This is a genomic window from Streptomyces sp. NPDC058239, from assembly GCF_042882185.1.
GTDB lineage: Bacteria > Actinomycetota > Actinomycetes > Streptomycetales > Streptomycetaceae > Streptomyces.
In genome coordinates, this window is record NZ_JBHVWS010000009.1 from 57,672 (window position 1) to 115,342 (window position 57,671).

At 69.2% G+C, this 57,671-nt stretch carries 46 protein-coding genes, 3 pseudogenes and 1 riboswitch (2 of these 50 cut by a window edge); of the genes and pseudogenes, 15 read left to right on the plus strand and 34 right to left on the minus strand.

Features of this window, described 5'->3' with window-relative positions:
* Together ACFVYE_RS13410 and ACFVYE_RS13415 are read left to right on the plus strand one after the other, a co-directional pair.
* Positions 1–432, plus strand: the final stretch of a protein-coding gene (locus tag ACFVYE_RS13410; protein WP_389605541.1) for an MFS transporter. Its footprint begins 867 nt before the window's first position; the window shows 432 of its 1,299 coding nt (coding positions 868–1,299); its start codon lies off the left edge, out of view; it ends in the stop codon at positions 430–432.
* Complete coding sequence (locus ACFVYE_RS13415; RefSeq protein WP_383963996.1) at positions 429–1,451, plus strand: TolB family protein; 1,023 nt, start codon at positions 429–431, stop codon at positions 1,449–1,451. Before ACFVYE_RS13410 ends, ACFVYE_RS13415 begins: the two co-directional genes overlap by 4 nt.
* Positions 1,452–1,507: 56 nt before the next feature.
* Here the strand turns inward: ACFVYE_RS13415 and ACFVYE_RS13420 are convergent, their stop codons facing one another.
* A complete protein-coding gene (locus ACFVYE_RS13420) occupies positions 1,508–2,902 on the minus strand; it encodes an APC family permease (protein WP_383963999.1) in 1,395 nt (464 codons plus the stop codon).
* 349 nt (positions 2,903–3,251) lie between these two features.
* Between ACFVYE_RS13420 and ACFVYE_RS13425 the strand changes: the two genes are divergently transcribed.
* The gene (locus ACFVYE_RS13425; RefSeq protein WP_389605543.1) at positions 3,252–3,569 is read left to right on the plus strand and encodes a hypothetical protein; all 318 of its coding nucleotides are present in this window, start codon (positions 3,252–3,254) and stop codon (positions 3,567–3,569) included.
* 61 nt (positions 3,570–3,630) lie between these two features.
* On the opposite strand, the gene ACFVYE_RS13430 is transcribed toward ACFVYE_RS13425, so the two are convergent.
* Positions 3,631–5,145 carry a hypothetical protein gene (locus tag ACFVYE_RS13430; RefSeq protein ID WP_389605545.1) on the minus strand — a complete coding sequence of 505 codons (1,515 nt, stop codon included), beginning with the start codon at positions 5,143–5,145 and terminating at the stop codon, positions 3,631–3,633.
* 644 nt (positions 5,146–5,789) lie between these two features.
* Between ACFVYE_RS13430 and ACFVYE_RS13435 the strand changes: the two genes are divergently transcribed.
* Positions 5,790–6,440: a DUF2461 family protein gene (locus ACFVYE_RS13435; RefSeq protein WP_389605547.1), complete on the plus strand. Its 651-nt coding sequence runs from the start codon at positions 5,790–5,792 to the stop codon at positions 6,438–6,440.
* A 136-nt stretch (positions 6,441–6,576) separates the two neighbouring features.
* On the opposite strand, the gene ACFVYE_RS13440 is transcribed toward ACFVYE_RS13435, so the two are convergent.
* Positions 6,577–7,311, minus strand: a complete 735-nt coding sequence (locus ACFVYE_RS13440; RefSeq protein ID WP_389605549.1) for a transglycosylase SLT domain-containing protein — start codon at positions 7,309–7,311, stop codon at positions 6,577–6,579.
* A 4-nt stretch (positions 7,312–7,315) separates the two neighbouring features.
* Positions 7,316–7,501: riboswitch (cyclic di-AMP (ydaO/yuaA leader) on the minus strand.
* 710 nt (positions 7,502–8,211) lie between these two features.
* Between ACFVYE_RS13440 and ACFVYE_RS13445 the strand changes: the two are divergent.
* A pseudogene (locus tag ACFVYE_RS13445) lies at positions 8,212–8,826 on the plus strand (ATP-binding cassette domain-containing protein); the annotation flags it as partial.
* A gap of 120 nt (positions 8,827–8,946) precedes the next feature.
* Positions 8,947–9,688: pseudogene (locus ACFVYE_RS13450) on the plus strand (ATP-binding cassette domain-containing protein); the annotation flags it as partial.
* Between the two features lie 289 nt (positions 9,689–9,977).
* Here ACFVYE_RS13450 and ACFVYE_RS13455 read toward each other — a convergent pair.
* Both ACFVYE_RS13455 and ACFVYE_RS13460 read right to left on the minus strand, forming a co-directional pair.
* Entirely contained in the window at positions 9,978–10,652 is a 675-nt protein-coding gene (locus tag ACFVYE_RS13455; RefSeq protein ID WP_383964014.1) for a DUF305 domain-containing protein, read from the minus strand.
* A gap of 101 nt (positions 10,653–10,753) precedes the next feature.
* A complete protein-coding gene (locus ACFVYE_RS13460; RefSeq protein WP_389605665.1) occupies positions 10,754–11,431 on the minus strand; it encodes a hypothetical protein in 678 nt (225 codons plus the stop codon).
* 15 nt (positions 11,432–11,446) lie between these two features.
* Here ACFVYE_RS13460 and ACFVYE_RS13465 point away from each other — a divergent pair.
* The 3 genes and pseudogenes from ACFVYE_RS13465 to glpK all read left to right on the plus strand — a co-directional run.
* A pseudogene (locus ACFVYE_RS13465) lies at positions 11,447–11,884 on the plus strand (MarR family winged helix-turn-helix transcriptional regulator); the annotation flags it as partial.
* 154 nt (positions 11,885–12,038) lie between these two features.
* The gene (locus tag ACFVYE_RS13470) at positions 12,039–12,884 is read left to right on the plus strand and encodes an MIP/aquaporin family protein (protein ID WP_383964017.1); all 846 of its coding nucleotides are present in this window, start codon (positions 12,039–12,041) and stop codon (positions 12,882–12,884) included.
* Between the two features lie 45 nt (positions 12,885–12,929).
* Complete coding sequence (glpK, locus tag ACFVYE_RS13475) at positions 12,930–14,447, plus strand: glycerol kinase GlpK (protein WP_383964020.1); 1,518 nt, start codon at positions 12,930–12,932, stop codon at positions 14,445–14,447.
* A 61-nt stretch (positions 14,448–14,508) separates the two neighbouring features.
* Here glpK and ACFVYE_RS13480 read toward each other — a convergent pair whose 3' ends face one another.
* The 22 genes from ACFVYE_RS13480 to ACFVYE_RS13585 all read right to left on the minus strand — a co-directional run bounded on the left by ACFVYE_RS13480 (position 14,509) and on the right by ACFVYE_RS13585 (position 41,792).
* Positions 14,509–16,782: a M20/M25/M40 family metallo-hydrolase gene (locus ACFVYE_RS13480; RefSeq protein ID WP_383964023.1), complete on the minus strand. Its 2,274-nt coding sequence runs from the start codon at positions 16,780–16,782 to the stop codon at positions 14,509–14,511.
* On the minus strand, positions 16,779–18,533 hold the full coding sequence (locus ACFVYE_RS13485) for a non-ribosomal peptide synthetase (protein WP_383964026.1): 1,755 nt from the start codon (positions 18,531–18,533) through the stop codon (positions 16,779–16,781). Before ACFVYE_RS13485 ends, ACFVYE_RS13480 begins: the two co-directional genes overlap by 4 nt.
* Entirely contained in the window at positions 18,530–21,823 is a 3,294-nt protein-coding gene (locus ACFVYE_RS13490; RefSeq protein WP_383964029.1) for an amino acid adenylation domain-containing protein, read from the minus strand. The genes ACFVYE_RS13485 and ACFVYE_RS13490 overlap by 4 nt, the downstream gene beginning before the upstream one ends.
* Positions 21,820–22,635, minus strand: coding sequence for a class I SAM-dependent methyltransferase (locus ACFVYE_RS13495; RefSeq protein ID WP_383964032.1), 816 nt, complete (start codon positions 22,633–22,635; stop codon positions 21,820–21,822). Before ACFVYE_RS13495 ends, ACFVYE_RS13490 begins: the two co-directional genes overlap by 4 nt.
* A gap of 11 nt (positions 22,636–22,646) precedes the next feature.
* Positions 22,647–23,720, minus strand: a complete 1,074-nt coding sequence (locus ACFVYE_RS13500) for an ornithine cyclodeaminase family protein (RefSeq protein WP_383964036.1) — start codon at positions 23,718–23,720, stop codon at positions 22,647–22,649.
* A 58-nt stretch (positions 23,721–23,778) separates the two neighbouring features.
* Positions 23,779–25,005 carry an MFS transporter gene (locus ACFVYE_RS13505; RefSeq protein WP_383964038.1) on the minus strand — a complete coding sequence of 409 codons (1,227 nt, stop codon included), beginning with the start codon at positions 25,003–25,005 and terminating at the stop codon, positions 23,779–23,781.
* 2 nt (positions 25,006–25,007) lie between these two features.
* Positions 25,008–26,042: a pyridoxal-phosphate dependent enzyme gene (locus ACFVYE_RS13510; RefSeq protein WP_383964040.1), complete on the minus strand. Its 1,035-nt coding sequence runs from the start codon at positions 26,040–26,042 to the stop codon at positions 25,008–25,010.
* A 491-nt stretch (positions 26,043–26,533) separates the two neighbouring features.
* The gene (gene hypE / locus ACFVYE_RS13515; protein ID WP_383964100.1) at positions 26,534–27,637 is read right to left on the minus strand and encodes a hydrogenase expression/formation protein HypE; all 1,104 of its coding nucleotides are present in this window, start codon (positions 27,635–27,637) and stop codon (positions 26,534–26,536) included.
* 10 nt (positions 27,638–27,647) lie between these two features.
* Positions 27,648–28,775, minus strand: a complete 1,128-nt coding sequence (gene hypD, locus ACFVYE_RS13520) for a hydrogenase formation protein HypD (RefSeq protein WP_383964043.1) — start codon at positions 28,773–28,775, stop codon at positions 27,648–27,650.
* Complete coding sequence (locus ACFVYE_RS13525) at positions 28,772–29,092, minus strand: HypC/HybG/HupF family hydrogenase formation chaperone (protein ID WP_093897385.1); 321 nt, start codon at positions 29,090–29,092, stop codon at positions 28,772–28,774. The genes hypD and ACFVYE_RS13525 overlap by 4 nt, the downstream gene beginning before the upstream one ends.
* Before the next feature lie 53 nt (positions 29,093–29,145).
* The gene (gene hypF / locus ACFVYE_RS13530) at positions 29,146–31,557 is read right to left on the minus strand and encodes a carbamoyltransferase HypF (RefSeq protein WP_383964103.1); all 2,412 of its coding nucleotides are present in this window, start codon (positions 31,555–31,557) and stop codon (positions 29,146–29,148) included.
* Between the two features lie 23 nt (positions 31,558–31,580).
* Complete coding sequence (gene hypB, locus ACFVYE_RS13535) at positions 31,581–32,402, minus strand: hydrogenase nickel incorporation protein HypB (protein ID WP_383964047.1); 822 nt, start codon at positions 32,400–32,402, stop codon at positions 31,581–31,583.
* A gap of 3 nt (positions 32,403–32,405) precedes the next feature.
* The gene (gene hypA, locus ACFVYE_RS13540) at positions 32,406–32,798 is read right to left on the minus strand and encodes a hydrogenase maturation nickel metallochaperone HypA (RefSeq protein WP_383964050.1); all 393 of its coding nucleotides are present in this window, start codon (positions 32,796–32,798) and stop codon (positions 32,406–32,408) included.
* 122 nt (positions 32,799–32,920) lie between these two features.
* Complete coding sequence (locus ACFVYE_RS13545; protein ID WP_383964053.1) at positions 32,921–33,025, minus strand: DUF6893 family small protein; 105 nt, start codon at positions 33,023–33,025, stop codon at positions 32,921–32,923.
* A gap of 16 nt (positions 33,026–33,041) precedes the next feature.
* The gene (locus ACFVYE_RS13550) at positions 33,042–33,590 is read right to left on the minus strand and encodes a hydrogenase maturation protease (RefSeq protein WP_383964056.1); all 549 of its coding nucleotides are present in this window, start codon (positions 33,588–33,590) and stop codon (positions 33,042–33,044) included.
* Positions 33,587–35,035, minus strand: coding sequence for a hypothetical protein (locus ACFVYE_RS13555; RefSeq protein ID WP_383964059.1), 1,449 nt, complete (start codon positions 35,033–35,035; stop codon positions 33,587–33,589). Before ACFVYE_RS13555 ends, ACFVYE_RS13550 begins: the two co-directional genes overlap by 4 nt.
* Positions 35,032–35,733, minus strand: coding sequence for a DUF6084 family protein (locus ACFVYE_RS13560; RefSeq protein ID WP_383964062.1), 702 nt, complete (start codon positions 35,731–35,733; stop codon positions 35,032–35,034). Before ACFVYE_RS13560 ends, ACFVYE_RS13555 begins: the two co-directional genes overlap by 4 nt.
* Complete coding sequence (locus ACFVYE_RS13565) at positions 35,730–36,398, minus strand: DUF5947 family protein (RefSeq protein WP_383964065.1); 669 nt, start codon at positions 36,396–36,398, stop codon at positions 35,730–35,732. Before ACFVYE_RS13565 ends, ACFVYE_RS13560 begins: the two co-directional genes overlap by 4 nt.
* The gene (locus tag ACFVYE_RS13570) at positions 36,395–36,985 is read right to left on the minus strand and encodes a hypothetical protein (protein WP_383964067.1); all 591 of its coding nucleotides are present in this window, start codon (positions 36,983–36,985) and stop codon (positions 36,395–36,397) included. Before ACFVYE_RS13570 ends, ACFVYE_RS13565 begins: the two co-directional genes overlap by 4 nt.
* The gene (locus ACFVYE_RS13575) at positions 36,982–38,766 is read right to left on the minus strand and encodes a nickel-dependent hydrogenase large subunit (protein WP_383964069.1); all 1,785 of its coding nucleotides are present in this window, start codon (positions 38,764–38,766) and stop codon (positions 36,982–36,984) included. Before ACFVYE_RS13575 ends, ACFVYE_RS13570 begins: the two co-directional genes overlap by 4 nt.
* 83 nt (positions 38,767–38,849) lie before the next feature.
* Positions 38,850–39,929 (minus strand): hydrogenase expression protein HypE, encoded by a 1,080-nt coding sequence (locus ACFVYE_RS13580; RefSeq protein WP_383964072.1) that lies wholly within the window; start codon positions 39,927–39,929, stop codon positions 38,850–38,852.
* A 48-nt stretch (positions 39,930–39,977) separates the two neighbouring features.
* A complete protein-coding gene (locus ACFVYE_RS13585; RefSeq protein ID WP_383964075.1) occupies positions 39,978–41,792 on the minus strand; it encodes a hydrogenase maturation protein in 1,815 nt (604 codons plus the stop codon).
* A 592-nt stretch (positions 41,793–42,384) separates the two neighbouring features.
* Between ACFVYE_RS13585 and ACFVYE_RS13590 the strand changes: the two genes are divergently transcribed.
* Together ACFVYE_RS13590 and ACFVYE_RS13595 are read left to right on the plus strand one after the other, a co-directional pair.
* Positions 42,385–44,418, plus strand: a complete 2,034-nt coding sequence (locus tag ACFVYE_RS13590; RefSeq protein ID WP_383964078.1) for a transglycosylase domain-containing protein — start codon at positions 42,385–42,387, stop codon at positions 44,416–44,418.
* Between the two features lie 44 nt (positions 44,419–44,462).
* On the plus strand, positions 44,463–45,719 hold the full coding sequence (locus ACFVYE_RS13595; RefSeq protein WP_383964081.1) for a hypothetical protein: 1,257 nt from the start codon (positions 44,463–44,465) through the stop codon (positions 45,717–45,719).
* A 111-nt stretch (positions 45,720–45,830) separates the two neighbouring features.
* On the opposite strand, the gene ACFVYE_RS13600 is transcribed toward ACFVYE_RS13595, so the two are convergent.
* From ACFVYE_RS13600 to ACFVYE_RS13610, 3 genes are read right to left on the minus strand one after another with little or no spacing between them, the layout of a single operon-like run.
* Entirely contained in the window at positions 45,831–46,868 is a 1,038-nt protein-coding gene (locus ACFVYE_RS13600; RefSeq protein WP_383964083.1) for an ABC transporter substrate-binding protein, read from the minus strand.
* Positions 46,869–46,920: 52 nt separating this feature from the next.
* Positions 46,921–47,781 (minus strand): ABC transporter permease, encoded by an 861-nt coding sequence (locus ACFVYE_RS13605; protein ID WP_383964087.1) that lies wholly within the window; start codon positions 47,779–47,781, stop codon positions 46,921–46,923.
* Positions 47,771–48,586 carry an ABC transporter ATP-binding protein gene (locus tag ACFVYE_RS13610; protein ID WP_266355177.1) on the minus strand — a complete coding sequence of 272 codons (816 nt, stop codon included), beginning with the start codon at positions 48,584–48,586 and terminating at the stop codon, positions 47,771–47,773. The genes ACFVYE_RS13605 and ACFVYE_RS13610 overlap by 11 nt, the downstream gene beginning before the upstream one ends.
* Positions 48,587–48,805: 219 nt before the next feature.
* Between ACFVYE_RS13610 and ACFVYE_RS13615 the strand changes: the two genes are divergently transcribed.
* The 4 genes from ACFVYE_RS13615 to ACFVYE_RS13630 all read left to right on the plus strand — a co-directional run bounded on the left by ACFVYE_RS13615 (position 48,806) and on the right by ACFVYE_RS13630 (position 52,850).
* A complete protein-coding gene (locus ACFVYE_RS13615; RefSeq protein WP_383964091.1) occupies positions 48,806–50,404 on the plus strand; it encodes an ATP-binding protein in 1,599 nt (532 codons plus the stop codon).
* Positions 50,401–51,099, plus strand: coding sequence for a response regulator (locus tag ACFVYE_RS13620; protein WP_383964094.1), 699 nt, complete (start codon positions 50,401–50,403; stop codon positions 51,097–51,099). Before ACFVYE_RS13615 ends, ACFVYE_RS13620 begins: the two co-directional genes overlap by 4 nt.
* Before the next feature lie 228 nt (positions 51,100–51,327).
* Positions 51,328–51,666 carry a DUF779 domain-containing protein gene (locus ACFVYE_RS13625; protein WP_383964106.1) on the plus strand — a complete coding sequence of 113 codons (339 nt, stop codon included), beginning with the start codon at positions 51,328–51,330 and terminating at the stop codon, positions 51,664–51,666.
* 173 nt (positions 51,667–51,839) lie between these two features.
* Positions 51,840–52,850 (plus strand): alpha/beta fold hydrolase, encoded by a 1,011-nt coding sequence (locus tag ACFVYE_RS13630; protein WP_389605561.1) that lies wholly within the window; start codon positions 51,840–51,842, stop codon positions 52,848–52,850.
* Between the two features lie 21 nt (positions 52,851–52,871).
* Here the strand turns inward: ACFVYE_RS13630 and ACFVYE_RS13635 are convergent, their stop codons facing one another.
* From ACFVYE_RS13635 to ACFVYE_RS13650, 4 genes are all read right to left on the minus strand, one after another.
* Positions 52,872–54,461 carry a hypothetical protein gene (locus ACFVYE_RS13635; protein WP_389605563.1) on the minus strand — a complete coding sequence of 530 codons (1,590 nt, stop codon included), beginning with the start codon at positions 54,459–54,461 and terminating at the stop codon, positions 52,872–52,874.
* Between the two features lie 626 nt (positions 54,462–55,087).
* Positions 55,088–55,282: a hypothetical protein gene (locus tag ACFVYE_RS13640; RefSeq protein ID WP_093897859.1), complete on the minus strand. Its 195-nt coding sequence runs from the start codon at positions 55,280–55,282 to the stop codon at positions 55,088–55,090.
* A gap of 139 nt (positions 55,283–55,421) precedes the next feature.
* Entirely contained in the window at positions 55,422–56,264 is an 843-nt protein-coding gene (locus ACFVYE_RS13645; protein ID WP_389605565.1) for a phosphatidylinositol-specific phospholipase C/glycerophosphodiester phosphodiesterase family protein, read from the minus strand.
* 258 nt (positions 56,265–56,522) lie between these two features.
* Positions 56,523–57,671, minus strand: partial view of a DUF4157 domain-containing protein gene (locus ACFVYE_RS13650; protein ID WP_383978759.1) — the 3' portion only. Its footprint extends 306 nt past the window's final position; the window shows 1,149 of its 1,455 coding nt (coding positions 307–1,455); the start codon falls outside the window, past its right edge; its stop codon occupies positions 56,523–56,525.

The following is a 57,671-nucleotide window of genomic DNA, read 5'->3' on the forward strand; positions in this document are numbered from 1 at the left end:
CCCATGGGCGCGCTCGCCGACCGCACCGGCCGCCGTCGGCTGTTCCTGGCGGGCCACGGCAGCCTGCTGCTCGGTTACGGCCTGGTGCTGGCCCCGCTGCGGGGTGTCACGGTGCTGATCGCCGTGCTGGTGTTGCACGGCGCTTTCTACGCCGCCACCGACGGAGTGCTCGCCGCCGCCACCGCCGGGGCCGTCCCGGCGGAGCACCAGGGCGCCGGGCAGGCGCTGGTGGGTACCGGTCAGGCCCTGGGAAGGTTCGCCTGCTCACTTGCGTTCGGCTCCGCCTGGAGCCTGTGGGGCGGGCGGACGAGTCTCACCGTCACGGCCGCCGCGCTGGCCGTGAGTGCCTTGACGGCCTCGATCGTCCTGCGCGGCACCGATCGTGACGCGAAGTGTGCCGCAGACCGTGACACGGATGAGGTGTCCACATGAGCCGAACCAACCGTCTGGTGACCCTGCTCCTCGCCGTCCTGCTGCTCGGGACGGCCGGGACCGCGGCGGTGCTGCATGCCGCGGACCGGTCCGACAGACGCGACCAGGAGCAGGCGGGTGGCCCACCCGTCCGCAGCGGTACTGTCTCGCTCCGGACGGCCGGAGACCGTCAGTTGCTGGTACGCAACCTGGCCTGGGGCCCGCACCGCGACGAGATCGCCACCGTGCCCGCCGACCGGCCGGACGGTGCGCGGACCGTGTCCGGCGTCAAATGCCTGCGCTTCCACGCGGCCGCCGGTACCGGAATCTGTCTGCAGGCCCGGCACGGCGCGCTTCAGGACACCTATCGGGCCGTCGTACTCGACTCGCACCTCCACGAGCTGCACCGCTTCCCGGCAGCCGGTGTTCCCACCCGCGCCCGGGTCGCACCGTCCGGCCATCTGGTCGCCTGGACGGTCTTCGTCAGCGGGGACTCCTACGCGGGAACCGACTTCTCCACCCGCACCGCCATCGTCGACACCCGCACCTGGGCGATCGACGACAACCTCGAGACGTACACCGTCACCAAGGACGGCAGGCCCTACCGCGCCTCGGACGTCAACATCTGGGGTGTCACGTTCGCCGACGACTCCCGTTTCTACGCCACCCTGGCGACCCACGGCCGGACCTACCTCGTCCGGGGCGACGTCACCGCCCGCACCCTCACCACCCTGCACGAGAACGTCGAATGCCCCTCGCTCTCGCCGGACGGCACCCGCATCGCCTACAAGAAGCGCGTCCCGGGAGCCTCGCCCGACGCCCCGTGGCGGCTGTATGTGCTCGATCTGCGCCGCATGTCGCAGACCGCGACCGCCGAGCGGCGCAACATCGACGACCAGGCGGTGTGGGCGGACGACTCCACCCTCGTCTACGCCCTCCCCGGCGACTACGGCTCGGACCTGTGGACCGTCCCGGCCGACGGCACCGGTGCGGCCCGCCGGCTGATGACCTCCGCCGTCGCCCCGGCCTATCCGGGGTGACGGCTCAGCGGGCCGGGCAGTGTGCGGGATGCGGGTCGCGAGTCCCGGTCATCCGGTCAGGACTGTGCGTCCTCCGGAATGCTGACCAGCCAGCGGGTCTCCCGGCGGGGCCGCAGATACAGCGCCCAGTAGAGCGTGGCGACCGCTGTGATCCCGCCGGTCCACAGCAGGTACTCGGTCTCCTGCTGGGTCAGGATGTACGCGAGCACGGCGATGAGCAGTACGGGAATCGCAGGCCACAGGGGCATGCGCCAGGCCGGTGCATCGCGGTGCGTGCCGCGGCGGCAGAGCAGTGCGGCGACCGCGACCAGCAGGTACATGCCGGTGACGGAGACGCCGGTGACGCCGTACAGGGTGTCGAGGTTGACGAAGCAGAGCGCCGCGCCGGGGATGCCGACGACCAGGGTCGCCACCCACGGGGAGCCGAACCGGCCGAGTCGGGACAGGGCGTTGTTGATCGGCTCGGGCCACGCCTTGTCACGGGCGGAGGCGAACAGGACCCGTGAGTTCTGGATGACCATGACGATGCCCGCATTGATGATCGCGAGGGCCACGCAGAGGCTGACGAACGTACCGACGGCCGAGTTCGACCAGGCGGCGACCATGGTGTTGAGGTCGCCCGAGGTCAGGGCCGCGAGGTCCGGGGCGCCCAGCGTGATGGCGATGACCGGGACGAGGATGACCGCGGTGGAGATGGCGAGGGTGGCGAGCACGGTGCGGGCCACGTTGCGCCGCGGGTTCTCCAGTTCCTCCGAGAGGTAGACGGCCGTGGAGAAGCCCTGGGTGATGAAGAGCGCGATCGCGAGCCCGGAGACCACCATCATCGCGGTGACCGTGGAGGTCGTGCTGCCCGAGGCGACCGACCCGTGCACCAGGGCGGAGGCCCCGCGCTCGGAGTGCGCGAAGCCGAGAACGGCGACGACGCCCGCCGCGATCACTTCGAGGACGAGGAAGATCCCGGTGATCCACGCGTTGGCGCGCAGGTCCAGGAGACCGGCGAGGGTGGCCAGGACCATGACCCCGGCGCCCGCGGCGGGAGCCGGAATGTGCACGACGGGAGCGAGATAGTCGGCCGTCCCCATGGCGATGACCGGGGGCACGATCATCACGACCAGCAGGGAGAGCACGAAGACGAGCCACCCGGCCAGCCGTCCCGCCATGGTCGACACCATGGCGTACTCACCTCCCGCGCTCGGTATGAGGGTGCCCAGCTCCGAGTAGCAGAAGGCGACCGCGATACAGAGCAGCGAGCCGATGGCGATGGTGAGGGCGGTGTACGTGCCCAGGCTGGAGAACAGGTCGGGTACGACCACGAAGAGTGTCGAAGCGGGCGTCACGCAGGAGAGCGTGAGCAGCGTCCCGCCCACGACGCCGATGGAACGCCTGAGCTTCTGTGGAGTGGGGCCGGTCGCTGGGGCGAGCGCCTGGGGAGCGCTGAGCGTTTCGGTCATCGTGCGATTCCGATCAACAGGTGCGGTGTCTGAGCGCGGGAGCGGTATCGCCTCCAGACGAGGACGTGGTGAGTGGTTTCGTCGCTCCCAGCGCGACATGCAATCCTGACGAGTTCAGCAGGTCAAGAGCTGTTCACCTTCGGAATTCGTTGTTTCGATGAGCAGATCTGACGTTTTGGCGTTAAGAACGCGTCATTCTATGGGGATCGGTGGGTGCGGGAACCGCAGCAGGATCCGGTGCAAAGTTTCGCCCATTCCAGATTCCGGAAGGGTGCGGGCGTCCCGGAGCGCCGCGATGCGCGGATGGCCGCGGGTCGCGCATCCACGGTCTTGATGCCAGCCTGGAGACATGGCTTGGGCGTCATGGACGACTCGCGGCGTTTTCTCCGGGCACGGTGGCGTGCTCACGGACGAGGTCGGCGTCCTGTCCGGAGACCTGACCGTTCACACGACCTGGGCCGATGACACGGCCCAGGTCACTGTGCAGTACACGGGTGCGATCGACTGGTTCACCATGTCGGGCAGCCCGGTGCCGTGCTGCTCGGAGGCCGACAGTCGGCGCCTTCACGAGGCGGTGGTGGAGTCCGTCCGGGAGGGAGCGGCGGCCACGGTTCCGAGGCCTCCGCCGCAGAAGCCGGAGCGGCCGGCGGAGAGCGCCCAGGAGTGAGGCCTGCGTCGGCGGGCGCACGCCGGGCGTTGCGGTCCGGATCACCGGGTCGCAGCCCGGTTCAGGCGGTGCGGCGGTCCCTGGCGATGGCGAAGACGTGGAGTGCCGGTGTCTTGGAGCCCATGTACTGGGGCCCGGACGGCAGGGTGATCGACGCGAGTTGTCTGGCCGGGTCGACGTCCACTGCGATTGTGTAGAGCTTTGCGGTACGTGTGCTCTGTGCCCGGCCGCTGCCGTTGACCTTGCCTCCGTCGGCCGCGATCACCGTTCCCTTCGGGACGCTCGTGGCGCTCCAGTCGGGGACGGTGATCGGGAGTGCGCTGCTGGTTCCGCCGGTGTAGGTGACCGTGACGGTGCCGGTCAGGCCGGAGGCCGGGGCGTACGTGGCGGTCATCAGAAGGCCGACGCGGGACGCATGACCGGTCAGGGGGATGAGCCGGCCGTGGGCGAGGGCGTTGTCCTCGGTTCCGACGAAGCCGGTCGGCAGGGTGAAGGCGAGGCCGTCGGAGTCGACGCTGCCTCCGGCACCGACACCGGCGGCCGCGAGGCCCTCGGCGGAGAAGCTGGATTGCGCTCCGTCGACGTCCCCCGGCTGGGGGTTGCTGTCGTGGGTGACGGCGATGTTGTCGAAGGCCTGGGCGAGGTCGTGCAGAGCGACGACGGTGACAGTCGTCGCCCGTACCCGGCTCCGGGCCGCCGGATCGTCATCGGTGTGCCGGAAGTCGGCCGTGGCCACGAGCCGGTACGTGCCGGGGGTCACCTCTGCTCCTGGTCCGATGGAGAATTCCACTGTGCGGCTCTGCCGGGGCGGAATCGTGACGGACCGTTGGCCGGGCAGAGCGCCGGGCGTGGTGTTGTCGAGCAGATGGTGGGCTTCGAGGCGCACCTGCGCCTGCGGCACTGCGTGCCCGGTCGGGTTGGTGACCACCACCCGGACGGTGTTGGCGCGAGCCGGGTCGAGCGTGCGCGGGGCATCGACGGTGAGCCGGACTTCGGTGGGACTGGTCAGGATCTGCAGTTCCGCAAGTGCCGGCCTGGCCGATGGTGCACCGCTGAAGCGGACCCAGCGGTAACGGGTGGCATCGTCGACGGGCAGGGTCAGCCAGTCGCGGGTCGGCGTCCACTGGACGGTGGCCAGGGTGTGACAGCCGACGTCCGGTCCGTCGGTGCAGCCCTGGACGGTCCCGCCCACCAGCGAGGCCAGATCGGCGGAGGAGTTACTGCGTGGGAGCAGCCTGAGACCGGCGAGCCGTTCCGCGCCGTCGGCGCCGAGGTCGAGCCCGGCTGCGGCTCCCGCGGTGCTCGCGACGAACGCGGTGTCCGGGTCGTCGTCGAACGCGCTCGCAGCGCCGCTCGGTCCGAAGGCTGTACCGCCGGCCGGGCGCGCCGCGGGATCGACGACTTCGGGCAGCCCGGGCGGATTGCCGATCCTGTCGGCGAGGACCTCGTAATCGAGGTAGCCGGCCAGTCGGGGGCTGCCCCATGCGGTGGAGGCGAGTATCTGCAGCGGGCGGCGCAGATAGTTGAGCGGATACGCCTCGGGCATGGTGTAGGCGTTGTCGCCCCACTGGGCCATGTGAAGCTTCCGCTGCCACCGGACCAGTTCTTCAGCGGCGGGACGACGGACGGAGCATTGTCCGGCTGCGCCACGGGGGGTTCGACCGCACCCGCGCTCCCGGTAACCGGGGCTCCGGCAGCGATGCAGGCGCCAACGGCGGGCAGCCAGACGGCTCGTGGCAGGCGTGTGCGACGCATTCCCCAACCTCCGACGTAGTGGCATAGACCACTGAGCTGGGAGGGGACTCTACTGCGCACATCCGGGCCGCACCAGGGTTCGCACACGGAATAGATCCGATCAATAGTCCAGGCCTGTCGCTGCTCGCGACCAGGAACCGTATGCGTGTTTGCGCCTGTTCCAGAAGAGAGGCCACTGATCCCATTCGGGCGCCGGCTCGCCCTCCACCTCTTCCACCAACAGATCGGACGTATAACGGGGGTCCTGGGCGGCTCCCTCAGCCGTTCGGCCGCGCCGAGGCGCCTGGGCTTCATCGAGGCCAGGCGCGAACGGATGGCACCCGCAGCCCCCTCGGACACCGGTACAGACGTGATCCGGCGGTTGAACCGCCCCGCCGGCCGCGTACGAGACCCAGCAGGCCACTGCTACGGCCCAGGGCCCGGTGCGCGCCCACCCTCAAGTCCCGGATCACTAGGATCTCTTGCGTGAGTAGAGCATTCAGCGGCTGGACAGAGCAAGCGTTCGAGCTGCTTCTGCAGTTGGAGGGTATGCCCTCGCAAGAAGCTCGCGAGAAGCGCAGAAAGGACCGGGAGCGTCTCGTACGGCAGCCCATGATCGCGTTGCTGAACGATGTGGCCGACGCGGACCAGGCCTACGAAGACTTCTCCGTCTGGGGGTTCCGCAAGGACCCGTGGTGGTGGCAGCACCAAGTGGCGGTGATCCGGATCGCACGCAACGTCGAGATCGGTCTCCGCTTCGACCTCGACGGGCTCCGGATCAAGGGCGGCTGGACCTACCCGGACCCTGGGCAGGTCCCGTTGTTCCGCACGGCCGTTGCCGCGCAAGGCAGTGGCCCCGAGCTGGTGCGCGCCATCGAGGCACTGGGGGCTCAGGGGTACGGGATCACCGGGGACACCATGAAGCGCATGCCGCGCGGCCATGACGCCGGTCATCCCCGTGCCGACCTGCTCCGGTACCGCTCGGTCTCCGCTGCCCGTCCCCTCGGCGGGGACTGCGCACAGCACACGTCGGCGTTGGTCGACGCCGTGCTCGAAGCGGCGGAGGAGTTGGAGCCCCTGCTCTCCTGGCTCGCGGGCCATGTGACCGTTCCTGGCACCCGCCGACGCCCCACATGACGTTGCCTTCGTATGCCGTCCACGCGGGTGGGCAGCCGAAAGGCGGTCCCTGACCGGCGGGTGCGGTCCCTTCCGAGGAGCCTGTTCGGCCCCTCGCCACCCGTCGGTCCTGAACCGCCATCGGCGCTGCTGTGCGTCAGTAGGCCCCGAACACGTTGTCGATGGAGCCGTACTTGTCGGCGGCGTAGTTGCACGCTGCGGTGATGTTGGCGACCGGGTCGTAGCTGTCCAACGGCGTACCGGGCACGTGGTAGGCACGGAACGTCGGGTCGATGATCTGCAGGAGCCCCTTGGACGGCGTGCCCTTGGCGGCGTTCGAGTCCCAGTTGTTGATGGCCAGGGGGTTGCCCGAGGACTCGCGCAGGACGTTGCGGTGGATTCCGTCGTAGCTGCCGGGGATGCCGTGTTTGGCCATGACGGCCAGCGACTCCTTGATCCAGCCGTCCAGATTGTTCGTGTACGTCGCGGGCTTCGCGGCCGGTGCGGCAGTGGCGGAAGTTTTGGACTCGGCCTGGGCGCCGATCGTCAGCTTGATGCCCGGCCGAAGCACTGCAGGATTGTCGCCGATGATCTCTCGATTGTCCTCGTACAGCTTCTGCCAGCCACCGCTGAGCGAATGCACCCGCGCGATCTTGGAAAGGGTGTCGCCCGCGGCCACGGAATAGATGATGGGCGCGGCCTTCTGTGCGGCCTTTTCCTTGACGGTCGACACCGCAGCCTTTTCGGCGGCGACGGGCTGCGCCGGCGCTGCCGAGGCGAAGCCGGCACCGATCAGCGGAAGCACGAGAGCGGCTCCGCCCGTGGTCGCGGCGATGAGACCGCGGGTCAGCGAAGTGGACTTACGACGACGGTGGTTACCCGTTGCAGACATAGCGAATTCCTCTCCGTCGCCTACGAGGTGAGCTGTCGGGTTCAGACTGGAGATGTCTGGCCGCACGCGAATGCGGCTTCACCCCGAGCCGTTCCGGATACCGGATCGGCGGCTTACCTGGGTCCCCCGTTCCTGCCATACATGAGTGGTCGGATTGTCGGACGGCGGCAGGATTCGGCGTTCCGTCCGGATTGACGGTGACCGTAGGCGAGAAACATCGAAAGGAACAAGCTCCTATTTTTGGATCACAATTCATTTACAAGATCGAATCGTGGAATTGGCAGTAATCCACCTCACACCGCGAAGCAAAATTTCCCGCCACAGAAGGGAACCGGGCAGCACGCAACGGCGTCCCGAACTCTTGACGTGACTCACGCCACAGGTTTTCCAAAAGGGACAATTCAGGCAGTACTCAAGGGTCGCAACTCTCCCCAAATGCCCCTTTGCGAACCAAGAGATCACTTCTAAGCAAATCGCCCATACTGGAACATTTGCATGCGATCCGGATACTTCTCGGGCCGATCGCACCCGCCAGGGCTCCATGCCCTCCGGCCTCCCGGCGAAGCGGCCCGCAGGCCGCTCGTCACACTCCCCCGCACGAGATCAAGGCTTTGCCTTTCGTCCAACGGGTCGTTATCGTGTCCAACGGCTCTGTTGTCTCCGATAGAGGTGGACGTTGCGCATCTGAGGTTCGCGATCATCGCGCCGTACGGCTTCAGCCGTACGCCCGTCACGCAGTGGCAGTGTTCAGTCCTGCCCGTGACCCCGCGTGGATGCGACCTCGGTGCATGAGCCGTCCCTCGATCTTTCGGGCCGCCGCACCTCCCTCTCGGTTCGGTCGCTGCGTGGTGCTCGCATACGAAGCCCCCATTCACCGCGCTTGCGACTGCGAGGATCACCATGGCAACACCCACCGCCCCCAGCGCCTCTCTCACCTGCTCCGCCCTGTCCTTCCAGTGGCCGGACGGCACGACCGTCTTCGACGAGCTCTCCCTCAGCATCGGCCGCGGCCGCACCGGTCTCGTCGGGACCAACGGCGCGGGCAAGTCGACACTGCTGCGACTGCTGGCCGGCCAACTGCGCCCGTCCCAGGGCTCGGTGACCGTCGGTGGCAGCCTCGCCCACCTCCCTCAGAACATCACCCTCGACACGACGCTGCGTGTGGACGAGGCCCTGGGCATCGCCGGACGACGCAATGCGCTGCGCGCCATCGAAGCCGGGGATGTGGACGAGAAACACTTCGAGACGATCGGCGACGACTGGGACGTCGAGGAACGAGCCCTCGCGACACTGGGGTCACTCGGACTCGGCGATGTCGAACTGGACCGCACCGTGGGCCGGATGTCCGGCGGGGAGACCGTTCTGCTGCGGCTGGCCGCACTGCTGCTGGAGCGTCCCGACGTTCTCCTCCTGGACGAACCGACCAACAACCTCGATGTGTTCGCCCGCCGCAGGCTCTACGAGGCCGTCGACTCCTGGCGCTCCGGTGTCCTCGTCGTGGTGAGCCACGACCTCGAACTGCTGGAGCGCGTGGACCGCATCGCCGAACTGCGCTCCGGATCCGTGAACTGGTACGGAGGCGGCTGGTCCGCCTACGAAGAAGCCCTGGCCACCGAACAGGAAGCCGCCGGGCGGATGTTGCGGGCCGCCGAGGCCGACGTACGCCGGCAGAAGCGCGAGCTGGAGGAGACCCATGTGAAGCTGGCGCGCCGCCAGCGGCACGGCAGGAAGATCGAGGCCGAGCGGCGGCTCCCGAAGATCCTCGCCGGCGCGCGGAAGCGGTCCGCCCAGGAGTCGGCGGGCAAGCTTCGCGGCCTCCAGGAGGACCGGCTGAGTGAGGCGCGCGAGCGCCGCGAAGAGGCCGCGGACGCGATTCGCAGCGACGCCGAGATCCGGGTGAGCCTTCCCCACACCGCCGTTCCCACCGGACGCACCGTGCTGAGCCTGCACGAACTGCGTCCCCGGTTCGGCCGGCTGCACGAGGGCAACCTCCATGTGCACGGACCCGAACGGATCGCGCTCGTCGGACGCAACGGCGCCGGCAAGACGACACTGCTGCGCACCCTCACCGGCGAGCTGGCTCCGCTGTCCGGCGAGGCCAGGACGTTCGTACCGCTGCGGTTCCTTCCCCAGCGGCTGGATGTGCTGGACGAGGAGCTGAGCGTCGCGGCGAACGTCGCCCGCATGGCTCCCGGGGTCACCGACAACCACATCCGCTCCCAGCTCGCGCGCTTCCTGTTCCAGGGGAAACGCGCGGAACAGCCGGCGGGCACCCTCTCGGGCGGGGAACGCTTCCGTGCCGCGCTCGCGGCGACGATGCTCGCCGCACCGGCCCCACAGCTGCTGATGCTGGACGAGCCGACCAACAATCTCGACATCGCCAGCGTGCGGCAGCTGACCAGTGCACTTGAGTCCTACGAGGGTGCGCTGCTGATCGCCAGCCACGACCTGCCGTTCCTCGAATCGGTCGGCATCACCCGCTGGCTGCTCCTCGCGGACGAGCTCCGGGACACCACCGCGGAGGAGGTGGGCGACCTGCTCGCGACCCCGGATACGGACTGAGCGACCGCGTGACTCCGGGAGGCCGGGCTCGTCCGGCCCCTCGGAGTTACGGGAAGGTGGTGCGGACCTTCAGCACGACGAAGGCCCGCATCCCCTGCCGGGCGTCAGAGCCTGGCGATGATCTTGTTCATCTTCTCGATCTCGGCAGTCTGGGCCGTGATCACGGCGCCGGCGAGCTTCTTCGCGCCGGCGTTGCTGCCGTTCTTCTGCTCGTCCTCGGCCATGGTGACCGCGCCCTCGTGGTGGCCGATCATGAGCTGGGCGAACTTCTTGTCGAAGTCCTTGCCCCTGGCGGCCTCGAGGTCGCTCATGTCCTTGCCGGACATCATCCCGGGCATTCCCGAACCGTCCGGGCCGTGGTCCATGCCGGGCATGTCCCCCATCGAGGACGAGGCCGAGGGCAGCGGCTTGCCCCAGGACGTCAGCCAGCCCTTCATGGTGTTGATCTCGGGGTCCTGGGCCTTCTCGATCGCGCCGGCCAGTTCCTTGATCTCGGGGTCGGCGGCGCGGCCGTCGGCCAGCTCCGCCATCTCGATGGCCTGCTGGTGGTGCGGGATCATCTGCTGCGCGAACTTCACGTCCGCGTCGTTGAAAGCACTGCCGGGGGTGGCAGGCGCGGAGGCGCCGGCGGAGCCATGGTCCATGCCGGGCATGGACGAGCCGTCGGTCCTGGATTCTTCGAAGGAGCCGCAGGCCGCCAGCGTCAGAGCGAGTGAGGCGACGATGCCGGCGGTCGCGAGCGCACGGCGGCGGGCAGGGGAAGACAGAGAAGTGGACATCACACGTTCTTTCCGGGTGGATGCGCCACGTCGGTGGCGCGCGAAAGGGGCAGGATCATCCGGCTGGTCCGGCCTGATGGCCGGCAGCCGGCGGACACCTGTCACGTCCGCGCGATGCACACCTGGAGCAGTAGATCCCTGCCGGCGAACGGCGGACCCCGCCGTGCCGGTCCGCGCACCGCCGTACGTCGCCTCCCGAGCACCCATACGGCCAGAACCACGAGGCCCAGCGCCATGAGGAGCGGCAGCAGGCGGTCGCGGGCGTGGGTCGATACGCACGACTCGCCGGTCATCCCGGGCATGGTGGCGGCCGCGTGGGCGGTGCCGTGCTCATCCGTCAGGGCTGTGTGGCCGGCACCCGTCGTCATGGACATGGCCGCGTCCGAGGGCACGGCCATTGCGCCGTGGCAGCCCTCGGCGGCGCTCGCCGGGGCCCCATGCATCAGGAACAGCCCGCACAGGACGGCACACAGCACGAGCAGCCGGGACACTCCCGGTGTGCGCGCCCGCCTGCGATCCACGGCTGCCTCGAATTCTCGGTCGTACGGCTCCTGCGGTACGAGCCCGAGGATACCCCCGCAGGGTTTCCCCGTCCTGTCGCACCCCGTCCCGTCGCACCGCACCGTCCGGACACCTTGCTCGGCTACCGTGCCCGCGAAACTCTGCATACGTACGGACAGAGTTTCGGCGAGCGGGGGCACCTGGTGCGCAAAGGTGTCGCCTTGTTCGACCGTGAGGTGGGGGCGTTCGGCGACCGCGTCCCGATCCTGCTGCACCACTACGCTGACATGCCGATCCGGGAGGTGTGTGCTGACCGGGCGCAAGGACGGAGCCGTCGGGGCCGACCTCCACGCGGCCCGGGAGGAACTCGGGCTCACGGGATCGAGGGACTGCCCGTCGGCGTGCGCGCCGTCCTGGATCTGCTGTGCGAGCACGGGCCCATGACGGTCCCCCAGACGGGCCGCGCACAGGCGCTGAGCCGGCAGTTCGTGCAGCGCATGGTCACCGACGCCGCGGCGGGGCAGTTGGTCGAGATCATCCCGAACCCGGCTCACCAGCGGTCTTCGTTGATCCGGTCGACCGACGGCGGCAGGGCGGCGATCACCGCCGCACTCGCCCGCGAGCAGGCCCTGCTGCGCCAGGTGGACGGGAAACTGACCGACGCCGATGTGACGGCCTGCGTACGGGTGCTCAGCAGCATGCCTGAACTCTTCGACAACGTCGACGTGGACAGACGGCGGGCCCGGGTTCGACCCCCTTCACCAAGCGAGACGTGCACCGACTGCAAGGCTTCGGCCACCAAATGCGGAACCAATTCTCTGCGTCTACGCTCATGTGTGGATCTATGCCGCCAACCGTCGTGACTCGACAGGAAGCGAGAGCCCCATGGAGCGGCTCAAGATGTCGGGAATCGTCGGGGAGCTCTCGGCGGAGTTCCTCGGCACGATGATTCTCATCCTCTTCGGCTGTGGTGTGGTGGCCCAGGTCGTGGCCGGCGGAGCGCTCACGGACCCGGCGGGGGGCCTCGGGAATCATGACAGCATCGCCTGGGCATGGGGTCTCGGAGTCACTCTGGGTGTCTATGTGGCGGGCAGGCTGAGTGGAGCGCACCTCAATCCCGCCGTGACTCTTTCGCTTGCCGCTTTCAAGGATTTTCCCTGGAGGAAAGTGGCTCCCTACGCACTCGCGCAACTCGCAGGAGCGTTCGTCGGGGCACTGGTGGTGCGATGGAACTACACCGAGGCCCTGGCGAGGGCGGACCCGGGGCACACGCTCAAGACGCAAATCGTTTTCTCGACGCTGCCCGCCAACGGGAACCCCGCGCTTCCGGTTCACGAATGGGGGGCGCTGCGGGACCAGGTCATCGGAACCGCCATTCTTGTGCTGCTGATCTTCGCGGTCACTGATCTCCTCAATACGCCACCGGGCGCCAATCTCGGACCGTTCATCGTGGGCCTCATCGTGGTGGGCATCGGTATGGCGTGGGGCACCAATGCCGGGTACGCGATCAATCCGGCCCGTGACTTCGGGCCCCGGCTCGCGAGTTTCCTCACCGGCTACGGAGGGGCGTGGCGGGACCAGTACGGGAACTTCTACTACTGGGTGCCCATTGTGGGCCCACTCGTGGGTGGCCTGGTCGGTGCGTTCCTCTACAAGACCCTCGTCGGCCGTTTCCTGCCCACCGCGGAGGCGGAGCCTGAAGGCAGCATCCCCATACCACCGGAGGAGTGACGCCCGGTTCTTCATCGAGCGGGGACTCAGGAGAGGCAGCACGCCATGGCGGACTTCATCGGCGCGGTGGATCAAGGCACCACCAGCAGCCGCTTCATGATCTTCGATCACGACGGCAACGAAGTGGCCAAGCACCAGTTGGAGCACGAACAGATCCTGCCCCGCCCCGGCTGGGTGGAGCACGACCCGGTGGAGATCTGGGAGCGTACCAACTCGGTGATGCAGAACGCTCTGCGCACCGGAGGTCTGAGCGCCACCGATCTCGATGCCATCGGGATCACGAACCAGCGCGAGACCACCGTCGTCTGGGACCCCCGCACCGGCCGTCCGTACTGCAACGCCATCGTGTGGCAGGACACCCGGACCGACTCGATCGCCAAGGCCCTGGAGAACGAGGGCCATGGCGAGGTCATTCGCCGCAAGTCGGGTCTGCCTCCGGCCACTTACTTCTCCGGCGGGAAGATCAAGTGGATCCTCGACCATGTCGAGGGGGTCCGTGAGGCTGCGGAACAGGGCCATGCGGTGTTCGGGAACACGGACTGCTGGGTGTTGTGGAACCTCACCGGCGGCCCCGACGGCGGCATCCACGCCACCGATGTGACCAATGCCGGCCGGACGATGCTGATGAACCTGGAGACGCTCGACTGGGACGACGAATTGCTGAGCATCTTCGGCATCCCCAGGGTGATGCTGCCGGCCATCCACCCGTCCTCCGACGCCCAGTCGTACGGCCGCACCCGCACGTCCCGGCCCCTGCGGGCCGCGATCCCGATCACCGGCGTGCTCGGCGACCAGCATGCGGCCACCGTGGGGCAGGTGTGCTTCGAGCCGGGCCAGGCGAAGAACACGTACGGCACCGGAAACTTCCTCGTACTCAACACCGGCACGAAGCTGATCCGGTCACAGCACGGCCTGCTCACCACCGTTGCCTACCAGTTCGGCAAGAGCCCTGCGGTCTACGCTCTGGAGGGCTCCATCGCGGTCACGGGATCCGCCGTGCAGTGGCTGCGGGACCAGATGAAGATCATCAGCGAAGCCGCCGAGAGCGAGCGGCTCGCCAGAACCGTCCAGGACAACGGCGGGATGTATTTCGTGCCGGCGTTCTCGGGCCTCTTCGCTCCCTACTGGCGCTCGGACGCCCGCGGCGCCATCGTCGGTCTCGCCCGCTACAACACCAACGCCCATCTGGCCCGGGCCACTCTGGAAGCCATCTGCTATCAGAGCCGGGATGTGGTGGAGGCGATGGAACAGGACTCAGGTGTCCATCTCGATGTGCTCAAGGTCGACGGCGGGGTCACGGCCAACGACCTGTGCATGCAGATCCAGGCGGATGTTCTGGGGGTACAGGTGAGCCGCCCGGTCGTCGCCGAGACCACCGCGCTGGGCGCCGCGTATGCGGCGGGTCTCGCCACCGGTTTCTGGCGCGACCAGGGCGAGTTGCGGGAGCAGTGGCAGGAGTCGAAACGCTGGGAGCCGCAGTGGAGCGACGAGCAGCGCGCCGAAGGCTACGCCGATTGGAAGAGAGCGGTCGAGCGCACTCTCGACTGGGTGAGGGTGGGATGACGGCAGGGGTCCGACGACCGTACGGGCGTGCCCGGCCGGGAACGCCCGTACGGCGGTCGGGTCAGGCCTCGGTGCGCAGTCCGGCCAGCAGCTGGTAGACGGTTTCGGTGCCTTGCCGCAGGGCTTCGACGCCAATGTGTTCGTCGGTGCCGTGCATGCGCTTGAGCATGTCCCGGTTCACGGTGAACGGGTACATGCCGTAGACGGGTACGTTCTGTTCCCGGAACGGCACCGCGCTGGTGACCGCCTCGAACTGACAGGCGGTGGCCCGTACTCCGGGGTGTGTCCTGCGTACGGCTGTCTGCCAGGCGCGGAAGACGTCCGTGTCGTAGCCGGAGTCGGGCACGGCCAGATAGCCGCGCAGCCGGTCCAGGGCCTGTTGCTCGCTCTCCCCGGTGTTGCCGACCACCGTCAGCGCCGCCCGGTTGCCGATCAGCGAGCGCAGTTCGGCGACGATGCGGCCGGGGTCGTCGGCCCCGGGGAGGAAGGCGGCCCGGAACTCCGCGGTCGCCGTGCCCGGCACGATGCTCGGGTAGTAGCCGGACTGCGCGGAGGTGAACGCGAGCGTGGTGCGCAGCATCGCGTTGTGCAGCTCAGGGGTCTCGCTGAGCCGCACCACCGCCTCGCCGGCCCTGTCCCGCTGCTGTTCCGAACGCGCATCGAGCATCTCGCGCAGGGCCTCGGCGAGCGACCGGTCGGTGGTGGCCTCGGCGAGTTCGGCGAAGTACTGCCGGGACAGCGCGTTGGGACGGATGTGTGCGCGCCACTCCCCCAGTTGCTCAAGCACCTCCCCCAGCCGGATCACGGCCTGTCCTGTGAATGGCTTGGACGTGTGGGTGGCGTACGAGGAGGTCTCCAGGCGCAGCAGCAGGGAGCGCTTGTCGTTGCAGGTGAGCGAGGCGATCATGGGCGTCCTGCCGTCGCGCTGATTGAGCACCCAGCCGCCCTCGGTGATGACCGCGCCCGCCTCGACCTTGCCGGGGTGTTCCGTGAGGAACCAGCGCACCCCGTAGGGCCCCTGTTCCTCGTCGCAGTCGGACCAGAAGACGATGTCGCGGTCGAAGGCCGCGCCCTCGCGGACATGGCGCAGCAGAGCGGCGACGAATGCGGCGTTGACGCCCTTCATGTCGAGCGAGCCGCGGCCGTACAGCTTGCCGTCCTTGATGTCTCCGGCGAAGGGGTCCGTCGTCCACTTGTCACCGATGGCGGGGACTACGTCGGAGTGGCCGAGCAGGACCAGTGGTTTCTTCCGAGCGGGCCCGCTGCCGGGGACGCGGGCGAAGAAGTGGACGTTGCCTTCCTTGGGGGTGGGCACGATCTCGGTGCCCACCCCTGCCGCGCGGAAGATTCCCTGGAGCATCCGGGCGAACGGCTGGGTGAGCGCGCCGTCGCCGGGGTTGCTGGTGTTCTGCCGGATCATGGCCACGGCGAGACCCACGGGGTCGGTGGGATCGCCCTCGAAGGAGACACTGCCCGCGGCGGTCGGCGCGGCGGCGGACGCTCTGGGTGACGTGGCCGGCACCGCACCGAGGCCCAGCACCGTGCCCGCGACGGCCGTCGCTCCCGCGCCGAGCACGGAACGACGTGACGGCCGGGTTCCGGGAAGGCCGTCCAGGCAGGCGGAGATGACCGCTGCCGGGTTCTCCTGGTGGGCGTAGTGACCGCCTTCGACGGACAGCAGAGTGCACTCGTCACGGGTCCAGTCGGCCCAGCGGCGCACAGTCACTTCGGGCACGTGCGGGTCCTCGGTGGCCCACACCGCGCGCAACTCGACGTGGGGTACGGGACTTCGGCTGCCGTCGTAGTCCGCGGCCAACTGCAGATCGGCGATGACGGGAGGCAGCAGCACCTCCTCGAACTCGGGGTCCGCCAGCAGCTCCGGGTCGGTCAGTCCGGTCCCGGTCGCGAAGGCATGGGCGTCCTCGACGGTCACCTCGTCACCGTCTCCGTGGAAGTCACCGGGGCACTGTCCGGCCACCGCACACAGCCGCGCGACCGGCACCCCGGCGTCGAGCAACCGGCAGCACGTCTCGTACGCAAGGAGCGCACCGAGGCTGACGCCGATCAGCACCAGTCGCCGCCCTCCCCGCAGTGCGCGTATCTCGGCCGCCACGGCATCCGCGTAGGCGGTCATGTCGGTGACGGGTTCCTCGTCGACGCGGGTGCCGCGGCCCGGCGGTGTGATCAGCGCGAGTGCGGTGTCCTCGGGCAGTCGGCCCCGCCAGTTCGCGAACGTCGAACCGTGGGCGCCGGTGGGTGCGAAGCAGACGGCGAGGGTGCCGACCGCACTGTCCGGTGGGGTTTCGCCCTGGACGCTCAACCATGGGACGTTCATGCCTGTTCCTCCTGCTGGATCTCGCGGCACAGTGCGGCGATCGCGGGGACGGTGGGTGCGCCGAGGATGCGGCGCAGTGGGACGCGTCGGCCCGCTGTCCTGGCCAGCCGGTTGGCGAGCCGCACGGCGAGCAGGGAGTGGCCTCCGGCGTCGAAGAAGTTCTGGTCCGCCGAGGCCGGTGGGGCGCCGAGCAGTTCCTGCCAGAGGGCGGCGACGGCGGCCTCGGTGTCGTCGGTCGGGGTGAATCCGGCCGCCTGCTCCTGCCCGATGCCCGCCACGAGCGTGCGCAGGGCGGTGCGGTCGAGCTTGCCATTGGTGCTCAGCGGGAGCCGCGGGACCTGCTGAATACGGGCGGGCAGCATGTAGTCGGGCAGCCGGTCGCGCAGATAGCCGCGCAGTGCGGCGGGGCCGCTCTCCTCGTCGGCGGTGAAACAGGCGACGATGCGTGCTTCGCCGCCCTCGCTCTCCGCGTACGCCCCCGCGTCGGTGATGTCCGGTGCCTTGCGCAGCGTGGCCTCGATCTCCTCCAGCTCGACGCGGTAGCCGCGTACCTTGATCTGGTTGTCGGCGCGTCCGGTGATCTCCAGTACCGCGTCCGGGAGTTGGCGGCCGCGGTCCCCGGTCCGGTAGTGCAGGACTCCTGCGTCGTCCGTGGTGAAGCGGTCTTCGCCGTCGCCGCCGAGATAGCCGAGGGCGAGCGGAGGCCCGGAGACCCACACCTCGCCTGTCACACCGGATGGCAGCCGTCGGCCGAGCCGGTCGCGGACCGAGAGCGAGGCACCCGCCACGGGCCTGCCGACGGGGACGCGTTCGGCGTCCGCGGGCAGTCGGGCGGTGTCGTACGCGGCGACGTTGGAGGCGGTCTCCGTCATGCCGTACAGGTTCAGCAGCGTGGCGTCGGGCCAGACCTCGCGGAAGCGCAGGACCGTGTCCACCGGCAGGGTGTCGGCACCACTGGTGACCAGCACGGGCCGGTGCCCGTCGGGGTATTTGGCGCTCTCCTCCAGCAGCCCGGCGATCAGCTGCGGGGTCAGGAAGAGATGCGTGATCCGCTCCTGCTCGACGGCGGCGGCGAACAGCACCGGGTCGAGCAGTTCGTCGGTGCCGAGCACGACGGACGGAATGCCCTTCAGGAGTCCGCCCAGCAGCTCCCAGGGCGAGGCGACCAGCGCCACGGATTTCTGGACGGCCAGTACCGCGTCGTCGGGGAACGGGTGATCCTGCCACATCCATTCCAGCCGGCCGCGGACCGAACGCCGGCTGATACGTACGCCCTTGGGGTTCCCGGTCGTCCCCGAGGTGTAGACGATGTGGAACAGCGCGTCGTCGTCGGGCTCCTGCCCGGGGGCCTGGTGCAGCGGGCCGTCGGCGAGGGGGGCGAGTGTGACGCGGGGGGCGTCCAGTGTGGGGAACTGATCGAGTCCGGGCTCGGCCAGCACGCAGTGCGGTCCTGTCTCCTCCACCATCCGGCGCTGTCGTCGCACGGGTATCGCGGGATCGAGCCCGAGGTAGGCGGCGCCCGTCTTCAGTACGGCGAGGACTCCGGCGACGGCGGCGGGCCCGCGCTGAGCGGCAAGTGCCACCAGCGAGCCGGGACCCGTTCCTTTGGCGGCGAGCCGGGCGGCCAGCCGGCCGCTCCACTGGTCGAGTTCACGGTAGGTGAGGCTGGTGCCGGTGTGGCGCAGGGCGACGGCCCGGGGGTGGGCCGCCACCTGCTCGGCAAAGCGTTCCAGCAGGGTCGGCGTGGTCATCGGTGATCGTCTCCGGGCAGCAGGTCGAGGGAACGGATGGTGGTGTGCTCCGCACGCTCCGGGTCGGTCAGGGCCCGCAGCGCGATCAGCGTGGATTCCAGTACGTTGCGGGCGGCCGGGGCGTCGAGCAGCTCCTGCTGGTAGGCGTACTGCAACAGCAGCCGGCCGGGGCCGTGCGGCTGGACGTACAGCGCGCAGTCGTACTTGGTGTAGCCGGTGTCCAGCTCGACGAAGCGGAACCCGACGTCCGAGGCGGTGGTGGCGCGCGCCGGGTACGGCAGCATGTTGAGCATGGTCTGGAAGACCGGCGTCGCCGAGGAACTGCGTGAGGCGGCCGGAAGCCGCCGCAGTGTCCAGCCGAAGGGGTGATCGGCTGCGGCGTACGCGTCGTACACCGTCTCCCGCACCTGTGTGGTGAACTCCGCCAGGGTCGCGGCCGGGTCGATGTGCAGACGCAGCGGCAGCATGGCGAGCATGAACGCCGGGACCTCGGCCGCCTCCGGCCGCTCCCGGCCCGCCATCGGGGCACCGACGATCACCTCGTCGGCGTCGCCGTAGTAGCTCAGGGCCAGCGCGTAGGCGGCCAGCAGCGGAACGAATGCGGTGGCGGAGGCGGACAGTGCGGCGTCGCGCAGCCGCTGGGACAGTCGCTCGTCGAGGACCGCCTCGGTGGTCTCGCCCCGGTAGGTGGGCGTGGCCGGCCGCTGCTTCTGCGCGATCTGCAGTGCCGGGAGATCGCCCGCGAGCCGGCGCAGCCAGTACTTCCCCGCCTCGGCGACCTCCTCGGTGGCAAGGCGCGCCTCCAAGTGGTCCAGATAGCGGTCGTACCGGGTGGCGCGCTCGGGGTCGGGCCCGGCCGGCTGCTGTTCGTACAGTTCGGCGAGCCGCTGGAACAGCACGGTGGCGCCCCAGCCGTCGAGGAGCAGCTCATGCATCGTGACCAGCAGCCGGTGCTGTCCGCCGGGCAGTCGGAACAGCTCGGTCCGCATGGCGGGTTCGGTGAGGAGGTCGAAGGGCTTGGCGGCCTCCTCGGCGGCCACTGTGCGGAACTCGTCCGCGGTGATGTGCCGCGCCTGTCCGGGCGGCGGCACTTCCCAGTGCGGATAGTGGTGCACCACTGCCTGCCCGCCCGGCTCGTCGGTCTCGGCGAACCGGGCGAGGAGCAGCGGGTTCTCGGAAAGCAGCAGCTGCCAGGCCCGCCCCAGCCGTGCCACGTCCAGTGGCCCGTCCAGTTCCAGGGAGCCCTGGTAGCTGTAGTAGGGGCTGAACGGGTCGAGTCGCCAGTGGAAATAGACACCGGCCTGCTGCGGGGTGAGCGGCCGGGTCCGCGGGGCGTCCCAGGCATGTTCCGTACGGGTGCCGGCCGCCGGCTGCCGGTGGCGGCCGAGCGCGGCGAGTGCGGCGGGGCTGCCGTCGCGCAGCACGTCCCGCAGGCCCGCGGGCGATCCCTCCTCGCGCAGTGCCGCGACCAGCCGCATCGCCAGCAGCGAGTCGCCGCCCAGCTCCAGGAACGAGTCGTCCCGGCCGACCCGCCCGGTGCCGAGGAGTTGGGCGACGAGGGCCGCGATCGCGGTCTCCGCATCGCCGCGCGGGGGTGTGTACGGGCGGCTGTGGGGGCGGCTGCGGCGCGGTGGTGCGGGGAGCGCCTTGTAGTCCGTCTTGCCGTTCCGGGTGAGCGGGAGGTGGGGCAGGACGACGAAGGTGTGCGGCACCATCGGCGCGGGGAGCCGTTCGGCCAGATGGGCGCGGAGTGATTCCTCCGCCGTCTCGTCGCCGGAGGCGGCGACATATGCGACGAGCCGTGGCGGCTGAGCCACCGGGATGTGGGCGCTCTCGCGGGCCACCAGGGCGCCGGTGTCGTCGGGGGTGTGGACGGTGACGGCGCAGGCGGCGATCGCGGGGTGGCCGCCGAGGACCGCTTCGATCTCGGCGAGTTCCATGCGTACGCCGCCCAGCTTCACCTGCCGGTCGACCCGGCCCAGATATTCCAGCTGGCCGTCCGGCAGTACGCGTACGGCGTCCCCGGTGCGGTAGAGGCGCCCGCTGCCGTCGCCGAAGGGGTCGGTGAAGAAGGAGCGAGCGGTGGTGTCCGGGTCTCCGAGGTAGCCGCGGCCCACGACGAGTCCTCCGACGAACAGCTCGCCGGTCTCCCCGTGTGCACAGGCGTGCCACTCCCCCTCCTCGGAACGAAGCACATAGAGCGCCGCGTTTCCGATGGGAGAACCGATCGGCAGATGGCGTACTCCGGCGGGCTGTGAGCCGAGTAAGGCATGGGTGACATCGTCGGAGCACTCGGTGGGGCCATAGGCGTTGAGCAGTCCGATGCCCGGCATGGTCTTGTGCCACCGCCGGGCCAGGGCGGGTGGCAGCTCCTCGCCGGTGGCGATCATCCAGCGCAGCGCGCCGGTCCCGGTCCCTGCGCTCTTGTGGGCGTCGAGCAGGAAGCGGATCAGTGTGGGTACGGTTTCCAGCACCGTGGTTCCGTGGCTGCGCAGTTCCTCCAGCAGCAGTGCGCCGTCCTGCGCCTGCTCGTCGCCGAAGATCTGTACGCGGCCGCCGACGAGCAGCGGGGCGAGCATCTGCCAGACGGAGATGTCGAAGCCCAGCGGTGCGGTCTGCGCCAGCCGGTCGTCGGCGGTCAGCCCCAGGTCGTCGACCTTGGCCCACAGATGGTTGAGCATCCCCTGGTGTTCGACGATCGCGGCCTTGGGACGGCCGGTCGATCCGGAGGTGTAGAGGACATAGCGCACCTCGTCCGGGGCGGGCGGTGCAGTCCGGATGTACGGAGTGTCCGCCGGTTCCGGTACGGCGGTGGGGACCCCGGCCGCCTGGGCTCCCTTGACCAACTCGCCGCTGTCCGCCGCTCCGCCCGTGGTCAGCATGAGCACGGCGCCGCTGTCGGTGAGGAGGGACTCGACGCGGGCGGCGGGCCAGCCCGCGTCCACCGGCAGATAGACGGCACCCAGCAGCTCCAGTGCGAGAAAGGCCGTGATGACGTCGCTGCCGCGACGGCCGCCGACCGCGACGATCTGCCCCCGCGAGATTCCGGCAGCCGCCAGCCGTGCGGCTGTACGATGCATCCGGTCTGCCAACCGGGCGTAGCCGATGGATATTTCGCCGTCGTCGATCGCCGTGCGGTCAGGGTGCGTGGCCGCGTACCGCTCGACGTACGTGTGCACTCCGTTGCCCAGCTCGTACGGCTCGCTGCGGGTCAGCGCCAGGGCGACGGCCCGCTCCCGTGCCCCTTCGGCCAGCGGGAGCGTCGGATAGTGCTCGGGTATGCCGGTCACTGCGCCCCCTTCTTCTCTGCGATGACGAGCAGATACTCGACGGGCACGCCTGTGCCACGCTCATCGGTGGTGTGGAAGCCCTCGGTCATCTCGACCATCTCCGCTCGCAGTTCCTTCCAGCGCGAGGGCGGCGAGATGGTGTTCTTCGCTGCGATGCAGGGGCCGAAGCAGTTCTCGAAGAAGGCGACGAGATCCTCGGCCGTGTCGAACGGGTAGAAAAGTTCCCGGCGTTCGGACGTGACTGCGAATCCGGGGCCGAAGAGCTCGGCGAGATAGTCCGGGGAACCCCACAGCATGGGCTGCCCCTGATGGCCGTTGGGCGAGGGGAAGTAGGCGGAGAGGATCTCCTGGAAGTGGGCGGTCCAGCTGCGTGCCGTCCAGTTGCACATGCCGATCCGGCCGCCGGGCCGCAGCACCCGGGCCATCTCGCCGGATGACGCGGCATGGTCGGGCGCGAACTGGATCCCATAGGTGGAGGTCACGAGGTCGAACGAGACGTCTCCAAAAGGGAGTTGCTGTGCGTCGCCGCGGTGCAGCTCCACCTCGACACCGGCACTTGAGAATCGTGCGCGCGCGTCGGGGAAGAACTCGTCGGTCAGATCCAGCCCGGTGACGTCACAGCCGCGCAGGGCGGACAGCAGCGCGACGTTGCCGTTGCCTGTGGCGACGTCGAGATGGCGGGTGTCCGGCTCCGGGGCGAGCCGGTCGACCAGCTCGACGGCGCCGGGCCGCAACAGATCGGCGACGTGCCGGTACTCACCGTACGACCACATGGTGCGGTTGATCTCCTGGACGTTCTCATCGATCGTCATGCGGATCCCCCTCAGAGTGTGAGCCGGACGCCCAGACCGGCGGCTTCGGCGCGGGCGTGGATACGGTCGGCGACGGCGACGTCGAGGATCGACATACCGAACGGGTTACTGATCACGATCTCGTCCCGGTCCCGGCGGCCGGGGTGCCGGCCGGCGAGCACATCGCCGAGCGTGCCGTCGACGCGGCGGGCGCCGGGCCGTGCTGTGACTCCCTCTCTCGGGGTGCCGTCGGGGCCGAGCAGGGTGCCCGCCCGGTGCATCCGGCCCAGCAGTCGGCGCGGGTCGTCACGGACCAGGCTCCAGTCGTCGACGATCAGCGTGCCGGCCGAGAGCACCGCCGCCTCGGTGAGGTCGTCCAGCGAGACATGACACACGAGCGTGCCCGGCCTCAGCCAGTCAGGCTCGATGTAGCCCCGGGTCACCGTCGTGACGGGCACGACGAGTTCGGCGTCCCGCACAGCCTCGCGCGGACCGTCGGCGAGCACCGCCTCGACATCCGCGGCCCCGGGGAGCGAAGCGATGTACCGGGCGACGGACTTCGCACGGTCGGGCGCCACGTCGTACAGCGAGACTCGGCGCAGGGTGGGCACGGTGCGCAGCAGCAGCGCCACATGCGCCTGTGCGAGCGCGCCGCAGCCGAGGAGCGCCAGCTGTCGTGGCTCCTCCACCGCCAGATGGCGAACGGCGAGCGCGGTCACCGCCGCGGTGCGCATCGCGCTGATGTACGCGGCCTCCATCAGTGCGAGGGGGCGGGCGGTCTCCGGGTCGAGGAGCAGGGTGAAGCCCTGTGAGCGCGGAATGCCGCGTCCCGGGTTGCCGATCGAGGCGTTGATGGTCTTCATGCCGACGACCGGCGGCCGGCCGTCCTGGACCAGCGCGCCGGGCATGGCCAGCAGCCGGGCCGAGTCGCCCTGTGGCGTGGTCCAGCCGAGGTAGGCCTCTTCGGGGAGGACCGACTGTCCGGCGGAGTGCAGCGTGAGCGCCTCGGCCACCGCCGCCACGATGTCCACGTCGCGGGCCGCCTCGATGACGTCCGCACGGTTCAGATAACGGAAGTGGCTGTCGGGGTATTGCTCGAAGTCCATTGCGGGCGGGGCTCCTTGGCGAGAGGGTCGGTGGTGGTGGGGAGTGTCCGGGGGTGGTTCAGTCGCCGGTGCCGCGCGGCCCGCGCAGCATCGCGAAGGGGACGAGCGCGCCGAGCAGCAGTACGCAGGCGAGCGCGATCCAGCCGGCCGTGCCGAGGGCGAGGACGACGCCGGTCATCAGCACCGGGCCCGCGACCCGGTTGGCGACGGTGCGGCTGGTGTTGAACAGCACCAGGTAGGCGCTGCGCGCCCGTTCAGGTGCCAGATCGAAGGAGAGGGTCCACGATGCGCCGACCTGGAGCAGTTCGGCGAACGTCAGAAGAACGACGGCAGCACCGAGCACCATCAGTGCTTGCCGCGCTCCGAAGCCGGGCGCGGCGGCGAAGGCCAGGGTGCCGCAGCTGAGCAGCAGTGCCGCGGTCGCGTACGAGTACCACGCCCGGCGCGTTGTGCTGTAGCAGCGGTTGAGCGGGTACTGAAGGGCGATGCACAGCACGGTGTTGACGGCGTACAGGATTCCGACATAGCGCTCCGGTACGTCGGTCCCGGTGACGAGCCACAGCGGGAAGGCCACGTTGAGTACCGGCATCCAGAGCGACACCAGTGCGTTGTAGGCGGTGAAGCCCAGCAGCCGTCGGTCCTTGAGCAGATCCGCGACACGGGCACTCTCGACAGCGGTCGCGGCTTCCTCTCCCCGGGCGGTTGCGTACACCACGGCCACCACCACGTAGGCGAGTGCGCCACCGATCAGCAGCGGCCGGAAGGCTCCGGGCGCTCCGGAACCCAGGGTGACTCCGGCGATCAGCCCGCCCAGACTGATGCCGAGGTTGACGACGGTGCGCTGCACGGCCATCACCTTCGCGCGCAGGCTCTCGGGGGCTCGCGCACCGACGTACGACTGCACCAGTGGGGGCGAGGACTGCTCGGTGACGGCGATGACGGCGACCACGAGGAGGAAACTCCACCAGCCGTCCACCCACAGATAGCCGACGGTGGCCAGGGCGCGCAGCAGCATCACACCGATCAGCACCGGCTTCGGCCCGAAGCGTCCGGCCAACCGGGCGATGGGCACGGCGGCGGCGATGGCGACGGCTCCGCCGATCGTCAGGCCGGTGCCGACGGACGACGTGCTGAGATGAGCGACCTTGACGAAGTAGATGGTCGAGACGGCGAGGAACAGTCCCGTACCGGTCCACTCGATCAGCGTGGCGCCCTGGACCAGCGGCAGGAACCGCCGGTAGTCGGGGCCCGTCCGCCGCCGGTCGAGGGTGGTGCTCGTGCTCATTGTCAGTGCTCCTGGTGCTTTCGGTCGAAGAAGAGGCCTTCGCGGCGCAGTTGTTCCACGGCGGCCGTGATCTCCTTGACGACGCCCTGCTCGGTCGCCCAGTCGTCGCAGTAGAGGGTGTCGCGGTATTTGCCGCCGCCGTCGGCGGCCAGGCAGACCGCGAGCCGGTCGTCCATGCGGCCGCGCTCCAGGTCGGTCAGCAGCGCGCGTACGGCGCAGCCGCTGGATCCCCCCAGTACGAGCCCCACGTCCTCGGCGAGGATCCGGCAGACGGCGATCGCCTCGATGTCGTCGACGTGCACGGCACGGTCGTAGCCGTGCGGCCCTTTCAGGAAGGCGGACGGCCGGCTGGCTCCGATGCCCGGCAGCAGCCGGCGTCCGGCGCTGCCTGCGACGGCCAGCGAACCGCGTACGTCCACGGCGACCGCGGCGACGTCGGGCCGGTGCCGGCGCAGATGTGCGCTGATGCCGGCGAGGGTGCCACCGGTGGACACCGGCACGTACACCGCGCCGAGTTCCGGTCCCGCCTGCTCGGTGATCTCGGGTCCGGTGGTGCGACGGTGGATGTCGGGCGAGGCCCAGTTCTCGTACTGGTTGGGCCAGCGGTATCCGGGGTTCCGGTCGCACAGCTCGCGCACCCTGCGCAGCCGGCTCAGCAGGTAGCCGCCCTGGCCGTCCGGTTCATCGACGACGATCACCCGGGCTCCGCGTTCGGTCAGCATGGTGCGGGTGGCGTGCGGGGTCTTGAGGTCGACCACCGCGAGGAAGACGCAGTCGATGGACGGCAGCAGCCGGGCCAGGGCCAGGCCGAGATTGCCGGAGGTGGATTCCACCACCACCGTGCCCGGGGTGAGCGGTCGTTCGTCGTGCAGCGCCTGTAACAGCCCCACGGCGCTGCGGTCCTTCACCGATCCGGTGGGGCCGTGTTCCTCGAGTTTCAGTCCCAGACGCCGCACCCGGCCCCGGTGGGCGACGTCCAGGTGGAGTAAGGGAGTCCTGTGGAGGGCCCGTGCCAGGACGGGTTTGACACGCGGCACTGCTTCCCCCTGTGCGATGCGTTGTTGACCTTTTCCGTGGTTCGACCGGCCTGCCCCGCTGCGCGCACTCAGACCTTAGGCATGCACCCCCCGATGTCAACACGCCACTGCCCAGCGCGCGTGTCGCTCTTGGCCAGAACAGCGCTTGACGCCTCCTCGCGCCCCTCCGCATCCCCGCTGAGGATCCCAGCGTCGGCGGGGGTACGGCTCAGTGGCCCGCCGCGCGCAGGGGGGCGCGGTCGGCAATTCGAAATGGCCGGTTCGGTGCAACACCTGTCGGTGCTGCCGGACCCGCACGACGAGAACCGTCCCGCCCCTGTGCCGGAACGGTTCCATCGCCGTGCGGTCGGAGCCCTACGGAGTGGCCCGGACTGCCGGACAGAGGCCGGCCAGGCCGCCGGCATGGTCGGTGGACTCCCGTGCCCTGCAACCGAATCCGGCGTGCCTTCGGGCCGGGCACGCCGTGGGATCCGGCGCAGGGCGGCGGGTCGTCAGCAGATCCGCGGCAGTTGCTCCCCGACCGGCAGGTCGACCACCCGTGTACCGCCGAGCCCGGTGCGGGCCACCACCATGCCCGGGTGGGCGTCCACCACCTCACCGATGACTGCCGCATCCCGGCCCAGCGGGTGTGCACGCATCGCGTCCAGGACCGCATCGGCGTGTTCACGCGGTACGAACGCCACCAGCTTCCCCTCATTGGCGACGTACATCGGGTCGAGGCCCAGGATGGCGCAGGCATTGGCCACCGGCGGAGGGACAGGGACGTGTCGCTCCTGGATCACGACGCCGGTGCCCGACGCCGCTGCGATCTCGTTGAGGGATGCGGCGAGCCCCCCACGGGTGGGGTCGCGCAGTACGTGCAGGTCCGGGGTGACCGCGAGCATGGCAGCCACAAGTCCTCCCAGGGCCGCGCAGTCGCTCTCGATCTCGACGCCGAACTCCAGGCCCTCGCGCACGCTCATGATTGCCACGCCGTGGACACCGATCGCCCCGCTGACGATCACGACGTCACCCGGGACGACACGCTGCGGACACAGGTCTACGCCGGCCGGGATGAGGCCGATGCCGGCGGTGTTGATGAAGATGCCGTCTCCATGACCGGCTTCGACCACCTTGGTGTCCCCCGTCGCCACCTCGACGCCCGCGTTGCGCGCGGCGGCGCCGAAGGCGTCGGCCACGCGCGCGACGACGGACAGCTCGACGCCCTCCTCCAGGATGAATCCGCAGGACAGATAGGCCGCACGCGCACCGCTCATGGCCAGGTCGTTGACGGTGCCGTTGACCGCGAGGTCGCCGATACTGCCACCGGGGAAGAACAGCGGCCGCACCACGAACGAGTCGGTGGAGAAGGCCAGGCGGGCGCCGCCCAGCGACACCGATGCCGAATCGCCCATCTGCGCGAGCACCTCACCTCCGAAGGCGGGGGCGAAGATGTGCTGGACCAGTTCGGCGGAGAGCGCGCCGCCACCGCCGTGGCCCATCACGATGCGCGGGTGATCCCGCAGCGGGGCCGGGCATGTCCATGCCGTGGGATCGAGCGGCGGGACACCGGAGGGAGGCGTCGCCGAAGCGGTTGCGTCACCACGCGTGGAGATCTCGACGGTCTCAGCCAACGGAGCTCGCCTCCAGAGGTGCGGTCTTCTTCATGTCCAGCCGCCGGTAGAGGTAGTACGCGGCGCAGGCGCCCTCGCTGGAGACCATGGTCGCTCCGAGTGGCGTGCGAGGAGTGCAGATGGTGCCGAATGCCTCGCATTCATGGGGCTTCAGCAGGCCCTGCAGGACCTCTCCGCTGCGGCACTGAGCGGGTTCACGGGTATCGATACCGGTCACCGAGAAGCGGTATTCGGCGTCGTAGTCCCGATAGCGCGGGGAGAGCCGCCAGCCGCTGCCGGGGATGACGCCGATGCCGCGCCAGGCCCGGTCGGTCACCTCGAAGACGTCCTCCAGCATGGCCAGAGCGGCGGGGTTTCCCTCCGGGCGCACTGCGCGCGGGTAGGCGTTGTCCACCGTGTGTTCACCGCGTTCCAGCTGAGCCACGGTACGGCGCACGCCTTCCAGGATGTCCAGCGGTTCGAACCCTGTCACCACGATCGGGACACCGAACCGTTCGGCCAGATCGGGATACTCGCCCACGCCCATGACGCTGCACACATGTCCTGCGGCGAGGAATGCCTGCACCCGGCAGCTCGGCGACTGCATGATCGCCTCGATCGCCGGTGGCACCCGGACATGGGACACCAGCAGGCTGAAGTTGCGGATGCCGAGCCTGCGTGCCTGATAGACCGTCATCGCGTTGGGAGGCGCAGTGGTTTCGAAGCCGATCCCGAAGAACACGACCTCCCGATCCGGGTTCTGCTGGGCAATCTTCAGCGCGTCGAGCGGGGAGTAGACGACCCGTACGTCGCCGCCCTCGCTGCGGACCCGGAACAGGTCCCGGCCGGTGCCGGGGACGCGGAGCATGTCACCGAAGGAACAGAAGATCACCTCCGGGCGGGAGGCGATCTCCAGCGCCTTGTCGATGACCTCCAGAGGCGTGACGCACACCGGGCAGCCCGGTCCATGGATCAGTTCGACCTGGTCCGGCAGCAGTTGATCGATGCCGTGCCGGATGATCGTGTGCGTCTGCCCGCCGCAGACCTCCATCAGCGCCCATGGCCTGGTCACGGTGGAGCGGATCTCGTCGAGCAGACGCCGGGCCAGTGCGGGGTCCTGGAATTCGTCGATGTACTTCACTGCTGCGCCTCCTGGGCTGCTTCACCGGCGCCGGGCAGCGGCAGCCCACCCGCCTCTGCCGCCATTTCCCACGGGTCACCGAACTCTTCCTGGAGCATGCCGAGTTGGGCGAACAGCTCCAGTGTCTGCCGGGCCGACTCCTCGTCCAGCTTCTGCAGGGCGAACCCCACGTGGACGATGGCGTACTCGCCGACCTGAAGGTCCGGCAGATACTCCAGACATGCTTCCTTGACCACTCCGCCGAAATCGACGGTGGCCATGCGTGTGCCGTCCCGTTCCTCGATTTCCAGTACTCTGCCGGGCACCGCCAGGCACATGGCTTCTCCTTGCTGTGGTTGATCCGCCTGCCCGGTCCTGCCGGGACACGCCGTCAGTGGGTGGCCGCACTCCCCTGCGCCGCGCCGATGCGGTCATCGAGTGTTCGGACGGCGCGGGTTCGGGCGGCCACCATCACCTGCCCCAGTGCCAGCCCCCCGTCGTTCGGGGGGACCCGGTGATGTCGCAGGACGGTGAAGCCGTGGCCGCGAAGCGTCCGGGCACAGGCCGAGGAGAGCCGGGTGTTGGCGAACACCCCGCCGGTCAGGGCCACGGTGTCCAGGCCGTACCGCTCACGCGCCAGGACGCAGGTGCTGCGCACGAGGGCGGCGACCGACTCGTGGAACCGTGCCGCGATGACGCCCGGCGCAGTTCCCGCGCGCACGTCCTCGACCACCGCCGACAGTACGGGCGCCGGGTCGGCGATCAGCGCACTCCCGCCGTCCGGTGCGGGAGTGCGCAGCGCAAAGCCGTATCCCGCGCGGTCGTCCTCGGCCGCCCCGAGCGCGGCGGCTTCGAGTTCGACGGCGGCCTGGGCCTCGTATCCGGCCCGGTGACAGATACCGGCGAGGGAGGAGACGGCGTCGAACAGCCGGCCCATGCTGGAGGTGGGGACACAGTTGAGACTCCGCTCCAACTGCCGGGAGAGCACGCCCAGTTCGTCGGGCGGACAGGCAGCCGTGCACGGCAGATCCTGCCCCCAGCCGATTCCTGCCGCGTGCAGATGTGACAGGGCCATGCGGTAGGGACGCCGTACGGCGGCGTCGCCGCCCGGCAGGGGGACATACGCGAGATGCCCGAAGCGGTGGTAACCGTCGTAGTCCGCCAGCAGGATCTCTCCGCCCCACACGGCTCCGTCGTCGCCGTAGCCGGTGCCGTCGAACGCGACGCCGATCACCCGCCGGCCGCCGTCCAGCCCGTGTTCGGCCATGGCGGAGGCGATGTGTGCGTGATGGTGCTGTACGTGTACGACCTGCCGCGCACCGGCCAGACGGCGGGTCAGCTGTCCCGAGCGGTATCCGGGATGTCTGTCGACGGCCAGGACTGCGGGGCGCACCCCGGTGATGGTCTCCAACTGCTGTCCTGCGTCCTCGAAGGCATGTTGTGTGGCGAGGTCGTCCATGTCACCGATGTGGGCGGACAGCCAGGCTCTGCGCCCCTCCGCCAGGCACAGGGTGTTCTTGAGGTCGCCGCCCGCGGCGAGGATCGCCGGCACCGGGAGAGGCAGTTCGAAGGTCCGGGGGGCGTATCCGCGTGAGCGGCGTACGGTCAGCAGTTCCCCGTCACAGACGCGTACGACGGAGTCGTCGCACGGTACCTGGATCGGCCGGTCGTGGGTCAGCCAGGCGTCGGCCAGACGGGCGAGCCGGTCCAGCGCGTCGGCGTCGTCGGTGACGATCGGCTCCCCGGCCACATTGCCGCTCGTCATGACGAGAAGGCGCGGCCCGGCCGGGTCGCCGGGCAGGCCGAGGAGCAGGTGGTGCAGGGGGGTGTAGGCAAGCATGACACCGAGATCGGGGCTGCCCGGGGCGACGTTGTCCGACGGTGCCGGGGCGACCGGCCCGGGAACGGCGCGGCTGCGGCGCCTCAGCAGGACGATCGGCCGGACGACGCCGGTGAGCAGCGCCCGCTCCTCTGCGCCGGCATGGACGAGGTGTTCGATGTCGCCGATGTCGCGGGCCATCAGGGCGAACGGCTTGTCTCCACGGGCCTTGCGGCGGCGGAGTGCGGCCACGGCCCGGGCGTTGGTCGCATCGCACGCGAGGTGGTATCCGCCGAGCCCCTTGACGGCGAGGACCGCGCCGCCGGCCAGGAGTCTGCGGGCCTCGGCGACCGGGTCCGTTGCGGTGATACGTCGCGGGGCCTTGTCCGGGTCCGGGTGCGCCACCAGCAGACCGAGTCGCGGCCCGCATCGGTGGCAGGCGACCGGCTGGGCATGGAAGCGGCGGTCGGCGGGGTCTGCGTACTCGCGGGCGCAGTCGGGGCACATGGGGAAGCGGGCCATGGTGGTGTGTGCGCGGTCGTACGGCAGATCCGTGACGATGGTGAACCGCGGCCCGCAGTTGGTGCAGGTGATGAAGGGATGCCGGTGGCGCCGGTCCGCGGGGTCGGCCAGCTCGGCGAGGCAGTCGGCGCAGGTGGCCACGTCCGGGGGGACGAGCGTGCGGGAAGGTCCGCCGGTCCGGGAGGCGACGATGGTGAATCCGGCACCGCCCTCGGCGGGGACCTCCCTGTGCTCGACGGAATCGAGGACGGCCATGGGCGGTGCGTTCGCGACGATCCCTTCGCAGAACAGAGCCACGGCACCGGGTGAGCCCTCGACTTCCGCGACGACGCCCTCGGGGGTGTTGGTGACGTGTCCCGCCAGGCCCATGGCGAGAGCGCGCGTGTACAAGTAGGGCCGGAACCCGACGCCTTGGACGACGCCCCGGACGGTGACCCGGCGACGCTGCACCGGCTCTCCCATGGCCGGGCCGGACCGTTGGGTCGTCACGCGCGGGTCTGCGCCATGGCGCCGGACGCATCCGTCGCTGCGCCGGGCCCGCCCCGGCCGGCATGCGTGTGGGGGCGGCCGTGAGAAGTCTCGCCGGGCGCTGCGTGTGTGTGGGTGTGCGTGGAGTGGTGCTGCTGGGCCATGACAGGCCGGTGGACCGGGGCTCCACTCGCGGCGTCCAGCGCCCGTTCGAGGAGCACCCCGACGCCGTCACCGCGCCGGGCAGAGGTGAGGAGCACCTCCACACCAGGATTGACCTGCTCGACGTGGGCGCGGAACGCGTCCTCGTCGAAGGCCGCAGCCTCGGCGATGTCCGTCTTGGTGACGAGCACCAGGTGCGCCAGCCCGAAGGCGGTGGGGTACTTCAGCGGCTTGTCCTCGCCCTCGGTGACCGAGGCGAGGACGACCCTCAGAGTTTCGCCGAGATCGTACGAGGCCGGGCAGACCAGGTTGCCGACGTTCTCCACGAAGAGGAGCCGGGTTTCCTCGGGCAGCCACCCGTCGAGGTGCCCGCCCAGCATCCGGGCCTCCAGGTGACAGAGGCCGTCGGTGAGCACCTGCTTGACCGGGGCTCCGGAGCGGGCCAGGCGCATGGCGTCGTTCTCGGTGGCCAGGTCGGCGGTCAGCGCCGCGACGGGGACGCCCGTCTCACGGGCCAGGACCAGTTCGCGTTCGAGCAGTGCCGTCTTCCCGCTGCCCGGGCTGGAGAGCAGATTGACGACCGTGGTGCCGCGAGCGGCCAGTTCGGTGCGCAGGTGGTGCGCTGTCGTGTCGTTCTTCGCGAGTACCGCCTGCTGCAGATCGACCACACGGCACATGGTTCAGCGCTCCTCGGAAATCGGTTCACGGGTATGTCTCTGCGCAGATCCTTCGTCCCAGCGGACGTCGGAGATCTGCAGTTCGCGGCCCGAGAGCAGCTCCGCGGTTGCCTCGCCGCACAAGGGGCAGCACAACTGCGGAGGCATTCCGACCGCCCATTCGTCCGCGCAGGGCGCGCAGCGTGCTCTCGCCCGTACGGAGTCGACCACCAGCTCCGCGCCTTCCAGAACGGTCCCGGCGCAGGCCAGTTCGAAACAGAAGGACAGTGCGTCGGGGACCACTCCGGCCAGCTCGCCGACCTGGAGCCGGACGGCTGTGACGGCGACGGCGCCGCCGGCCAGGGCCGCTTCTTCCACCTGGCCGACGACGGCCATGGCGATGGACATCTCGTGCATGGGTCTCCGTCCTGCCCGCTCATTACACCGGGGGGTTGCAGCCGCAGCCGGGCTGGCTCGCCGACGCCGGACGGTACGTACGTCATTCGGTGCAGCCCGGGACCTGATGGATCCGGGTGCCGTCACATGCACCGCATGCGCACGTAGCGCTTGATGTCGGGCAGTACCTGGGCCACGAGTGCGGCAACGGCGACGGCGACCGCGCCGCCGATGATGATCTTCTTCATGACGGTGTTCGTCTCCTCAGTTGATGGCCCGGCCGACCGCCGACTGTGCGGTGGGCGCGGTCCGTTCGTCGTCCCGCACAAGGCGCAGGACCATGTTCACGGCCTCCGGTACGGCAGCGGCCACGGGGCCGCTGAGTCCGATGCCCTCGGCGACGCAGGCGGGTTCGCATCCGACGACCAGCGTGCGTCTCGGGGGGATGCAGCCCGTCCCTGCGCACAGGGTCTCCAGCAGGGCCAGGACCGCGTCGGGGGACATGCGGTGGCCGTCGAGCAGAGCTTCCTGCGGCTCGATACGGCCGGGCCGGTCGGCCTCGATCAGATACAGCGTTCCGGGATCGCCGCCGCGTTCGGTGGCATCGATCAGGACCAGCGTGTCGTATCCGTCGAGGAGCTGGTACGCGAGGTGGACTCCGCGCACCCCGATGTCCACTGCTTCGACGTGGCCGGGCAGGGGTGCTGACGCCAGTCGTCGTACGGTCTCGACACCGAAGCCGTCGTCGCCGAGAAAGATGTTGCCGACGCCCGCGACCAGAGTCGTCGCTCTCCGCTCCGAGGGCGCTGTCATGCGTCCTCCAGCGGTGCGACCTCGTCGGGCTGGAAGTACAGGAACCGGCCCTGCTCGCGCCGGATGTCCGCACCCGGATCGCCCTCCACGGTGACCGCGAGGTGCACTCCCCCGTCCACGTCGTGGAGTACTGCTTCGACCAGTGCGCTGCGACCTTGCAGAAAGAGGTCCTGGGCGTCGGTGCGGCGCAGGCCCGGCCGCAGGAGTACGCGGCTGCCCGCGCCCACCGACCGGCCGTCCACCAGGATCCGGTCGCGTGCCGGGTCGGCGCCGGTGTCGGCGGCCGGGTCCCACCACGGCTGGTCCGGCCGGATCAGGTCGCACTCGTCGGACCCTTCCGGCATTTGCGGAAATCCGTCGGACGGAACGGCTGCCGGCGCACCGGGCTCGGTGACTTCCCGCAGGGCCCGCACCGCGCCGTGCAACCGCTCCAGGACCTCGGGGGGCATCGAGTCGGCCAGGTCGATCACGGCGGCCGCCCGGTCGTCCGTCCCACGGGCCTCGCGCTTCTCCTGGTCCGTCAGGGCGGCTGTGCGCAGCGCGAGGATCTCGTCGATCTCCGTGGAGTCGTACAGCGCTCCGGGGCTCTCCGGGGCGATGGCCGGGTGGTCCTCAAGGATGATGGGGGACGAGAGCATCAGGTCCGCGCGGCCGGGCTCCCCGGCCAGTACGGGCCAGGTGTGCAGATTCCGGCAGCCCTCGACTGCGCCCTTGGCCCACTCGGGAGGATCCGTCATCGACAGGAACGAGCCCGCGCTCAGGCCCAGGAGAAGGTGGGCCGCCACCAGTGACCTGGGCAGAGCGGCGTCTCGGTCCGCGTCGCCGGCGTCCGGCGTCCATGTGCTGGTGTTCTCCACGACGGCGGTGAGCCGCATCGCGCGGTACGGGCCGTCGAGTTCGGCGGCGGAGAGCCGTACCGCGCCGCTGATCTCCTCGCAGCGGCGCACCAGGCGGCCCACGGTCCGGCCGTCGTCGTCACGGACGGTTTCGGTCTCCTCGCGTGCCGGGCGCGTGAAGGGGACGACGACTCCGTCGCCGGTGAGCTCGGCCACGGTGGCGAGCGCTTCGACCCGTTCCTCCGCACCCTCGTCCCAGGGAACCAGGACCCGGTCGGTAAGGTGGAGTTCGGGAACGGTCTCGAAGGTGCCGTCGTCGCGGAGCTGCTGCACGGTGCGCCGTTGGGCGTGCAGGAACCGCACCTCGGCCGCCAGAGTCGCGTCGGCCTTCGGTTCCATCAGGCACTCGGTGTGCTGGAAGTCGTGCTCTTCGGCGGCCGCCGCCCAGGCCGGTGGTACGAGCACCCCGAACTGCCAGCGGAGCCGGTTCTTGGCCGCCGACGCGCGGTACGGGTAAAGGACGTAGCCCTCGAAGAGGACGGCGTCGGCCACGCCCCGGGCGGCGGCGAAACGGGATTCCAGCGCGGGGGTGAGCGCGGATGTGGTCACTGCGCCGTCCTCTCGGCGAGCCCGGCGAGCCCTGCGTCGGCGAATGCCCGGTCCGCCGGCGGGAGGGCTGTGGTCCCGGCCACGTCGAGAAGCGCCTGGACGGTCGCCTCCCAGGAGGGCAGTGCGTGCCGGGAGCGGAATGCGATCAGATCGCTCATGGTGTCGCGGGGAAGCCGGATCCAGCCGCACCCGGGGAAGTGCTGGTCGACCATCTCCCGCCACACCGCCACCGGCATCCGGAAGGGCGCCTCCAGGTCCCAGGGCACCGGCTCGACCCGGAAGCCACCGGAACCGGTGAAGGCGGTGCCGGAGAAGAGCATGAGGAGCGGCACCTCACCATCCGTCAGCGCGTTCAAGTACCGTGTTGCGGCGATCTCCAGGTCATAGGTGCAGGGCACGACGACGTCCGTCTCGGTCACCCCGGTGAATGCGGGAACCATGACCGGGACCTGGGCGAACTGCACGGGCTGGAGTGTGCTGCCCCAGCGTGAGCGCTCTCCGAACAGGTCCGTCAGTCCCTCGGCCTCAGTCGTTTCGTAGCCACGCCGGGCCGGCTCGATGCGGATCTGGCAGCGCAGCGCGAGTGCGTGCACCCGCGCCTCTTCGGATGCTGTGATGCGAAGCCGGAAGACGAGGGTGGGACCGGCGGCGTACGCGTCGGCGCGTACGCCGGTGCAGGTGAAGGTGAAGTCCGTCATCGACGTCGCTCCCCCACCGTTGCCTCGGTCCGGCGTTCGACGTGTTCGAAAAAGGCTCGCAGATCGGCACGGGCCTCGGCTCCGCCGTCGAAGCCCTGCCACAACAGACGCATGCGTCCCACCAGCTCGTAGCAGATGTCGATCGGTACCAGATAGCACTCGGCCCGGCCCTCGGAGCGGCGCAACAGTAGTGCCTCCACGTCGGGTTCGAGCAGTTGGGAGAGACGGCTGCCGCCGAGGACCGTCTGCCAGGTCGACGGATCGAGTTCGCTCTCGGTGGCTCCGGCGGGGCTCGGGTAGAGCGCCACCAGCCGGTCCAGTGCGGCATTGCGGAAGAAGAAGGCGACGCTGACCGGGATCTGCAGGAGTTCCCACGCGTTGTCGTCGAGACGGTGGTCGTGGTCGGCCAGATAACGGTCCGGGACGCTCAGGAACCGGCCGTGGGCGGCGCCGGGCCGCTCGAAGAGCAGGGCACAGGGGGTGCAGGCGCACGCCAGGGAACGCTGCTCGGTGTCCACCAAATGCCGGTGGTTCGCCTCGGCAACCGGCACTCCGCACAGTTCACAACGCTCCTGCCGGGGTTCACGCGGTGCCGCGAACCGCCGCAGCGTGTGCACGCCCGAGGCGGGCGCGGGCCGCCCGGCCCACGTCATGGGCGCGCTCATGGCGTTCTGGCCGGGGCCGGCCGGGCGGTTGCCGCGCCCTGCGGCGGGCGGGTTCCGATCTGAAGGAGTGCCGGCTCCTGAGTGGCGGAGGCAGGCTCCATCTCGACCGTGGTCACCTCCGGTGCGAAGCAGGCCAGGGCGTTCTCGACGGACTGCTGCGCCGACGACGAGCCGCTGCAGCCGCATCCGCCCGTGCCGGCGGTCCGCAGGCGCAGGGTGCCTGTGCTCCCGTCGAAGGTCACCACCTCGACGGGATCGCGGACGGCCGCGAGGGCCCGCCCGATGCGCGTGCCGGTGTCCTCGGGATGCAGGTCGTGCAGGACCAGCAGGCTCGACACGAGTTCGCTGCCCAGGAGTTCGTCCAGCGTGTCGCCGGTTTCGCGACTCGGTGCGGCCCGGAGACCGTCGAGGATCCGGGCCAGCCCGGCGCCGTAGAAGTCCATCAGGACCCGCACCAGTTCCTCGGCCGCCGCGGAGGCCTTTTGGTCACCGGCCGCCGTCAGTTGTTCGAGCACCTCTTCGATGCGACGTCCGGCCTGCTCCGCGTCGAGCGCCTTCGCTGCCGCGGTATGTGTTGTCGCGCTCATCCGCCCAGTCCGCTCAGCCCGGTGGGCACGTGCATCTTCTGCACCGTCTTGCCCCCACCGACGTACATGTGGACGCCGCACGGGAGACAGGGGTCGAAGCTGCGCACGGCGCGCATGATGTCGATGCCCTTGAAGTTCTCCGGCGGGTTCTCTTCGAAGATCGGCGTGTTCTGCACGGCGTCCTCGTAGGGACCGGGAGTTCCGTAGGTGTCCCTGGTGCTGGCGTTCCACGGCGTCGGAGGGTACGGATGGTAGTTGGCGATCTTGCCGTCCCTGATCACCATGTGGTGCGACAGCACGCCGCGCACGGCCTCGGTGAATCCGACGCCGATGCTCTCGTCCGGGACGTCGAACTTCTCCCAGGTCTGGGTACGTCCGGCGCGGACCTCCTCAAGCCCCTTCTCGGCACAGTGCAGCGCGATCGCGGCGGCGTACGCCTGGAAGTAGGTGCGGGCGCGGTTGCGCTCCAGCGCGTTGCTCCACTTCGGGATCTTCCACTCGAAGGTGGTCTCGGGCTTGGTCATCGTGCGCGGCAGGTTGATGACGACGCTGTGGCCGGTGGCCTTGACGTAGCCGACGTCGACGAGCCCGGAGAGCGCGGTGGACCACAGCCGGGCGATGGGGCCGCCGCCGGTGTCGAGGGCCAGGTGGTCCTTGCCGTCGAACCAGCGCGGCGACATCACCCAGCTGTACTTGTCGTCGAAGTTCCGCTTCTGCGGCGCCGGGATCGTGTGCTGGTTCCACGGGTGGCGGGGGTCGACCGGGTTGCCGAGCGGGTCATGGGTGACGAACTGCTCCTTGCCCTCCCAGTCGTCGTAGTACGAACTGCCCAGCAGGATCCGGATGCCCAGGTTGATCTCGGTCAGGTCATTGGTGACCAGCTTGCCGTCCACGATCACACCGGGGGTGACGAACATCCTCCGTCCCCAGTCGCTCATGTTGGCGTACGTGAAGTCGCAGTGCTCAGGGTCGTTGAGCGCTCCCCAGCAGCCGAGCAGCACCCGTCGGCGACCGACCTCTTCGTACCCGGGCAGGGCCTCGTAGAAGAAGTCGAACAGGTCGTCGTGCAGCGGCACGACCCGCTTCATGAACTCCACATAGCGCATCAGGCGGCTGAGGTAGTCCGTGAAGAGCTGGACGGAGGCGATGGTGCCCACGCCGCCCGGGTAGAGCGTGGAGGGGTGCACATGGCGCCCCTCCATCAGGCAGAACATCTCCCGGGTGTAGCGGCTCACCTGGAGGGCCTCGCGGTAGAACTCGCCCTCGATGGGGTTGAGCGACCGCATGATGTCGGCGATCGTGCGGTAGCCGTGCTCCCCGGCGTGCGGCGCTTCGGTGCGCTCGGCCAGTTCCAGGACGCCGGGATTGGTCTCGCGGACCATCTTTTCGCAGTAGTCGACCCCGACCAGGTTCTCCTGGAAGATGTTGTGGTCGAACATGTACTCCGCGGACTCGCCGAGGTTGATGATCCACTCACCGAGATGCGGCGGCTTCACTCCGTACGCCATGTTCTGCGTGTACACGGAACACGTGGCGTGGTTGTCGCCACAGATCCCGCAGATGCGGCTCGTGATGAAGTGCGCGTCCCTGGGGTCCTTGCCCCGCATGAAGACGCTGTAGCCGCGGAAGACCGACGAGGTGCTGTAGCACTCCGCGACCCGCTTCTGCTTGAAGTCGATCTTCGTGTGGATACCGAGACTGCCCACGATCCGGGTGATCGGATCCCAGGCCATCTCCACCAGGCCGCTGCCGTCGCCGGCCGCCTTCGTTTTCGGTGCCATCGTGTGTGCCGTAGCCCTTCTGAGAAGCGTGAGGTGGGGTCGTCACCGGAAGGTGTGGAGTGCGGTCGGAGTCCTCGGCGTGTTCACCACGGGGGCCGGTAGCCGGTGGTCAGCCGGCCCCTCTTGTGCCGCCACTTCGGCTCGTTGTCCAGGGTCTTCGCCGTGATCGAACGGAGCCTGCGGACGACCGCCCCGTACGCGCCGCTGGCGGTGGCGGAGACCTTGGCGCCCGGCGGTTCGTCCATGAACGGCATGAACTTGTCGGGGAAGCCCGGCATGGTGCAGGCGATACAGATGCCGCCGACGTTCGGACAGCCTCCGATGCCGTTCATCCAGCCGCGTTTGGGTACGTTGCACTTGACGACCGGGCCCCAGCAGCCGAGCTTGACCAGGCACTTGGGCGAGTCGTAGGTCTGGGCGAACTCGCCCTGCTCGTAGTAGCCGGCCCGGTCGCATCCCTCGTGCACGCTGGCGCCGAACAGCCAGGTCGGACGGAGCTTGTCGTCCAGCGGGATCATCGGAGCGGATCCTGCCGCCTGGTACAGCAGGTACGTCAGGGTCTCCGAGAAGTTGTCCGGTTGGATCGGGCAGCCCGGCACGCACACGATCGGGATGCCGGCCTTCGACTTCCAGTCCCAGCCGAGATAGTCGGGCAGGCCCATGGCCCCGGTCGGGTTACCGGCCATCGCGTGAATGCCGCCGTATGTGGCGCAGGTGCCGATGGCGACGACGGCAAGGGCTTTGGGCGCCAGCCGGTCGATCCATTCGCTGGTGGTCATCGGCTGGCCGGTCTCCGGGTTGTCGCCGAAACCGCACCAGTACCCCTCCGGCTTGATCGTCTCGTTCGGGATGGAACCCTCGACGACCAGGACGAAGGGATCGATCTCGCCGCGCTCGCCCTTGAAGAACCACTCGATGAACGTGTCCGCACCGCCCACCGGACCGCTTTCGAAGTCGATCAGCGGCCAGTGGACCTCGATCTTGGGCAGACCGGGCAGCGCACCGACGACGATCTCTTCGATGCTCGGCTGCATCGCGGCAGTCAGGGCCACTGAGTCGCCGTCACAGCTCAGCCCCGCGTTGATCCAGAGGATGTGGATCGGGGACTCTTCTCCGGTGGCCGCAGCAGGTGCGTCCACGGTGTTCGACGTTGCTGCATCCATGAGGATGCCTCCCTGGAAAGAGACACACGAAGGCCGACATATCGACCTTCACTGTTCTTGGTACCAAGCACCCGGCGCGAGTACGGCATGGTGTGCCGCCAGTCCGGTGACGTCGGGCTCCCGGACGGGCCGGTCCCCCGCAGATCGGCCGGTCGAGGCCGGAACGAGGTGCGACGGCCGGCCCGGCGGAGGATCCTTGAGCACGAACGCACGCCGCAGCGCGTGGTAGGGCGACCGTGGGTCGAAGAAGGTCCGCCGCATCACGGCCAGCTCCTCATCCCGGTAGTCGGCCAGGGGTCTGTCGGCCTCGGCCCGGTCCCGTTCGGCCTTCTTCGCCGCGATCCGCGACAGTGCCGCGGGCGACACGGCGAGACGGGCCGCCAGCCGGACGACCTCGCCCGCGAACGAGTGCGCGTCGCAGTCGACCGCCCGGTCGACCAGGCCCAGCCTCACAGCGGCCTCGGCACTCACCGGCAGCGCCTTGCCGGTGAGTCGCTCCGCCACGGCTGCCCCCACCCTGCGCGGCAGCGTGTACGTCCAGTACTCGGAGCCGTACAGCCCCATCAGGCGGTAGTGCGGGTTCAGCACAGCCCCCGTCCTGCACCAGACCTCGTCCGCAGCCAGCGCGAGCATCACCCCGCCCGCGGCCGCGTTGCCGCCCACGGCGGAGACCACCAGCCGGTCCGTTGTGGTCAGCACGGCCTCCACGAGGTCGTCCATGGCGTTGATGTTGGCCCAGGACTCCTCTGCGGGGTCGGCGGCGGCCTCGATGACATTGAGGTGGATGCCGTTGGAGAAGAAGTCCCGGCCGCCCCCCAGTACCAGCACCGAGGTGGGCCGTCGGCAGGCCAGCCGGTAGGCGTCGTGCAGGCGTCGGCACTGCGCCGTGCTCATCGCACCGCCGGGGAAGGAGAACGTGAGGAAACCGGCCTGCCCCACCTCCCGGTAGCCGATGTCGCTCCAGCCGTGCCGGTGCCCTTCCTCGTACAGCGGCGCGGGGTGCTCCGGCAGTGCGGGCAGACGCCCGGCGAGCGCCGTCACCGCGGGCAGTTTGAACGTGGCGGGTCCTCCCGGCCTGCGGCGGGGCCGCAGCTCGGGGATCCACACCGCGCCGTCGGTCGTCGCCCGGCAGACCGCCCCTGCCCGTACGGCCACCAGCTCGCCCGGTCCGCCGCGCAGTTCGGGCTCCGGGTGCCCCCCGTGCAGAAACCATTCGTCCCCGAGCAGTTCGTCGCGCACGCCGGGGTACGAGTCGGCGGCCCGCAGCTTGCGCAGGACTGCTTCCGTGGAGTCCGAATCCCAGTCGATGCGACGGTGCTCCTGGCGCAGGTACGGCCGTGTACGGATGCGCGACTCCTCATCCCCGCCGGTCTGCGGTCGAGGAACGTACGTGCCGGACGAGAAGCGCTCGACGGCGAGGTGCACGGCCTGCAGCGCGGCGTCGGAGACTTCGTTGCGGTACAGATCGCTCTTGCCCACCGGGTGCACCGGGAAGGTGGCCGATGCCCAGATGTCCCCGGCATCCATCTCCTCGTCGGCCTGCAGAACCGTCACGCCCCATGTGTCCGCGCCCTCTTGGATGGCCCAGTCGAGGGAGGAAGGCCCGCGGTCGCCAGGGGGGCCGGGGTGGACGACGAGGCAGGTGTGCGCCGCCCAGACATCCCGGGGGATGGCGGTCTTGAGCAACGGGGCCAGAATGAGATCGGGCGCGAGCTCGCGCACAGCTCGCCGCAGCGACTCGTCGCGCACGGACGGCTCCGGAGCTGCGAGTTCCACCGCTACGGTGTGGCCCCGGTCCCTCATTTCGGCATGGACACGCTGAGTAAGGCTGTTGAACGCGCTGGCCACGAGCAGGATGTGCACGACGATCTCCCAACGCCGGGAAGATCCGGCTGGTTGCGATGGTGGGGCACTGCGGGCGGGGCTCCAGCGGCAACCGGCCGCGAAGTCACCCAAAAGCGAACACACCGGCGACCACTCAGTGGAACCCGTGCAGCGAGCCCCGCGCCCAGCGGATCGGAATGAACCGATCAGCGACATGACGCAGAGCCAGGCGTTCGATACGAGCCCAACTACGCCCCCACTGCGGCCGGTCGGGGCCGGGCGGCGTGATCCGCCCCGGCGGCCTGTTATCTTTACGTGACTTCGCGCCGCAACTCTCGGTGACGCTTTGGCCTTTGCTGTGGTGGAGTCGGCGAGGGGGGAAGCGTGTGGCCGCCCTCTGGGCGTTTCGGTCCGATCAGCAGCCGCACGGCCTGAACTGAACCTGGGGATGCACATGCCATACACCGGCCGAGACGAATGACTCTGCCGCCCGCCTGACGCGGGCAGGCGTCCGCAGGGCCCTGGCGGGGCCGGCCGAAATGGAGTGTGGCGGCGGACGAGCAATGACCACTACACGTGTACGGGCACGGTCGTAGTCTGCGGCCTGCCCGGCCAGTCATGGCTGGACGGAATGACACAGCACAACATATTCAGCAGAAAGGCGCATGCCGCTCGGGCCGCACTGCGCCCCGGGACGGGACGCCGGAAACAGGTGAAGCGACCTCGCCTGCGCCTGCCGTGCAGACCGGACTATCCGCGCACGGGGCGGCGCGGCTGGCGAAGATGGGTGCCCTCGTGGCGGCTGGTCGTGGGTTCGTTCCTGATGTTCGTCGCAACGCTCACGACCGTGGTGGGCATCGCCTACGCGCGCACGGACATCCCCAAGGACCTCAACGCGTTCGCCACCCAGCAGGACACCGTCTACTACTGGGCCGACGGGACCCCCATGGCCCGCACGGGCTGGGTGAGCCGCCAGGAGATGCCCCTGTCGAAGATTCCCGACGATGTCCGGTGGGCCGTACTGGCGGCCGAGAACGCCGACTTCTACTCGGACCACGGCATATCTACGCAGGGAATCACCCGCGCACTGTGGCGCACGGTCGGCGAGGGAGACACCCAGGGCGGATCGACCATCACCCAGCAGTACGTCAAGAACGTCTACCTCTCGCAGGACCAGTCCTTCTCCCGCAAGTTCACCGAGATGCTGCTCGCGGTCAAACTCGACCGCCATGTGAGCAAGGACAAGATTCTCGAGGAGTATCTGAACACCAGCTGGTTCGGCCGTGGCACCTACGGCCTCCAGCGCGCGGCCCAGGCCTACTACGGCAAGGAGGTCACCCAACTCGACGCCAGCGAGGGTGCGTTCCTCGCGTCCCTGCTCAAAGGGGCCTCGCTCTACGATCCCGCCATCAACCCCCGTAACCGTGACCGCGCCGTCGAACGGTGGCAGTGGACGCTGGACCGCATGGTGGAGATCGGCAAGCTGAGCCCGGCCGAGCGTGCCCGGTACACCACCTTTCCCGAGCCCAAGCCCCCTCACAAGCCGAACAGCACTGCCGGGCAGGACGGATACCTCGTTCAGCTCGCCGAGTCGTACGCCAAGCGTGCCGGACACATCTCCGACGCACGCTTCGACCTCGGCGGCTACCAGATCTACACGACGTTCGAGAAGCCGCGGATGACCGCTCTCACCCGGGCCGTGAAGGATGCGCGCGACTCGCTCGATCCCGGGCAGCGCAAGGCCGACCGCCACGTCCGGTTCGGGGCCTCGTCCGTCGCCCCGGACGGCCGGATCCTCGCCGTGTACGGCGGACCGGACTTCGAGCGGCAGGCCTTCAACGAATCCAACGCGGGCACCGTCCCGGCCGGTTCGGCGTTCACCCCGTTCGTCTACGCCGCCGGCCTGGAGCACGGCATCTCACGCAAGCGCAACGGCCCCCGGACCAGCGTGACGCCCTCGACCCTGTACGACGGTGACGACGACATTCCGGTCATGACGCCCGAAGGTCCCTACTGGGACCGCAGCGGCAAGATGGTCAAGGGCCAGAACGACGGCGACCATTCCTACGGCCGCATCAGTCTGCACGACGCCATGGCAAAGGCCGCGAACTCTCCGTTCCTCCAACTCGGTATGGATACGGGACTGAAGCAGGTCCGCAGTACGGCCGAGGCATCCGGGCTGCTCCCGTCCAGCTTCGGTCCGCCCGTTCCCGCGTTCTCGATGGGCAACTCCACACCGAGCGCCATCCGCATGGCCGACGCGTACGGCATGTTCGCGGCGCACGGCGTGCACACCGATCCGTACTCGGTACGAAAGGTCACCCGCAACGGCGAGCCGATCCGGATGGATCTGCCGCAGGCGAAGCGCGCCGTGCGGTCCGCCGTCGCCGACGAGGTCACCGCATCGCTCACACGGCCCGGCGGAGCGAGCGGCGTCGCATTCTCCTCACCGGTCGCCGCCAAGGCCGGAACCACCGAGGACGACACCGCGCGCTGGTACGTCGGCTACAACCAGGCCGCGTCCACGGCCGTCGTCGTGTACCGCATGGACCTGACGAAGAGTCTGGCGCCACTGCCGCTGAAGGGGCTCGGCGGCGACTCGGCGGCCGGCAAGAAGCTCTCGTCCCAGATCTGGAACACATACACGGAAGCCATGACGAAGTGACAGATACCAGAGAAAAATCTGCCGTTCGCCGAATACGGGCCCGCTTGACGCCCCGTATCGTCCTGGGGCTCGCGGCATGTGCAGTCGCGTCGGGTTCCGCGGCGCTCATCCCGCTGTCGTCCGACGAATCCTCGGGCAACCGGACTCCCCAGCAGGGCACGAGCACCGTCGCGGCGCCGACGCCGACCGCGCGGGAGCATCGCGGGGGTGACGGAAAGGAGACGGCAGAGGAGAAGTGGGACGGGAAGGTCAAGATTCTGGGAGACGGTTCCACGTCCTACACCGGGCCGCAGCCCGGCCGGCTGAAGGCCGAGCGACTCAAGCCGGGTGAGAAGCCGCCCCAGTTCGTGGTGTTCTCGTGGGACGGTGCGCTCGAGGGCGACGATCGCACGTTCTCGCGCTTCCGCCGTGCGGCGAAGGAGAGCAATGCGCACATGACGTTCTTCCTCACCGGTATCTACCTGCTCCCGCAGGAGAAGAAAAACCTCTACGAGCCGCCCCAGCACAAGCCCGGAGCGGCCGCGATCTCCTACCCGACGCGCGAACACATCCGCATGACGCTGGAACAGCTCGGCGGCGCCTGGCGGGAGGGCAACGAGATCGGGTCCCACTTCAACGGCCACTTCTGCGAGAAGAAGGGCGGTGGGGACTGGAGTACGGACGAGTGGATCAGCGAGATCAACCAGTTCTACTCCTTCGTACAGAACTGGAAGACGAACACAGGCTTCAAGGACCTCGATCCGCTGCCCTTCGACCCCACTCGCGAGGTCGTCGGCGGACGGGCCCCCTGCCTCGAGGGCCAGAAAACCCTTCTGCCGGCGACCAAGCCCTTCGGCTGGCGTTACGACGCGAGTTCCCCGGGAGACTTCCAGATCTGGCCGTCCAAGAAGAACGGCATCTGGGACCTCCCGCTGCAGATGCTGCCGTTCCCCGGCAAGGACTTCCAGGTTCTGTCCATGGACTTCAACTTCCTCTACAACCAGTCGGAAGGCAGCACCGAGGGCGACCCCGCGCAGTACCGGACGTGGCGCAAGGAGGCACGGGATTCCTACGTCGCCGGCTTCGATCGGGTGTTCAACGGCAGCCGGGCACCGCTGTTCATCGGAAATCACTTCGAGGACTGGAACGGCGGGATCTACATGGATGCCGCCGAGGAAACCATGCGAGAGGTCTGCCCGCGCAAGGAGGTGCGCTGTGTGTCCTTCCGCGAACTGACCGACTGGCTCGATGCGCAGGACCCCAAGGTCCTCGCCCAGTGGCGGACACTCGATCCCGCACAGCCGCCGAACTGGAAGCAATAGACGGATGAACGCGGAAAGCGGAGCTCCGGCTGAACAACTCGCGCGACTTGACGAATCGTTCGGGCCGGGGCTCCGCGGTCCGGTGTGCTCAGGCGTCGTCGACGCCCTCGGTCAGCCCGCCTTCTTGACGAACTCCGTGGTGTACGTCTTGGCGAGGTCCACCTTCGCGTTCTTCAGGTTCGGGTTGAATGCCTTCAGGACCCGCTCGACGGTGGCGGGGCCGTCCGCGGGCATGACGCCGTCCGTGGTGAACATGGGCAGCGTGCTCTTGATCGCCTGTGCGTACAGAGCCTTGCCGCCGCCCTGGGCGTAGTCGGCGGGCATCTTCGCGGCGATCTCGTCGGCGCTGTGCGTGGACATCCACTTCAGGGTCTTGACGAAGGCGTTGGCCAGCTTCTGGACGGTGTCCTTGTGGCTGTTGACCCACTCGGTCTGCATGTAGAGGCTGGAGGACGGGTAGAGCCCGCCGAGCGCCTGCTTGGAGCCCTCGGGGGTCCGCATGTCGATGAGGATCTTGCCGAGCTTCTTGTCCAGGATGGTGGCGACCGTCGGATCGGTGGTCATACCGCCCTGGATGGAACCCTGCTGAAGGGCGGAGATGAACGTCTGCCCCGCTCCGACCGCCACGGGCGTGAATTCGCTGGTCTTCACATCGTTGCTCACGGCGAGGTACTTCGTGAGGAAGTCGGTCGAGGAGCCGATGCCCGTCACACCGAGCTTCTTCCCCTTGAAGTCCTTCGCCGATCTGACGTCCCCCGCCGCCTTGTCGGAGACGATCTCGACCTCACCGGGAGCCTGGGAGAACTGGACGACCGACTCGACCTGCTTGCCCTTCACCTGAAGGTCGAGGGTGTGGTCGTAGAAGCCCACCGTGCCCTGGACATCGCCGGAGACCAGTGCCGTTTCGGCCTGGACGCCCGCGGGCTCGGTCAGGAGCTGGACCGACACTCCCTCCTCCTTGAAGTAGCCGAGCCGCTCGGTCAGCATCGCGGGCAGGTAGATGACCTTGTCCAGGCCCCCGACCATGATCTTGACCTTGTCGTTCTTGCCGCCGGAGGCCGAGGTGGAGCCGCCGCCACAGGCGGTCAGGCTGGTCAGGGCGAGTGCACCGGCGACGGCGACGGCCGAGATCCGGGTGGATGTACGCATCTGATTCACGTCCTTGTGAAGAAACAGTCGGGTGTGCGAATGACGGTCGGAGTCAGCGGGCGGTGTCGGCCTCGGCCGGCTTCCAGCGGAAGAGCCGCTTTTCGAGGAAGGTCAGCAGCCCCTCGGCCAGCAGCGCGACGATCGCGAGGATGACCATCGCGGCGTAGACACCGGCGGCGTTGAACGTGCCCTGAGAGGCGGCGACCAGCAGCCCGAGTCCCTTGGTGGCCCCGATGTACTCACCGACGATGGCGCCGATGAGGGCAAAGCCGAAGCTCACATGCAGGCTGGTGAAGATCCAGGACGTGGCCGAGGGGATGACCACCTGAAGCGTGACCTGGCGGTTGCCGGCGCCCAGGATGCGGGAGTTGGCCACGAGATTGCGGTCGACCTCCCTTGCCCCCTGGAAGGCGTTGAAGAAGACGGGGAAGAACACGAGGACGACCGCGGAGGCGACCTTCGAGGCCGGGCCGAGGCCGAACCAGATGAGGAAGATCGGGGCGAGCACGATGCGCGGCAGGGCGTTGAGCACCTTGATGTACGGGCCGAGGACATCGGCGGCGAAGCGGACTCGGCCCAGTGCGATTCCGAGCAGCACGCCGGCGATCACACCGATGACCCAGCCGAGCAGCGCCTCGTAGAGCGTGTACCAGATCTGCTCCCACAGGGAGCCCTGGGCGGTACCGTCGACGACCCAGCTGCGGATCTGGTCCCAGATCTTCGACGGCATGGAGAAGTTGAACGGGTCGATGACCGACGTCCGGGCCAGCCACTCCCACAGCCCGATGACCGCGAAGAGCACCGCGATCCGGCTCCCGAGGACCAGGTACTTGCGGTTGCGGGCGGCCCGCGCCCTGGCCCGGGTCCGCTCGGTCTTGGTGACGGCGTTCGCGGTGATGGTTTCAGGCGACATCGAGGGCACCCCTCTCGCGGGTGATGCGGACCTCTTCGCCGAGCGAGGACCAGATCTCCCGGTAGATTTCGATGAACCGGGGCTCCAGGCGCACCTGCTCGACCTTGCGGGGGCGGGGCAGATCGATCTCGAAGACCTCCTTGACCGTGGCCGGTCCAGCGGTCATGACCACGACCTTGTCGGCCAGCGCGATGGACTCCTCCAGGTCATGGGTGACGAAGACGACAGAGGCTCCGGTGCCGGCCCACAGCTCCAGCAGTTCGTCCGACATCAGGGCCCTGGTCTGCACATCGAGTGCGGAGAAGGGTTCGTCCATCAGCAGGATCTCGGGGTCGTTGACGAAGGTGGCGGCGAGGGCGACGCGCTTGCGCTGACCGCCGGACAGCTGGTGGGGATAGCGGTCTTCGAACGAGGACAGCCCGACCCGGGCGAGCCACTCCCTGGCCCGCTCCTTCGCCTCCGGCTTCGGCACGCCGCGGAAGCGGGGACCTGCCATCACGTTGGACAGCACGGTCCGCCAGGGGAAGACCGCGTCCTGCTGGAAGACGAAGCCGACCTTGTCGCCGATGCCGCGCACCGGCTCGCCGCCCACCAGCACCTCCCCCTCGGTGGGCTCCTCCAGACCGCTGACCAGAGTCAGAGTGGTCGACTTGCCGCATCCCGTGGGGCCCACCACGGCGACGAACTCACCGCGCCCGATCGTGAGGTCCAGATCCCGTACGGCGGTGTGGAGCGCCCCCGACGGAGTCCGGAACGCTTTGCTCGCCCCCCGCAGCTCGATGGCGGGGCTCGTTTCGCTGTTCATGGAGCGGGACGCTAAGTGCGGCCCGGGGACATGGGCACCCTTGCGCTCACAACTCCTGCTTCTGCCCATAACCCGCGGTTCTGCTCGTTCTGCTCACGCTGCGGCAACGAATACGCCACGGGGACTGGTCATCGGCGACGGCGACGTTTACGTTGCGTTCACACAAGGACGAAACGGAGCATCAGGTTCCTGGCTGGCGGAAGGCAGAGGTCGAAGCACATGCGGATTCACTGGCCCCGCCGTGTCTTCGCCCAGGTGCTCCTCACCCAGGTGGCCATCACCACCGGCGTGATCATGCTCGTCACCGGGCTCTTCCTCGCCCCCCTCAGCCACCAGCTCGACGACCAGGCGATGCATCAGGCGCTGTCCATCGCCCAGACCGCCGCCGCCGAGCCCGCTCTGGTGCGCGACCTGACAAGTACCGACCCCAGCCCCACCGGACCGGTGCAGGCCGAGGCGGAGCGGATCCGGCGGGCCACCGGAGCGCTCTACATCGTGGTCATGGACACCCGCGGGGTGCGCTGGTCGCACACCGACATCACGCAGATCAGCAGACACGTCTCGACCGATCCCAGCACGGCTCTGGGTGGCCGGGAGATCATGCAGATCGACAACGGAACCCTGGGCCGCTCGGCACGCGCGAAGGTTCCCCTGCGCGACAGGGACGGGACCATCGTCGGTGCCGTCTCGGTGGGCATCGCCTACGACAGCGTCCATGAGCGGCTGCTCGGCGCCATTCCCGGTCTGCTGCTCTACTCCGGAGCAGCGCTCGCCGCGGGCGTGCTGGCCGCCCTGGCCGTCTCGCGGCGGCTGCAGCGCAGCACCCATGGACTTGCCTTCGCCGACATCTCCGCGTTGCTGGACGAGCGCGAGGCCATGCTGCACAGCATTCGCGAGGCCGTTCTCGCCCTCGACGCCAAGGGCCGGATCCGGTTGCTCAACGACGAGGCGCAGCGTCTGCTGGAGCTTGACCAGGACGCCGTGGGACGGGCGCTGGGCGAGGTGCTGCCGCCGGGCCGTACGACGGAGGTGCTGGTGGGACGGGTCGACGGCGACAACCTGATCACCGTCTGCAATGGACGCGTGCTGATCGCCAACCGTATGCCCACCGGTGACGGCGGAGCCGTCGTCACCCTGCGCGACCGTACCGAGCTGGAACTGCTCGGCCGTGAACTGGACTCCACTCACGGCCTGCTGGATGCCATGCGCGCCCAGGACCACGAGCACGCCAACCGACTGCACACCCTGCTCGGGCTGCTGGAACTCGGGAGGCACGACGCCGCGGTGGAGTTCGTCGCGGAGGTGGCCAATGGTCACCGGGCCTCGGCGGAGCAGGTCGCGGAACGCGTCAACGATCCTCTGCTGTCGGCGCTGTTGGTGGGCAAGTCGGCCATCGCGGCGGAGCGGGGCGCCTCCTTGCGCATCTCACCGGCCACCCGGCTCCCGGACGTGGTGGTGGACCCGCGCGATCTGGTGACCGTCCTCGGCAACCTCATCGACAACGCGCTGGACGTCGCCTCGCTCATCGAGGTCGAGCTTCTCGCCGAGGGCACCACCGCGGTCCTGCGGGTCAGCGACAACGGTCCCGGGGTGCCCCCCGGCATGCGCGAGCAGATCTTCACCGAGGGCTGGTCCACCAAGGAGTCCCCCGCCCATCGCGGACGCGGTCTGGGTCTGGCGCTGGTGCGCCGGCTGGCCGAGCGCTACGGTGGCGCGGCTCGCGTCACGGCCCGGGCCGGCGGTGGCGCGGTCTTCACCGTCGTCCTGCCAGAGGCACTCAGCGTCCGGCCGCTGTCCGAAGTGGGAGAGTTGCGATGATCGATGTCCTGGTGGTGGACGACGACTTCCGCGTTGCCGAGATCAATGCCGCATATGTCGCCAAGATCCCCGGCTTCCGTGTCATCTCCCGTGCGCACACCGCCGCGCAGGCGCTCGCCTTCCTGGAGCGTGACCATGTCGACCTCGTCCTTCTCGATCACTATCTTCCGGACGAGACGGGGCTGACACTTGTACGGCGGCTGCGTCAGCTGGGCCACCCGGCCGATGTGATCATGGTGACCGCGGCCCGTGATGTGTCGACCGTCCGGACCGCCATGCGGTACGGCGCCCTGCAGTACCTGGTCAAGCCGTTCAGCTTCGCCGGTCTGCGGTCCAAACTGGAGAGTTACGCGGCCCTGCGCCGCACCCTGGAAGGCATGGGAAACAGCCGCGGCGAGGCGGGACAGGAGCAGGTCGACCAGATCTTCGGCGCCCTTCGCACCGCGGATTCCGGCCCCGCGGCAACCCTGCCCAAGGGTCACTCCGCACCCACGGCCGATGTCATCCGCCATGTCCTGTCGGCCTCCGACGAGCCACTGTCCGCCCATGAGGTCGCCGCCCGGGCCGGTCTGAGCCGCTCCACCGCCCAGCGATACCTCAAGTACCTGGAGGGCGCGGGCCGCATCAGTCTCAGCCTCAAGTACGGCGACACCGGCCGTCCCGAACACCGTTACGCGTGGGCGAAGGCGAGCTGAGCAGCGTACGGGGCTGCGGATCGGACTGCCGCGTTCGCACACCCCTTGCCGAGCGGAGCCGGACTGGTAGCGTTCGTCCATATCGTCCCAGCCGACCGGTGCGCCATCCGATGCGACAAGGGCTGATGCATGAACCGAGATGAGACGAAGAATCCGTCCCCCGGCCAACTGCGTTCCGATGAACCGCCGTTCAAGGCATCCCGGACAAGTCCGCAGAACGCGCCGCTCGTGGAGCTCACCCCCGCCGCCGCCGATCTGGTGCGTCGACTGCGGGAGGCCCACGGCCCGTTGATGTTCCACCAGTCGGGCGGCTGCTGCGACGGCAGTGCGCCCATGTGTTACCAGTACGGGGAATTCCGTACCGGCGGCTCCGACGTGCTGCTGGCCTCTCTCGATGTCGACGGGGTGGCGGAGAATGTCCCGTTCTGGATGTCGAAGAGTCAGTTCGAGCTGTGGGCGCACACCCGCCTGATCGTCGATGTGGTGGAGGGTCGGGGCAGTGGTTTCTCTCTGGAGGCTCCGCAGGGGGTGCGGTTCCTGATCCGGTCCCGGCTCATCGACCCCTGAGTCGGCACCGCATACCGCGGGTTTGCCGTAACGGCAAGAATTCTTGTGGGCGAGACGGCGGTGGCCGAATGATCGTGGCACAGGTGGCACCGACGGGCGAGGCGCTCCCGGCCGGGTGATCCCGTGTCGACGGCCACCGCACGAGAGCTGGTCACATCCGCGAGGAGAAGCACATGGCGCCCACCGACATTCCCTCCGCTCCGCTGCCGGACGCCGTCCACCGGCTGGTGGAGGTGCCCGGAGGCCGTATCCACCTGGTCGAACAGGGAACCGGACCGTTGGTCCTGCTGGTCCACGGCTTCCCCGAGTCGTGGTACTCGTGGCGACACCAGCTTCCGGCCCTTGCCGCAGCAGGATTTCGCGCGGTTGCCATCGATGTACGCGGCTACGGACGCTCGTCGAAGCCCGTCGATGTGGAGTCGTACCGGATGCCGGCCCATGTCGCGGACAACGCCGGTGTCGTGCAAGCGCTCGGTGAACGGACAGCGGCGATCGTGGGCCACGACTGGGGTTCGACCATCGCCGCCGGCAGCGCGCTGCTCATGCCCGATGTCTTCACCTCCGTGGCACAGCTCAGCGTCCCGTACGCGCCGCGGAACGGTCACCGGCCGAGCGATGTCTTCAGCCGCATCGGAGGTGCCGAGGAGTTCTACGTCAGTTACTTCCAGTCCCCGGGACGGGCCGAGGCGGAGATCGAGCCCGATGTGCGCGGCTGGCTGGCCGGGTTCTACGCCGGACTCTCCGCCGACACGATGCCGTCGGACGGTGAGGACAGTCTCTTCTTCGTCCCGCCGGGGGCACAGCTCCGCGACCGGTTCGCCGCCGATACCCTCCCTTCCTGGCTGAGCGAGGCCGATCTCGATTTCTACGCGGCGGAGTTCGAGCGGACCGGGCTGACGGGGGCACTCAACAGGTACCGCAATGCCGACCGGGACTGGGAAGACCTCACCGCCTGGGACGGTGCGCCGATCACCCAGCCCTCGCTGTTCATCGGCGGAGAGCTCGACGCGTCGACCACCTGGATGGCCGACGCCATCGAGAGCTTCCCCAAGACCCTTCCCGGCCTGGTCTCCTCCCACGTCCTGCCGGGGTGCGGGCACTGGATCCAGCAGGAGCGCGCCGCCGACGTCAATCGCCTGCTCACCGAATGGCTGCGCTCCCCGCAGGTACGCGCCACCCGGTGAGCCGCAGGGCACCGGCCACGGTTACTCCGTGTCCCGGACCGCCACGATGCCGTTGAACACACCCACGTACGCCGTACCGTCGGGACCGATCGTGATCGGCGCCCAGTTGTTGTCGTACGAGGGGCCGGTGCCGGTGAGCTTCTTCCAACGGCGTTCGCCGGTGCGGAAGTCCACAGCGGTGAGGTACCAGGCGTCGATGCCGAGGCTGTTGGGCTCCTTCTCGTAGAAGTACAACAGGCCGTTGGCGGCAGAGAGTTTGGGCACGGTCGAGGGTGATCGGACGGCGCTCTGCCACACGGTGTCGCAGCCGCTGCCGTCGGCCCGTACATCGATCCGGGTGACGCCGCCCACGACGCTCTTCCCGAGGAGAAGAGACGTCAGGTTCTCGTAGCCGTAGTTGTTCTCGACTACGAGGCTGTTGCCCCGACTGATCATGGAGTTGTCGGTGGTCGAGGCGCCGGAGCCGAAGACCGGGACCTTGCAGACGAGCCGCCGGTCCACGGGGACGTCGGCGGCGCGACGGTAGACCAGGACGTTCATCCGGTCGTCGGCGTTGTCGGTGATCGCGACATAGTCCTCGGGTTCGCCGAAGAGGTCCGGCGTGGTGCCGGAGCCCTGGTTGACCGAACCTGGTTTGGTGCCGGTTCCCCGGTCGTACGTCTGGCGCCACTGCACCTGCGGGGTTCCGTCCGCCGATGCCACGAAGCTGTACAGGGCGTGGTCGGAGACGATCGAGATGCCGTCCTCAGCGACGGAGAAGGAGTTCTGGATCTCCTCCCCGGTGAGTTGCACGGAGCGGATGGCGGAGGTCCGGGGCTCGACCGTGCCTACCCTGCCGAGCCGGGTCACCCACCAGATGCGGCCCTGCCAGTCGGGCATCACGGAGGTGACGGGGTCGCAGATGCCGCTGGGGAAGAGGTTGGTCCAGCTGACGCAGTCGTGCGGCACCTGGCCGGTGAGGTCCCAGTCGTTGTCGACGACGAAGCGCCAACTGCTGTCCGCCGCCTGTTCATGGGCGATCCGCAGGATGTGCTGCCGGGAGTCGGCGAGAACCACCCGGTCCTGGTTGTCGAGGTAGAAGTAGGCGCCGCCCGAGGTGTCCTTGAAGATCTTCGAGAAGTCGAGGCGGGTGATGGCCTCGACGGTCGAGGAGCGCTGCGGGAGCTTGTACTCGGCCAGCGTGTCGAGGGTGCGGGGATCGAGGAGCTTGAGCAGGAACCCGGTGAACGTGCCGCACACGGTGATCAGCCGGCCCGCCGAGTCGAAGGTGGCGGTGGCGCACTCCCCGCCGACCAGGGCGATCTGTTCGCTGCGGACTGCGGGGCTGCGTCCGAGAGGCCCGGAGTACGGATAGGTGGCGCTGCCCGCCGCATCGGCGTGCATGGTGCTGCGTCCGTTGGGGGCGAGGAAGGGGTGCTGCGGCGGTGCCTGTCCGGGTACGGGCGAAGCCGTGGCGGGCACCCCCTCGTAGTCGCTGACCAGGCGGTGTCCTGGCGCCTTGGGGATCTCGCCCGCCGAGGCCGCGGCGCCCGGCGTCAGGAGTGCGGTGCCGCAGAGGGTGAGTACCAGGGCCAGTACGCGGGCACGCGCTCTTCGGGACGACGTAAACATCGGACTCCTCGGTCGGATACGGGGGTCGCACCGCCGCCCGACGGTAGAGCGACCGTCTTGAGGTGTCCATGGAAGTGCGCGGTGTTTCATGCCTGCTTCACGGCATCGCAACACGGTGCATCGCGTCCCGTACCCGGCCGGGTCGGCCGGGTACGGGACCGGACCGCCGGCCGTTGCGTCGTCCACGATCGCGGCGGTGAGCATCGCCCGTCGGATCTCGGCAGCCGTGGCCCCTGAAGTGGCCCGAAGTTGCGGCCGGCCGGCGGCCGAGGGAACGAAGCGGTGCTCGGGCCTTCGGCATTGCGTACACGTGGTGTCGGTGGTGACGAGACAGCCCCTTGGCGAGGTACTGGATTCCTGGCGTCGGGCCCTCTTCGGGCCCGCCCGCCGGTCCGTCGGTGTCACCTCGGATCTCTTCGTCCGCACATACCGGCCGTCCCCGGATGACGGCATCATGCTGCCGACCGTTCAGGACGATCATCTTCTGTTCGTGAGACCGACCCTTGTCCGCCCTGTTCCGGATCGCCTCCGATCGATTCCCGCGGGCACGGAAATCCACACCCGGCCTCCGGGCAGTCCGCGTGACCGCGCCCCCCGGGGCCTCGGTCATCGAACGGGCTGCGGAGTCAGGGCTTGAGGCTGCTGACGACGTCGGCCGTGGCCGTCAGGCCGTTCTGAATGGTCGGCGCCATGCTCGTACCCGCGAGGAAGAACCCGAGCATGGCGCAGACCAGCGCATGCGAGATCTTCAGCCCCCCGTTGCGGAGGTAGATCACCGCAAGGATCAGCAGAAGCAGCACCAGTGAGATCGAAATGGCCATGGCCAACCTCCTCCGCCGCGCCGGAATGCGGCATTCGGCCGCCAGTGTGGCGTAGCGGAGAGGCCATCCGGCGGACTGGCATGTCCGCCATATGGGTGTTGACTGGCTGTCACGGTCCGGACGGTGCGCCCGTGTCCGGTCAGCCGTCGAGGCGAGCGGCGGCCCCGGTCCTGGCGTCCCTGTCATGTGTACGCAGGAAGTGTTCGAGCCCTGCCAGGTCGTCGGTGTTGAGGTGGTCGACCCCGGCGGCCAGCAGTTCGGTCCATACGGCGTCCCGCTCCGGTCCCGCGACGTCGGGCGTGGCCCAGAAACGGACGCGTCGGCCGCTTCGGTGGGCCGTGGCGACGAGCGAGCGCAGTTTGTCCCGTTCGGCCACGGGGAAGGGGCCCGCGCCCAGCCAGCTGAAGTTGTCGCTCCAGTTGCTGCTGATGAGCGGGATGAACGAGGCGGTGGCCGCGGTTCCGAGGTCGTCCGGCCGGCCGTCGTAAAACGCGTACCGCGTGCGCTGCGCCTCCATCGGAACGCGAGCGGCGCGGTCGCCGGAGATGACGGGTGTGATCGCGCCGGGCCGCACCCGGCCGTGGTGGTACGCCGTCAGCATCTGCCGGTATCGCCCGAGCTGCCGGTCAAGTTCGAGGTAGGCGGCGGCCCCGTCGGTCTTGATGTCGATCAGTAGCTGTAGGGGTACGCGGTAGCCGGGGTGGACCGTACCGTGGTTGGCCCGGACCCTGGCCGGCAGCGGGTCGGGGTAGAGCGAAGCAAGGGTTCGGGTGGGGTCGAGGTCGGTGGCCTCGTGGGCGACCAGCAGTTCCCCGTCCACAAGGAAGATGTCTGCCTCGACGCTGGTGAAGCCGTGGGCGAGCGCGTCGTGGAGGGGGTGCGTGTGCAGGTAGTCGTTGTGCGCGTGGGCCCGGCGCAGCGGGCGCGGACGGTGGCGGTCTGCGGCCGAGGGCGCGGCGGACGACTCGGACGCGACGGACATCTGCAGGGACAGCACTGCGCCTGCGGCGACGGTGGCGAGCGCGGTGGTGACGACGCTTCGGCGGCTCGGGAACGCCAGCCCTCCGCGTCCGCCGCAGCGAGGACTACACCGTCGACCCCGATGTACGACCACGAACGGGCCGCACTGCTGGCCGGACTCGACAGGCCGTAGCCGCGCCCGTGCGGGACGGCTACGGGCGGGCGTTCAGGGTCAGGGCGGGCAGGTCGGGTCGGGGCGGGCAGGTCGGGTCGGGTCGGGTCACATGAGCTTCCGGCGGCCGGTCTCCTTTCTGAGACCGCCCACGTTGATCGGCTGGAGGATGACGGTGATCGCGCCGACCGAGAAGTGCTGCACCGGAGCGCCGGTGTTTCGCCCGTGGAAACTGTGCGGCAGCGCCTGCCCGTTGGTCGGGTCCGTGCCCGCCGTATACATGTCGACGATGCCCTCGTGCCCCTGGCGGGCCTTTGCGTCGGTGCCGTCCGCGGCCTGCTCCACGGTGATGCGGTCATCGCCGTCCACGGCGACCACGGCCGCCACGTGGTAGGGCCACCCGCTGGTGTTGGCGGGCAGCTCGTAATCCTCGTCCCACGCGGTCTCCACGATGGCGAACGCCTGGCCGGGGTTCGGCCGCTCCTCGCCGTTCGCGTGCGGGCCGCCGGGCCTGGCATTCGCGTAGGCCAGGGCGCCCTCCGCGTTTTCCCTTTCGCCCATGCCGAACTGGTTGCCGCCCAAGGCGAATTCGCTGGCGTCCTGCCCCAGGGCCAGCCGCTGCTGGTGCATGATCTCCTCGGCGGTGTGGGCACAGTCCGCGAGGAAGGTCGTCGACGGCTCGTACTCCGCGTACGTGCGCCCCCCGATGTCCCCGCTCTGCCCGGTCGGCGTGCAGTACCGGGGCGCTGGGGCGCCCTCCGCAACCCAGATAACGGTGGTGTCCGCCCCGGGAGTGACGGTCATGAGATAGAGGCCGTTCTCCGAGACCCGTGCGGCCCCCAACTCCACGGTGGTGACCTGGGAAAAGCGCTGGAGGACCGTCGCGTCGGTGCCGCGCGCCGTGCCCCGGGCCATGGCGTCGGCTTTCCGCTGTACAGGGGCACCTCGGGGGCCCTGGTCGCTCTGGGTGCTCTGGGCGGGCGTCCGCCTCATCACCCGGACCGCGTTGGCCTCGGCCTCGCGCTCGAAGCGGTCGCTGGGGTCGGAGACGCTCAGTCCCGACCCGTTGTCCGTACCGGCCACCGGACCCTGGCGCTGCTGGATGACGTGCGTCAGCTCATGGGCGAGGGTGTGCTTGTCGCCGCCGCCGTCGCCGATGACGACATGGCTGCCGGAGGTGTAGGCACGGGCACCCACCTCGGCGGCGGAGTCGCGGGCCGCGGAGCCGGTGTGCAGGCGGACGTCGGAGAAGTCGGC

Coding starts and splice junctions, on each gene's coding strand:
- ACFVYE_RS13615 (WP_383964091.1), top strand. CDS start 48,806: ATGCGGATTCACTGGCCCCGCCGTGTCTTCGCCCAGGTGCTCCTCACC.
- ACFVYE_RS13470 (WP_383964017.1), top strand. CDS start 12,039: ATGGAGCGGCTCAAGATGTCGGGAATCGTCGGGGAGCTCTCGGCGGAG.
- ACFVYE_RS13565 (WP_383964065.1), bottom strand. CDS start 36,398: ATGAGCGCGCCCATGACGTGGGCCGGGCGGCCCGCGCCCGCCTCGGGC.
- ACFVYE_RS13440 (WP_389605549.1), bottom strand. CDS start 7,311: ATGTCTGCAACGGGTAACCACCGTCGTCGTAAGTCCACTTCGCTGACC.
- ACFVYE_RS13525 (WP_093897385.1), bottom strand. CDS start 29,092: ATGTGCCTGGCGGTGCCCGGCAGAGTACTGGAAATCGAGGAACGGGAC.
- ACFVYE_RS13505 (WP_383964038.1), bottom strand. CDS start 25,005: ATGAGCACGAGCACCACCCTCGACCGGCGGCGGACGGGCCCCGACTAC.
- ACFVYE_RS13620 (WP_383964094.1), top strand. CDS start 50,401: ATGATCGATGTCCTGGTGGTGGACGACGACTTCCGCGTTGCCGAGATC.
- ACFVYE_RS13590 (WP_383964078.1), top strand. CDS start 42,385: ATGACACAGCACAACATATTCAGCAGAAAGGCGCATGCCGCTCGGGCC.
- ACFVYE_RS13550 (WP_383964056.1), bottom strand. CDS start 33,590: ATGACAGCGCCCTCGGAGCGGAGAGCGACGACTCTGGTCGCGGGCGTC.
- ACFVYE_RS13570 (WP_383964067.1), bottom strand. CDS start 36,985: ATGAGCGCGACAACACATACCGCGGCAGCGAAGGCGCTCGACGCGGAG.
- hypB (WP_383964047.1), bottom strand. CDS start 32,402: ATGTGCCGTGTGGTCGATCTGCAGCAGGCGGTACTCGCGAAGAACGAC.
- ACFVYE_RS13485 (WP_383964026.1), bottom strand. CDS start 18,533: ATGACCACGCCGACCCTGCTGGAACGCTTTGCCGAGCAGGTGGCGGCC.
- hypF (WP_383964103.1), bottom strand. CDS start 31,557: ATGGGAGAGCCGGTGCAGCGTCGCCGGGTCACCGTCCGGGGCGTCGTC.
- hypA (WP_383964050.1), bottom strand. CDS start 32,798: ATGCACGAGATGTCCATCGCCATGGCCGTCGTCGGCCAGGTGGAAGAA.
- ACFVYE_RS13495 (WP_383964032.1), bottom strand. CDS start 22,635: ATGACGATCGATGAGAACGTCCAGGAGATCAACCGCACCATGTGGTCG.
- ACFVYE_RS13420 (WP_383963999.1), bottom strand. CDS start 2,902: ATGACCGAAACGCTCAGCGCTCCCCAGGCGCTCGCCCCAGCGACCGGC.
- ACFVYE_RS13430 (WP_389605545.1), bottom strand. CDS start 5,145: ATGGCCCAGTGGGGCGACAACGCCTACACCATGCCCGAGGCGTATCCG.
- ACFVYE_RS13635 (WP_389605563.1), bottom strand. CDS start 54,461: ATGTTTACGTCGTCCCGAAGAGCGCGTGCCCGCGTACTGGCCCTGGTA.
- ACFVYE_RS13645 (WP_389605565.1), bottom strand. CDS start 56,264: ATGTCCGTCGCGTCCGAGTCGTCCGCCGCGCCCTCGGCCGCAGACCGC.
- ACFVYE_RS13415 (WP_383963996.1), top strand. CDS start 429: ATGAGCCGAACCAACCGTCTGGTGACCCTGCTCCTCGCCGTCCTGCTG.
- ACFVYE_RS13575 (WP_383964069.1), bottom strand. CDS start 38,766: ATGGCACCGAAAACGAAGGCGGCCGGCGACGGCAGCGGCCTGGTGGAG.
- ACFVYE_RS13455 (WP_383964014.1), bottom strand. CDS start 10,652: ATGTCCACTTCTCTGTCTTCCCCTGCCCGCCGCCGTGCGCTCGCGACC.
- ACFVYE_RS13545 (WP_383964053.1), bottom strand. CDS start 33,025: ATGAAGAAGATCATCATCGGCGGCGCGGTCGCCGTCGCCGTTGCCGCA.
- ACFVYE_RS13580 (WP_383964072.1), bottom strand. CDS start 39,929: ATGGATGCAGCAACGTCGAACACCGTGGACGCACCTGCTGCGGCCACC.
- ACFVYE_RS13605 (WP_383964087.1), bottom strand. CDS start 47,781: ATGTCGCCTGAAACCATCACCGCGAACGCCGTCACCAAGACCGAGCGG.
- ACFVYE_RS13560 (WP_383964062.1), bottom strand. CDS start 35,733: ATGACGGACTTCACCTTCACCTGCACCGGCGTACGCGCCGACGCGTAC.
- ACFVYE_RS13480 (WP_383964023.1), bottom strand. CDS start 16,782: ATGAACGTCCCATGGTTGAGCGTCCAGGGCGAAACCCCACCGGACAGT.
- ACFVYE_RS13425 (WP_389605543.1), top strand. CDS start 3,252: ATGGCTTGGGCGTCATGGACGACTCGCGGCGTTTTCTCCGGGCACGGT.
- ACFVYE_RS13610 (WP_266355177.1), bottom strand. CDS start 48,586: ATGAACAGCGAAACGAGCCCCGCCATCGAGCTGCGGGGGGCGAGCAAA.
- ACFVYE_RS13500 (WP_383964036.1), bottom strand. CDS start 23,720: ATGGACTTCGAGCAATACCCCGACAGCCACTTCCGTTATCTGAACCGT.
- glpK (WP_383964020.1), top strand. CDS start 12,930: ATGGCGGACTTCATCGGCGCGGTGGATCAAGGCACCACCAGCAGCCGC.
- ACFVYE_RS13640 (WP_093897859.1), bottom strand. CDS start 55,282: ATGGCCATTTCGATCTCACTGGTGCTGCTTCTGCTGATCCTTGCGGTG.
- ACFVYE_RS13600 (WP_383964083.1), bottom strand. CDS start 46,868: ATGCGTACATCCACCCGGATCTCGGCCGTCGCCGTCGCCGGTGCACTC.
- ACFVYE_RS13630 (WP_389605561.1), top strand. CDS start 51,840: ATGGCGCCCACCGACATTCCCTCCGCTCCGCTGCCGGACGCCGTCCAC.